Source organism: Pseudomonas sp. NPDC090203 (assembly GCF_044746765.1).
Taxonomy (GTDB): Bacteria; Pseudomonadota; Gammaproteobacteria; order Pseudomonadales; family Pseudomonadaceae; genus Aquipseudomonas; species Aquipseudomonas putida_AD.
Map to the genome: position 1 here is coordinate 16,108 of NZ_JBIVCV010000019.1, position 54,991 is coordinate 71,098.

The window sequence follows — 54,991 nt, forward strand, 5'->3', positions numbered from 1 at the left end:
CCGTGATCACACGGGTTGGCGGGGGGGGGGGGTCTATAGTTTCCCCCCACCCCCCCCCACCCCCCCCCCCCGCCGGCAAGCCGTGCTGCTACGGTGTCGGAGGTCCGCCCAATAAAAAACCCCGGCAAAGGCCGGGGTTCTTGTGACAAGCAGCTGATTACTGCTGCTGGTACTGCTGGCCAGGAATCGGCTTGAGGTTGACCTCGACACGACGGTTCTGCGCACGGCCATTGACGTCGGCGTTGCTGGCAATCGGAGAGTCCGGGCCTGCACCGCGTACCGACAGGTGGGAAGCATCCACACCCTGGGACGTGAGGTAAGTCGCCACGCTCTGGGCGCGCTGCTGGGACAGGTCCATGTTGTGCTGGCGGCTGCCGGTGCTGTCGGTGTAGCCGACGATCTCGATCACGTTCTGGTTGTACTGCTTGAGCGAACCGGCAAGGTTGTTCAGCGGCGAATAGAAGCTGCTGGCAATGGCCGACGAGTCGGTGGCAAAGGTGATGTTGCCTGGCATTACCAGTTTGATGTTGTCGCCTTCACGCTGCACCTGAACGCCAGTGTTGGCCATGCTCGCGCGCAGTGCGGCTTCCTGTTTGTCAGCGTAGTAGCCATAACCGGCCGAAGCGGCACCCACGACAGCAGCACCGATCAGTGCACCCTTGCCACGGTTGTTGTGGTCGATGGCGGCGCCGGCGACAGCACCGGCCAGTGCGCCGAGGCCACCGTATTTGGCGGTCTTGCTCATGCCGCCGGAATTCTGTGCCTGCCCCTGATTGTCATATGGATTCTGCGATGCGCAACCAGACAGCATGGCAAGTGCGGTGGCAGCGATGATCAAACGGCGGGAAGTGAACATCAAGGAGAGCTCCTGTTTTGCTTTTCTTTGGCATAGCGGCCAAAGGCCGGGCCATGTGCGCGATTAGAGCACGGAGGCGGTCAAAAATTCCTTAACCCGACCTGAACAGTTTCACGCCCTGACGAAAGGGTTCTCGCGCATCTCATCGCCAAGCCGCGTATCAGGGCCGTGCCCTGCAACAACCGTCGCGTCCTCATCGAGGGTATACAGCCGCTCCTTGATCGAACGCACGATGGTCGCCTGATCGCCACCCCACAAATCAGTCCGCCCCACGCCGCGTTTGAAAAGGGTATCCCCGGCAATCAACAGCCCCGCGTCCTCGAACCAGAAACTCATCGACCCCGGCGTATGCCCCGGCGTGTGCAACGCCACCCCGCAACCGCAGGCCAGTTCCTCTTCGTGCTCCAGCCAGCGATCCGGCGGCGGCACAGGAACATACGGCACACGAAACACCTGACACTGGGTTTCGAGGTTATCCCACAGAAACTGATCCTCTTTATGCAGATGCAAGGTCGCGCCGGTCTTCTCCTTCAACTGCCCCGACGCCAGGAAATGATCCAGGTGCGCATGGGTGTGAATGATGCTCACGACCCTGAGCCCATGGGCCTCGAGCCTGGCGAGAATCAACTCATGATTGCCGCCCGGATCAACGACGATGGCCTGTTTGGTGACAGGATCGCCGATGATCGTGCAGTTGCACTGCAACGGGCCGACGGGGAAGGTTTCGCGGATAAGGGTAGGCTTCATGGGGACTCGGGCACAGTAAAGTCAGGCAACAAGGTTCCCGCGAAAGCCGTCATCATTCAAGCCAGAGCTGACTCACGCCCACCTGCCCTTCAACAACCCCTTCACAGCCTGCATCACCGTGACGTTCGCGGCCTCCATCTTCGCGACATGCTCCAGCGTTTTTTCCAGCTCGCCCTGTGCATGGGCATCGATGGCGGCCTGGCCGCTGGTGTGCACCAGTTGGTGGGGGATTTCCAGGCGGCGGAATTCGGCGCTGCGTTGCTGGTTGGGGTCTTGCTGTTCGTAGTACCACTTGCCGAACAGGCATTCGGTCTCGTCGGGCAGGACAAGAGGTTCGGGGCGCGGGTTGAGCAGGCGGTCGTAGACGGCGACCTTGAGGGTGAGTTCTTCCATGTTGGCCAGTTCGATCTTCGAGAGCAGGTGCGACTGGTCGATTTCCCGCTGCATGGTCTGGGCTTCGTCATACATGCCGGCCATGGCCTGGGCGGTCTTGTCGATGACCACGGAGAATGCACCGGATGCCTGGCTCTGTTCGGAAATGGCCTGTTTGGCGACCCGGATGTCCTGCTGGATGGCCGAGGTTTCCTTGACGATTTCCTGTGTGGCCTGGGCGGTTTTCTCAGCCAGGTGACGGACTTCTCCTGCAACCACGGCGAAGCCACGGCCTGACTCACCGGCTCTCGCCGCCTCGATGGCGGCATTGAGGGCCAGCAGGTTGGTCTGGCGGGCGATGTCGCTGATGAGGTCGACGATTCGGTCAATTTCACCCGCGCGACCCACCAGATGGTTGATCACGGTTTCCAGTGCATCGACACCCGCTTCCATCACCCGCGACTGCTCCTGCAGGTGGCTGATCTGCTCGCGATTGTCGATGGCCGAGCGGGCAACGTTATCAGCGCGCTGATGGTTGGTCTTGAGTTGCTGGTTGAGGGAGGAAAAGGACTCGCTGACGTGGGAAAGAGAATTGCCACACGTAAGTAGATTCTCAGAAAGGCCCCGATAGAAGTCGCGCTGGCGCAGGTCGTCTTTTTTCGCCTCACGCAGCTCAACAATCGAAGCCTGAAGTTGTTCTGCCGTCGGGCCGCTTCGGCCCGTTGACGCCGATTCCACCTGAGGCACAGCGGCCTCTTTCCACCACATCAGACCCATGCCATCCCCCTGCCCCGCCAATGCGGGCGAAAGCGCGGAAAGTACGGTTGGCCGCATCTGGATGAAAAGATCCAATTGTGCGGTAAGGGCATAGACCACCGGTCTGACAGTCCGCTTCGGGCGCTGTTTTTCCGTGGCTGACCTCTTCGATAACCGGTCTGTGATCGGTAACTCATTGTTTGCACACAAAAAGCAAAATCCCTGCGAGTGGGCCACACTTTTCCTTAATGATTTCTTCAAAGACCCGCTCGTATACTGGCACTGCGCAATCATCGGATTGGCTGGCGCTCGAGAGAAAAGCAAACAACTCGATGCCCTTGCAGGAAAGCCCGGACCTGAGCGTTAAAGAGTTGTCTTATGCTGAGAAAAATCGCCGTATCCGATCTCACTCTGGGCATGTATATCCATGAGTTCTGTCGCCCACGGATCAACGATCCCTTCTGGACTGAACATATCGAACGCGAACTTCGCGATGAAGCGGTGTTGCGTCGTATCCAGGCCTCGACCCGCGAAGTCTGGATCGACATAGGACGCGGCAGGAGTCCCGATGGCTCGACGCCCTGTGAACGCATCGCTGCGCCCCTCATCCGCGAGACCGACACCGCGCCTGCCTCCATGGACAAGGAACTGGCCCGCGCCAGGCTGATATGCGGGCGGGCCAAAGCGGCGGTCATGACCATGTTCAGCGATGCGCGCATGGGGCGCTCGATGAACACCGAGGACGTCGATTTATTGGTCGAAGAAATCTCGACCTCGATCATGCGCCACCCCCACGCGCTGATCAGCCTGTCGCGCCTGAAGACCTCCGACGAATACACCTACATGCATTCAGTGGCGGTCTGCGCGCTGATGGTCGCCCTCGCCCGGCAGATGAACCTGAGCGAAGAACAGGTGCGCGAGGCAGGGGTTGCAGGGCTGATGCACGATGTCGGCAAGATGACGATCCCCCAGGACATCCTCAACAAGCCGGGCAGCCTGACGCTGGATGAATACGAGGCCATGAAGATTCATCCCCAGGCCGGATTCGAGATTCTTCGGAGCACCGAGCAGGTGACTCAAGCGGTCATGGACGTCTGCCTGCATCACCACGAGAAAATCGACGGCACGGGTTATCCGCACGGTCTGAAGGGCGATGACATCAGCCTGTTCGCCAGGATGGGTGCGATCTGCGACGTGTACGACGCCGTCACCTCGGAACGGCCCTATAAAAAGGGTTGGGACGGCGCGCAATCGATTCGCGAGATGGCCTCATGGAAAGGGCATTTCGATGAGCAGATATTTCAGCACTTCGTCAAAACCGTGGGGATCTACCCGATCGGCGCCCTGGTACGTCTCAGGAGCGAGCGGCTCGGGGTCGTGCTTGAGCAAGGCGAGAAATCGCTGCTGCATCCGAAAGTGAAAGTCTTCATGTCGACACGAACCGGCCTTTCCGTCCCCCATGAGGTCATCAACCTCTCGCTGGGGCAGGACATGATCGTCAAATACGAACTGGCCCAGGATTGGGGCGTCAGGGATGTGGAGACCCTGTGGGCAGGCGCGCCTGGGTGAGGCGCTGCCTGCCAGGGCAATTGCAAATCAGCGCCGCGTAGGAACGATGCCTACCCGCATCCCGAACGGCTTGAAGACCGCGTTAAGCGTATTGATGGTGGGATTGCCTTCGTCCTGCTCGATCTGCCGCAGGGTGCGCAACGAAATCTTGCACATATCGGCAAACTGCTCCTGACGTAATCCGGTGATCTCGCTGCGCAGCCGCTTGACGGCGGCTCCGATGCTGATCGTTCCCTCCGCCAGTTGCGTGCGCAACTCATCCAGGATGATGCCGCGCTGGCGTAGTTCGTCGTTCAAATAGCGTACTCATAAAAAGGCAATTTAATGCCGACCAAAGCGCGTATGTTCAAAAAATCGGCACTTTAATACCGATTTATCTCACCCCAACAACCCCAACTCCTGCGCCCGCGCCACCGCCTGGGTCCGACGTTCGACCCCAAGCTTGCTGTTGATATGGCTGGCGTGGGTTTTGACGGTGTGCAGGGAGATGAACAGCCGGTCGCTGATTTCCTGATTCGAGCAGCCCTGGGCGATGAGTTGCAACACGCCCAGCTCCCGTGCGCTCAGGGCGTCGGTGCCGGCGCAGGCGATCTGTTCAGAGGGATCACGCGCGCAGGGCAGGTCTTTGTCGGTGCCTGGGGGAAGCTGGTCGAGCAGGTAGCTGACCAGTCGGCACGCAGGGCGCTTGAGCAGTTGCTCGCGGAGCCAGTCGGGGTGTAGGCGGATTACACCGAGCAGCGGCAGAATGGCTCCGCCGGTGGCGGCCTGTAGCGCAGGTTCCAGCAGTTTTTGTGCGAGGGCGCGGTCGGATGCGTCCAGCGCCAGCAGGATGTGCTGGCTCGACGCATGCAGCGCGAGCACACCTGCGCCGGTTTTCAAGGCGTCGTCTCGCAGCTGTGTCAGGCGCAGGGCTGATTGTTCCGTGCGGCCCTGGATCCGGTCGAGCATGGCGCGCAGCAGTTCGATGTGCTGCGGCATCTGCGGCAGGCATTCGGGCGCTGCGGCAGGATGCTCGCCACCGTAGGTCTGGCCCAGGCGCAGCAGCCAGGCGTCGGCCAGGTCGATGCGGCCCTGGGTCAGCCACAGTTCGCATTTGGCCAGGGTAATCATCGCCAGGTAATACACTGGCGGCACGTCCCAGATGTGCATCAGGCGTTCGGCTTCGGCCAGCTCCGCGAAGGCCTCGGCAAAGCGCCCTTCCCGGCCTTCCAGCCCGGCGATCACGCAGTGCCCGATCAGCACGCTGATGTCACGACAGGCGCGGGCTTCGGCAAGGCCTGCGGCAAGGCGCTCGCGTCCGGCCACCGGTTGCAGGCACTGGGCGAGCAGGTAGCCTTCGTACAGCGTCAAACGCGCACGCACGGCATACAGGCGCTGGGAAGACAGCCCGTTCAATCGCTTGAGGCCCTGGCGCACTTCCTCCAAGGCGCGCAACGCCTCGCCGCGAGCCTGCAAGGTGCGCGCACGATCGTAATGCGCCAGCGCTTCGAATAGCGGATTGGCCACCCGTTGGGCCAATTCGAGTGCTTCGCGATTGCGTGCCCGGGCGCGCCACAGGTCGCCCTCGGCAATCGCCAGATTGGCCAGCGTCGACAGGCACATCAGCCGCTGCCCGTAACGTTTCTGCGGAAGGCTCGCCAGCGCCTCGCTGCAATAGCGATGGGCCGTTTCGCTGTCGCCGCGCCCGCGGGCAATGATGCCACTGAGCGCCAGCCACTGGGCCAGCATGGATTTCTGCGCGGTGGCCGAAGGCGCCGGTAGAAAGCGGCTCAGTTGATTGCCCAGTTCCTCGGCGGCATCCAACTGGCAGGCCAGCCCCAGCGCCCAGGCGTACAGCACGATCAGACGCGGCGTGCTGACCAGCAGGCTGTCGGGCAGGTCCATCTTCCAGCGCAGCAGCATTCCGACGTTCTGCTCGGCGAGCAATTGCTCCTCAGAGAGGTTTTGTACCAGATTGGCCGCCACATCCAGATGGCCCGCGCGCAGGGCCTGTTCGATGGCTTCGTCCAGCAGCCCCTGTTCGCTGAACCAGCGGCAGGCATTCAGATGCAGGCGCCGTTGCTGCGGCGCGACGTTACTGCCAGCGCGGGCGCGCAGCAGGTCGGAAAACAGATGGTGATAGCGAAACCAGCGCCCGGTTTCGTCCAGCGGCACCAGAAAAACCTGATGCGCTTGCAGGAAAGCGAGCATTTCGCTGCTGTCGTGGGTATCCCGGGCGGCATTGCACAGGGCTGCGCAGAATTTTTCGAGACAGGCCGTTTCATAAAGGAAGGCCTGCACATCGGCAGGCAGGCAATCGATGACTTCTTCGAGCAGATACTCCCGAATCAGCCCCTCTCCGCCGTTGAACCCGTGATTCAAGGCATCGCTGCCGGCTTCAGTGGCTGCCAGTTGCCAGAAGCGCAAACCCGCGACCCACCCCTCGCTGCGTTGCAGCAGTGTGTGCAACGCTTCCTCGGTCAGTGAACTGCTGTGCTGCTCAAGGACCGCCAGTGATTCGTCGTGGGTCAGGCGCAGATCCTGCTCGGAAAGCTCGAGCAACTGCCGGGAAAGACGCAGCCGCGCCAGATGCCAGTCAGGCCGCTGGCGGCTGGTGACCATGACGATCATGCCGGCCGGCAAGTGATTGAGCAGGAATTGAAGGCAGCGATCCAGCACGGGGCCCTGCACCAGGTGATAGTCGTCGAGCACCAGTAACAGCGGCTTGCTCAGCATCAGGTGCATCGCCAGCTCGTCCAGCAGGCCGTCGAGCCATTCTTCGAAGGCGAAAGGCTGGTGCCGCTGACGCATCTTCAACAGGCCCAGCGCCTGATTGCCCAACTGCGGGAAAAACTGCTGAAGGCCGCAAAGCAGCCGTTCCAGAAACCGCCCCGGATCGCTGTCGCGCTGGCTCAGGCCCAGCCAAAGGCTTTGCCACTGACTGGGCAGGCTCTGACAGAACTCCACCGCCAGCGAGCTCTTGCCGAACCCGGCCGGCGCGCTGACCAGCAACAGGCGACCGGACAGACCGGCGCTCAAGCGCTGGCACAGCCGGGGTCGGGGCACATAGCCTTCGGGCAAGGGTGGGCGGAAGAAACGTCCTTCCAACGCAGTGACTGCGTGATTTGCGAATCCCTGCAAACGCGACAGATCAGTCATGGCCGGCTCTTGTTGAGATGCTTGTTATTCGGCGTTCAGATGATCCGGAGACTAGCGGCTATGCCTGGAGTTTTGAAGAAAGTTCGACGAAAGTCTGTAAGAAAACATATCCAATCAACAGTGCGAATGTTGCTTTATATGTTTTCGAACACCGATTCCGTAGGAGCGCGCTTGCCCGCGATGGCGTTCTTTCTGGTGTTGGTGCGAACCTGACACACCGCGGTCGCGGGCAAGCGCGCTCCTACAGAAGCCAAATTCAGCGACAAGCCAGCCCATACACAATAAAAAACACCGCGACGAATCGGGGCGTTTTCTTCTTGCTGCTATGGGGTTCAACCATAGGGTAAGGCGGCGCAGGACAACGGTGCTTTGCAGCTGTGATCAACAAGGCAGCTCTGCGCCAATTCAGCTCAGATCAACGCACCCCTTCCTGGCGCAGGGCGTTGGGCTGGAAGTCACTGATGGAAGCCGTGAAGCCGAAGTCGTAGGCCTTCTTCTCTTCGTTCTTCATGCCCAGCGCCAGGTAGCGGCCCGATTGCAGGTCATACAGCGCTTCCAAGGCGTACCACGGCACTTGCTTGTCGTAGTAGTTCTCGGCATGCGCCTCGGCCACGCGCCACAGTTGGCCACGACCATCGTAGTGATCGATCACCGCTGCCTGCCAGGTGTCTTCGTCGATGAAGAAGTCACGCTTGGCGTAGATGTGGCGCTGGCCGTCCTTCAGGGTCGCGGTCACGTGCCAGACGCGACGCAGCTCATAGCGCGCCAGGTCCTGGTTGATGTGGCCGGCCTTGATGATGTCGGCGTACTTGAGCTTCGGATCGTCGAGCTTGTAGCTGTCGGAGGCGATGTACATTTCCTGTTTGCCGATCAGTTTCCAGTCATAGCGATCCGGCGCGCCGTTGAACATGTCCAGGTTGTCGGAGGTGCGCAGGCCGTCGGCTGCGGTACCCGGGCCGTCGTAGGACACTTGCGGTGCGCGACGTACGCGACGTTGCCCGGCGTTGTAGACCCATGCCGCGCGCGGCTCTTTGACCTGGTCGAGGGTTTCGTGAACCAGCAGCACGGAACCGGCCAGACGCGCTGGCGCGGTCACTTCCTGCTTGAAGTAGAACAGGATGTTGCCCGGGTTCTTCGGATCGAAATCCTTCATCTTGTCGCGGAACACGAACTCATCGTGGAAATACACCGGGTTGAACGAACCGTTGGTCTGCGGCGTGGCCTGGGTCACCAGGCGCGACACGCTGCCGCCACGGTAGCGGGTGATGTGGTTCCAGATCACCTCAAGGCCGTCCTTGGGAATCGGGAACGGCACTGCGGTTTCGAAGTTTTCCAGACCGTTGCCGCCAGCGACCAGCTTGGTGTTGGTGGCGTTTTTCTTGATGGCGGCGAACACATCGGCCGGCACAGTGGCGCCACGGTGCGAGGGGTAGACCGGCATCTTGAAGCTGTCCGGGTAACGCTTGAACATCGCGTATTGGCCGGGCGCCAGCTTGTTCTTGTACTGCTCCACGTTCTGCGCGGTGATGGTGAACAGCGGTTTCTCGTTGGCGTACGGGTTGGCCAGGAAGCCCTTGTCATCGACCGCGCCGGCGTTGGTCGGCATCGGGCTCCAGGCCGGGATCGAATTGTCGGCGTTACCGGCTTTTTCCGCGCCCATCGGGGTCAGGGTAGTGCCCAGCTTGGCGGCCTCGTCCGGAGAAACTGCCGCCATCACGCTGGTGGCCAGCAATGACAGGCCCAGCATGGCGACAGGCAACAGACTCTTGGTGATTTTCATGTTCATAAATCGTCCTTAGAAGTTCACGCCGAAGCTGAGGGCCACGAAGTCGCGGTCATCCACGGTGCTGAAATCGCCGCCGAAGAAGTTGGTGTAGGAAAGGTTGGCGGTGTAGGTGTTCTGGTACTCCGCTTCCACGCCCAGGCTGACCGCCTTGCGACCTTCCTCGAAGTTGCCGCCAGGACCTGGCGAGTAACCCTTGACGTCATGGGACCAGGCCACGCTCGGCTTGAGGTTCACCCCGGCGAACACGTTGTTGTAGTCCCAGATGGCACGGGCGCGATAACCCCAGGAGGTCGCGGTGGTGTAGCCATCGTTGCTGCAGTTGGTGTTCAGGCCGGCGGCATTTGGCAGGCCACCGCCTTGTGCGGTCGAGTTGTTCAGCACGTTGCAGAAGTTGCCGGGCAGCGAACCAGGGCCGAAGACCGGGTCACGGCCGTAGCGCGCATCGGATTTGCTTTCCAGGCCACCGACGTGGGTCACGCCGACTTCAGCGACGGTGGTCAGGCGGCTGGCGCCCATGATCTGGTCGAAGAAGTGGGTGAAGGTGGTCTGGAACTGGGTAACTTCCTTACGGTTGTAACCATGCAGGTCCTGCCCCGGAGTACCGGTCAGCACAGAGGCGTTGGCAAAGCCCGGGATCGGCGTCACACCGGCAAACAGGATGTCGGTGGTGCTCAATTGCACAGGCGCGTTCGGACGGTAGCTCAGTTCACCGCTCCAGGCCGTACCGGTAGGCAAGGTGGTGGAGAAGCTCAGGCCGTACAGGCGGATGTCTTCCGGGTACTCGACGAAGTAGTTGGAGCTGCCCGCCACGATCAGCGGGCGCAGCGCAGCCAGCGGCCCCAGTGGGCGGGTGTACGCCGAAGCGGCAGCACCCTGGGCACTGAAGATCGGGTTGCGGCTGTGGTAATTCATGAAGTACGCGCCGAATTCGGTATCCAGCGGTTCGAAGTTGTAGTGCATCGCCACGCCGAACTGGCCGCTGTCCCGGGCATCGCGGTCCGGACCACGGCGCACCAGCACGCCTTCCTGGTTCACGTCGACGCCAAGCGCGGTGAGGGTTGGCAAGGCGGCAGCGGGAATGGTCGAGCGCTTGTTCAGCACGCGCAGGTTGTTGCTGCAACCGTCGGCGATCACGTCAGGCTGGGAGAAGAAGGTGCCGCAGTTGTCGACAACGGTCTGGTCCCATTCGAGCTGGTAGAAGGCTTCGGCCGACAGGTTCTCGGTCAGGCTCTGGGACAGGTAGAACATGTTGACCGGAATCAGGCCTTCCTTGATTTCCGAGCCGGGACGACGAAACGCGGAGACGTCGATGGGGTTGATCGAGTTGATGCCGCCGCCGATGAAGGTACTTTCACCCCAGCTCACCACCTGCTTGCCGAAACGCACGGAACCCGGCTCATCGGCAATGGAATAGTTGTGGTAGACGAATGCGTCGAGCAGTTCGAAGCCGGACGACTTGGCGCCCTCCTTGCGGCCCGAATCGCTGATGTCCTTGAACTCGCGATTTTCATCCTTGAGTTCGAAGTCGTACCAGTATTTACCGCGCATGAACACGCCGGTGTCACCGTATTTCAGCTCGAGGTCGTGCACGCCCTTGAAGATCTTGGAGAAGGTCTCCCCACGCTTGAAGTTCAGGTGACCGTCGTCGGAAGTCTGGGACAGGCCCCGGCCGCCGTTGTTGACACCGATCAAGTCCTTGTTGGGCTTGGCGGTCGACCAGCTGGCGCCGATGGAGAGCGACGAGTCGAAATTGCCTTCGATTTCCCCGATGTTGAAACTGACGCCGAATGCAGGACCGGCGAGCGTTGAAGCGAGGCTGACGGCCAGAGGCAGTTTCGCCCGGCGCCAGAACTGGTTTGCAGATGTCATCGACGCTACTCCATGTGCTTTATTTTTATGGCAGTGGGTGCTTCCAGAAACGACCCAGGCTCACCGATCCGCAGTGGCTGAGTGGCAACGCGTGTCGGGCAGCCCATGTGAAGCTGCGAAACGACGTGGCGTTTTTCTCCGGTTCAGACCTGAAGCCGACTATAACGAGCGTGCGCTAGCGCTTGATCCCTCTAAAGTGTGATTTGAGCGTCAGAGCGTCTGGCACGCCGATTTCGACGTGCCGACGGGTGCGGCACAGGGAGGATGGCTGAATTTCGAAATATGGCAAGGAAGACGCAAGCCAGACACGTTCACGACACATTGCCACGAGCGAAATCGTGGCAATGGGCGTGAAGTGCAAGAGGTCAGAGGGTGGAGAGGAAAGCGCTGTTAGTGCTCTGCCATTCGAGGATGTCCAGGCGGATGCGCTTCTTGTCGAGCTTGCCGACGCTGGTCTTGGGAATTTCGGTAACAAGGGCGATCTGGCTCGGAATCGCCCACTTGTTAATGTGCCCCTGTTCCACGAAAGGCTTGAGGTGCTCCTTCAGGGCCTTGGCGTCGATAGCATGCCCTTCCCGCGCGACCAGCAGCGCGAAAGGCCGCTCGCCCCACTGCGGATCGGCGATCCCGACCACCGCCACTTCGCGCACGCCGGGATGACGGCTGCACAGGTCTTCCAGCTCCAGTGACGACACCCACTCCCCGCCGGTCTTGATCACGTCCTTGATGCGGTCGCGGATATCGATGCCGCCCATGCTGTCGAGCGTCGCGACGTCGCCGGTGTGCAGCCAGCCCCCGGCCCAGAGTTCGGCGCCCTTCTGCGGCTCGCGGTAGTAACCCTCGGTCAGCCATGGCGCACGCAGCACCAGTTCGCCCTGGGTTTCGCCGTCGTGGGGCAGGAAGTTGCCTTCGCCGTCGACGATTTCCGCCTCGACCAGCACCCCCGGCGCACCAGCCTTGATGCGGTAGGTGGTGCGTTCGTCTTCGCTGCCCGCCATCAACTCGTCGTTCAAATGCGCCACCGAGACCAGCGGCCCGGTTTCGGACATGCCGTAGGCCGCGGTCAGCTGGATGCCCTTGGCCTTGGCCGCCTCATAGAGCGAGCGATTGAGCGAGCTGCCGCCGATGATGATGTTCCAGCCGGTGAAATCGACGTCCTTGGCCGACTTGGCGTTGAGCACCATTTGCATGATGGTTGGCACGCAGTGGGAGAAACTGACTTTCTCGTCGCGCCACAGCTGCACCAGCAGTTCAGGATCGTAACGGCCGGGATAGACCTGTTTCACCCCCAGCATGGTCGCGGCGTACGGGACGCCCCAGGCGTGGACGTGGAACATCGGAGTGATCGGCATGTAGACCTTGTCGGTGCCCAGCAGCCCCTCGACGCTGCCCATGATCGTCGCCACGGCCATGGTGTGCAGCACGAGCTGGCGATGGGTGAAGTACACGCCCTTGGGATTGCCCGTGGTGCCGGTGGTGTAGAAGGTGGTCGCGACCGAGTTCTCGTCGAAGTCTTCGAAGTGATAGGTCGGGCTTGCGGCCGCCAGCAGGGTTTCGTACTCCCCCACCAGGTTCGGCAGGTCGGCGGTCTTGTCGGGGGTGTCGGTCAGGAGCAGCGTCTTCTCGACGGTCGTGAGCTTGTCGGCGAAGCAGTTGTACAGCGGCACGAACTCGCTGTTGACCAGCACGAAGGTGTCTTCGGCGTGATTCATGGTGAACAGGATCTGCTCGGGAGACAGGCGCACGTTGATGGTGTGGATCACTGCGCCGATCATGGGAATGGCAAACATGCATTCCAGATAGCGATGGCTGTCCCAGTCCATGACGGCCACCGTATCGCCCGCTTTCACTCCCGCCTCGGTCAGCACATTCGCAAGTCTGCAGATCCGCTCGTTGAGCGTCAGATACGAATAGCGTGATTGGTCCCGGTAGACGATTTCCCGCGTTTTTTCATAGCGGCTGCCCGACATCAGCAAGCGTTTGATCAACAGAGGATACTGGTACGCGCCATCAGCTGGCGGAATCACGCGTGTCTGCAGCATAGGAATCCCTTTTCAAGATGCATTGGCGGAGCCGAAAATATGCACTCTAGAGCCTTCGCTCGCCAGCCAAATCAGCCAAAGGGATGATTCGGGTGACGAGCGACCATGCAGGCATTGCGCCATTTGAAAGGGCAAAACGGCCCTACACGAGCTTTGCCACGGGGCTTTGCGCGGGGGTGCGCGGGAAAATGAGCGCTGCAGCGAAGGTAAGCGCGGCGAACCCGGCCAGGATCACATACAGCCCGGCCAGGCCCTGACGCGGCTCGACAAAGGCAATCAGCGGAATCGCCGTGGCACTGGCGCCGAACGACAGGAAGTAACGCAGTGCGAACACCCGGGATTGCCACTGCGGGGCCACGAAGTTGGCCACCATCGCATCGTTGACCGTGACCTGGCCGAACACCACGAACATGAAGCCTGCGCCCAGCACGATCACCGGCCAGCTATCGACGTAAGCCATCGCGAACAGAAACGGCGCCTGGGCAACGGTCAGGATCACGAACGGCCACTTGAGGCTGAAGCGGTCGAGAAAACGGCCGATGGTCAGTTGCGCAACGGCGCCGAAGGCGTAAGCCAGGCTGATGACCAGGCCCAGGGTCTGCGGCGAGGCGAACAGCTCATGCAGGCGATCCTGAAACAATTTCGGGTAGGTCATGGTGGTGGCGTTGAACACCACGCCGCCGGTGGCCGTGGCGATGGCCAGCACGGTAAAGACCATGGTCATGGAAATACGCTGGCCCGAGCTGCCCTTGGGCGCGGCGTGGGGGCGCGCGGGAATCGGTTCGTCCTTGACCTGCCAGGCGAACAGCAACCCGATCACCATGGCCACCGCGCCAGGCAGGATAAAGGCCGAGCGCCAGCCGAACTGCGCCACCAGAAAGCCGGTCAGCAATGCCGAAAAGGCCACGCCCAGGTTGCCCCACATGCCATTCACGCCAATCTCGCGCCCACGATTCTGCGCATAGGCCACCAGCATGGCCGTACCGACAGGGTGATAAATGGCGGCGAAGACACCGACCAGAGTCATGCCGATGGCCAGCATCGTTGTGCTGGTACTCAGCCCGGTGAGAATCGACGCCGCGCCGATGCCGAAGAAAAACACCAGCATCATGTGCCGACGGCTCCAGCGATCACCCAGCCAGCCCGCCGGTAGCGAACAGGCACCAAAAGCGATGAAACCGCCCAGCGACAGACCGATCAGTTGCGCGTAATCCAGCGCGAAGGCGTGGGTCATGCCCAGCACGGCGGCGGGAAAGATCAGCATGAACATGTGATCGATGACGTGGGCGGCGTTGATGAAATGGATCACCCGTTGGGGTGAGTTGGCGGCTCGGGTCTGACTCATGGCAGCGCATCCTGGGCTTGCAGTGATTGTGGAAGATCATGCTAAGTTGGCGACAAATCGCATTTGGGACACATAAGTCATCGAATCCGCCATGTTGATCAGCCTGCTCAGCCACAGCCCTGTCACCGCTCACCCCAGGGACTATCCCGACGGCGCCCACCAGCCCCGGCACCTGCATGCAGAGGCGCAGCTGTTGTATGCCGTCAGCGGTGTGATGCGGCTGATTACCGACAGTGGCGCGTGGGTGATCCCGCCCAGCCGTGCGGTGTGGATTCCGCCGAGGGTCGAGCATGAAATCTTCATGTCCGGAGAAGTGCTGATGCGCTCGCTGTTCGTCGCCGCCGAGCATTGCCCGCCGGGTCTGAATCACTGCTGCGTGCTGGCGGTGACGCCCTTGCTGCGTGAGTTGATCGTGCGCGCTACCCAGAGTGATGAGCACGCGGCCAATCCCTTGATCCAGCGGCTGATGCTCGAAGAAGTCGCGACCCTGGAGAACCTGCCGCTGCACATTCCCATGCCCCGGGACCGGCGCTTGCAGAACATCTGCATGGCGCTGCTGCAGAAGCCGGATCACGGCAACACGCTGGAGGACTGGGCGCAGGACGTCGGCGCCAGCTCGCGCACCCTGACGAGGTTGTTCAGTCAGGAACTGGGGCTGAGTTTCAACAGTTGGCGCCAGCAGGTGCGGCTGATGGAGGCGCTGCCACGGTTACTGGACGGCGAGAGTGTGCAGCGGGTGGCGAACGACCTGGGCTACGGCAGCGCCCGGGCGTTCAGTGCGATGTTCAGCCGGCTGCTGGGGGAAAGCCCCCGGGAGTATCTGGGGGCGTTGAAGCAGTTGAAAGAGTTGAAGCGCTGAACACAGAGTTCGCGCCTGTCTCGTAGCAGCACGGCTTGCCGGCGGGAGCGGTGGGTCAGTGCCAGATGCGTGTCTGACACGACGCCCCCGCCGGCAAGCCGTGCTGCTACGGGGTGCTAATTCAAATCAATTCGCCTGCGTAAACGCCAGCTTGATCCCCAGCGCCACCAGCACGCCGCCCATGGCGCGGTCGAACCAGTGGCCCATGCGGGCGAAGCCTGCGCGTACGCGCGGCTGGCTGAACAGACGCGCCACCAGGCAGAACCAGATGCCGGTCGCCAGGGCCAGGTAAACGCCGTAACCAGCCTGCACCAGCAGCGGCGTGTGCGGGTTGATCACGACAGTGAACAACGACAGGAAAAACAGCGTCGCCTTGGGGTTCAGGCCGTTGGTGACGAAGCCTGCGACATAGGCGCCCTTGGCGGTGCGCTCGCCCTTGGCGATGTCCACCGGAGCATCGGACGCGCCGGCAGGTTTGGCGCGCAGGGCCTTGAAGCCGATGTACAACAGGTAGGCAGCCGCCGCCCATTTCAAGGCGTTGAACAGCACGATCGACTGCGAAACGATCAGCCCGATGCCCAGCAGCGAATAGCCGACGTGCAGGAAAATCGCGGTGCCCACGCCCATGGCGGTGTAGGTGCCGGCCTTGCGGCCATGGGTCACGCTTTCACGCACCACCACCGCGAAGTCCGGACCCGGGCTTGCGACGGCGAGCAGGTGAATCAGCGCAACGGTGAGGAATTCCGTCCAGTACATCGGGTGCTCCAGATATGTTGGCGAACGACAGGCTCTGATATGTTCGTTACCTTACGCCTCCCATCCTTCGAGCAAAAGGTACAGCTGATGTCGAGTCAAAGCAGAGCAGTTTTCCTGGATCACACCTCTCTGGACCTCGGCGATCTGGACCTCGCCCCCTGGCGTGAAACCTTCAGCGAACTGGTTCTGCACAGCAGCACGACACAGGATCAGGTGATCGAGCGCCTGCAAGGCGCGCAAGTGGCCATTTCCAATAAGATCCTGATCGATGCCGCCGCATTCGCTGCCTGTCCGGACTTGAAGCTGGTACTGGTCACCGCCACCGGAGTCAACAACGTTGACCTTGATGCTGCGCGCAAACATAGCGTGGTGGTGAGCAATTGCCAGGGCTACGGCACGCCGTCCGTGGCCCAACACACGCTGATGTTGCTGCTGGCGATGGCGACCCGCCTGCCGGACTATCAACAAGCCATTCACCAGGGCCAATGGCAGAAATCGAAACAGTTCTGCCTGCTGGATTTCCCCATCGTCGAACTGGAAGGCAAGACCCTTGGCTTGCTGGGTCATGGCGAGCTGGGCGGCGCGGTGGCGAAACTGGCCGAAGCCTTTGGCATGCGCGTGTTGCTGGGCCAGATTCCAGGCCGCCCTGCCCGCCCGGATCGCGTGCCGCTGCACGAATTGCTGCCGCAGGTCGATGCCTTGACCCTGCACTGCCCGCTCAACGAACACACCCGCGACATGATCGGCGCCCATGAATTGAGCCTGTTCAAGCCCAAGGCATTCATCGTCAACACCGCTCGCGGCGGACTGATCAACGAGCAGGCGCTGGCCGATGCGCTGCGTAATGGTCACCTGGGCGGCGCTGCGACGGACGTGCTGACCGTCGAGCCACCGGTCAACGGCAACCCGCTTCTGTCAGGGGACATCCCGCGCCTGATCATCACCCCGCACAGCGCCTGGGGCAGCCAGGAAGCCCGGCAGCGCATCGTCGGCCAGGTGAACGAGAACGCCCGGGCGTTCTATGCCGGCCAGCCCATCCGCGTAGTCAGCTAACACCGCGCAGCCTGAAAAAATCGCGAGCAAGCTCACTCCTACAGGGAACGTGCGAACCTGTAGGAGTGAGCTTGGTCTGGGCCGCATCCGGACGATGGCGTCGGTGCGTTCCCAACCCTTTTCACGTCACGCGCAGGGCCTCTCGCACCTGTTAAACTCTGCGGTTTTTTGCAGGAGCCGAAGATGGACCCGCGCAGTGAAGTGTTACTCCGTCAGGCCGAACTGTTTCAGGGCTCTTTGCTGCTGACCGGCTTGCCTGCCGACGATCTGCTCGGCACCTTGCCCAATGCCCGGGGCTGGAGCTGGCACGCCGGCGATTTCGCCGCGCTGGACGCGCGCTTCGGCGCGCGCACCCACTTTGGCACCGAACCGCCTGCTGAAGCATTCGATGCCGCCGTGCTGTTCCTCCCCAAGGCGCGGGACCTCAGCGACTACCTGATCAACGCCCTCGCCTCCCGCCTGGCCGGCAAGGAATTGTTCCTGGTGGGCGAGAAACGCGGCGGGATCGAAGCCGCTGCCCGCCAACTGAGCCCCCTGGGCCGCGCCCGCAAACTCGACAGCGCCCGCCACTGCCAGCTCTGGCAAGTCACCGTGGAAAACCCTTCACAGGCAGTCGAACTGGACAGCCTGGCCAAACACTTTGAAATCGATGTGAACGGCGAGCCACTGAAAATCGTCAGCCTGCCGGGCGTGTTCAGCCACGGCCGCCTTGATCGCGGCTCGGCGCTGTTGCTTGAGAACATCGCCAACCTGCCCACCGGGCACCTGCTGGACTTCGGTTGTGGCGCTGGTGTGCTCGGCGCTGCGGTCAAACGCCGCAATCCAGGCATGCAAGTGACCCTGCTCGACGTGGATGCCTTCGCCACTGCCAGCAGCCGCCTCACCCTGGCCGCCAATGGCCTCGAAGGCGAGGTCATTACCGGTGACGGAATCGACGCAGCGCCGAAACACCTTGATTCGATTCTGACCAATCCGCCCTTCCATACCGGCGTTCACACCGACTACGCCGCAACAGAAACCCTGCTGCGAAAAGCCCGTGATCATCTGAAAAAAGGCGGCGAAATCCGTCTGGTCGCCAACAGCTTCCTGCGCTACCAGCCGATCATCGAGCAACATCTTGGCGTATGTGCCGTCCTGGCAGAAGGACAGGGTTTCCGGATTTACCGTGCAAAACGTGGGTGAAAATTAGCGCTTGCCGAATGCAAAAGCTGTAGGCAGAATCCGCACCGTCCTAGGGGAGTAGTCTCCCGCGAGCCCCTTGCTCGTATGGCGCGCATCAACATACTTGGTCCTCAGACCATGGTGCGTGCGACCCCAGATCCGCACAGACGGATCGGCGGTTTGACAAGACCTATGACACGAACATCCTGACCCGGGGCGGGGAGGCTGTACGTGTCATAGCCGTGTCGACCCGCCCCTTAGGAAAATCCTGATGCTGGAATCCCTGTTGGTCCCCACCGCCGTCGTCGCACTGGCAGAAATCGGTGACAAGACCCAACTCCTCGCGCTTATCCTCGCAGCCCGCTTTCGCAAGCCCTGGCCGATCATTGCCGGTATTGTCGCGGCCACGCTGGCCAACCACGCCGCAGCCGGTGCCGTCGGTGCCTGGTTCGGCAGTTTCTTCTCCGACGCCATGCTGCACTGGATCCTGGCCGCAAGCTTTACCGCCACGGCGCTCTGGACGCTGGTGCCGGACAAGATGGATGACGATGAAGCCAACACCGGCCGCAAGTTCGGCCCGTTTCTGACCACGCTGATTGCGTTCTTCCTCGCTGAAATCGGTGACAAGACACAGATCGCGACCGTGATGCTGGCCGCGCAGTATTCCTATCTGTGGCTGGTGATCCTGGGCACAACGCTGGGGATGTTGCTGGCCAACGTTCCGGTGGTGCTGGCGGGTAACTTCGCGGCAGAAAAACTGCCCCTGACCCTGATTCGCCGCCTGGCTGCGGGTGCGTTCTTCATCCTGGCGATCGTCGCGGTGTACAAGGCGATGCAGGTGAGTGGCTGGGTTTAACATACCCCACACGTATGCCTGCGCTGATCGTTCCCACGCTCTGCGTGGGAATGCTGCCTGTGACGCCCTGCGTCACCATCGACGCAGAGCGTCCGGGGAGGCGTTCCCACGCAGAGCGTGGGAACGATCATCACCCAACGAGTGTCATCAGGACTTCGGCGCTTGCTCGTAAAGCGGCATCACCTTAGGAATCGCCGCCTGCAGCGAAGCGATCCGGTTGGTCGAAGCCGGGTGAGTGCTCATGAACTCAGGCTGCGAAGCGCCGGCCTGGGCCTGCATCTTCTGCCACAGAGTGATCGCGGCATTGGGGTTGTAGCCGGCACGCGCCGACAGCTCCAGACCGATCAGGTCAGCTTCATTCTCATTGGCCCGGCTGTTGGGCAACGTCAGGCTGTAGTTGACCACCGTGTCGGCCAGCGCCAGGCTGTCCTGGCCCAGGCCCAGCAATGCCCCGGCGCCCTGCTTGGCCATCTGCACACCGTATGCCTTGGACATCGCCTCGCGACCGTGCTCACGCAAGGCGTGGGCGATTTCATGCCCCATGACCGCGGCCAGTTCGTCATCGCTCAGCTTGAGCGTGTCGATCAGCCCGCTGTAAACGATGATCTTGCCGCCCGGGCCGCAGTTGGCGTTCAGCTCGTCGCTCTTGATCAGGTTCACTTCCCATTGCCACTGGGCAGCATCAGGCCGCAGCTTCGGCGCCTGGGCGATCAGGCGCTTGGCAACGTTCTGCACGCGCTTGGCCTCGGCACTGCTGTTGTCGAGCACGCCTTTGGTGGTGGCTTCGCTGACCGTCTGTTGATAGGACTGGGCATACATCTGGTTGACCTGGTCGGTCGACAGCATGCTGAACATGTACTGCTTGCGCTCGACGCCCACCGAATCTCCGCTGGTGGTATTGACGGACTGGCAGCCTGCAACCAGCAGCGCGGCACTCAGCGCACATAGAGCAAAGGTCTGACGCATTTTGTATCTCCGTGGAAACATGGCGCCCATCCTAGGCGGTACGGCACTCATGTGCCAGATGGCAGCGGATTGCCATATAAACAGACATCAGAATCTGCCGCTAACGTAACAGGATTGAAACACTGCCCGTCTCTCTTTCTGGACGGCCGAAGCCCAATGAATCCGGGCATTCGGGCCACATATCCAATAACGACCAATAGCGATCGAAAACGGCCATTTCGTCGGATTGCGGCTCATGGAAAACACCGCCGGGGCGATAGCCCATTCAGGCGTAATTCCACGTCCGGAGCCCCTATGAAGTTCAAGTCGATCCAGTTTTCGGTTGCCGCGCTGGCAGGTGCCATCGTCCTCAGCGTCGTTGCGGCCCTCGTGATTTATTCGTTGTTTTCCGGCGCCCGCACCCAGGAACTGGTAGAGCACCGCACCTCTGAGCAATTCGAACAGGCCATCCAGGAACGCCTGACCGCCATCGCCCGCACCCAGGCCAGCGAGATCCAGCGTGAACTCGAAGCGCCGCTGCAGACGGCCGCCGGCCTTGCCACCACAAACACCGTCATCGGGATGAAAGACGCCAAGGGCGAGCCGCTACTCAAAGTCACCCGCGAGCAACTGCTCAACGTGCTGCACGAAACCGTGGTGCGCAACCCGAAGATTCTGGGCTCCTACATTGGCTGGGAACCCAACGCACTGGATCACAATGACGCAGCCTACGCCGAAGCGCCGATTACCGGCGTCGACCCCAAGGACGGCCGCTTCATGGCCTGGTGGTATCGCAAACCGGATGGCACCTTCAACCTGGAAAAACTCGCAAGCCTTGAAGACCAGAAGGTCCTGTCCACCGGCATCCGCTCCAGCGAGTACTACCTGTGCTCCCGTGAAACCCGCAAGCCCTGCGTGATCGACCCGGCGCCGTACAAGGTCGGTGACAAGATGGTCATGCTGTCTTCCTTCATCGAGCCGATCATGGTCGATGGCAAGTTCCAGGGCATCGTCGGCGCCGACCTGTCGGTGAACTTCATCCAGGACATGCTGGAGAACGCCGACAAGAAGCTCTACAACAGCGCAGGCGACCTGGCCCTGATCGCCACCAACGGCCGGCTGGTGGCCTACACCAAGGACACCAGCAAGCTGGGCGAGAAGGCCAGCGAGATTCTGGACGCCAACGAAGTCGCCAACCTCAATACCCTCACCAAAGGCGAAGTGCGTTACGACATCGACAAGGAGCACGGCCACATCGAGCTGTACCTGCCGTTCGGCATCGGCAACACCGACGCCCGCTGGACCCTGATGATCCGCATGCCGGTCGATGCGGTCATGGCTGACCTGCAGAAACTGCAGAAAGACCTGGCGCACCAGCGCGACACCGACATCTTCGGCATGACCGTAGTAGGCCTGGGGATCGCCGCGCTCGGCCTGCTGATCGTCTGGCTCGTGGGCCGTGGCATCGCCCGTCCGCTCAAGCAGATGGTTGCCATGCTCGACGATATCGCCAAGGGCGAAGGTGACCTGACTCGCCGCCTGACCAGCGACCGTGCAGACGAACTGGGGGCCATCGCCAGCGGCTTCAATACCTTCCTGGGCAAGCTGCAGGCGATGATTACCCAGGTGGTGACCTCGGTACAGAAGGTCAGCGATTCCTCGGAACACACCGCCGACATCGCCATCCGCACCAACAAGGGCGTGCACAAGCAGATGGCCGAGATCGATCTGGTGGCCACCGCCGTTCACGAAATGACCGCCACCGCCCAGGACGTGGCGCGCAATGCGACCCAGGCCGCGCAAGCTGCCAACCATGCTGACGACGCGGCCAACCAGGGCATGCGCATCGTGCACAATACCTCGAACTCCATCAGCGAACTGGCGGTGGAAATCGGCCGTGCGGTGGGCGTGGTCCAGACCCTGGCCAAGGACAGCGAGAACATCAACGCGATCCTGACGGCCATCCGTGGCATCGCCGAGCAGACCAACCTGCTGGCCCTGAACGCAGCCATCGAGGCGGCCCGTGCGGGCGAACAGGGTCGCGGCTTTGCGGTGGTGGCGGACGAGGTTCGCAACCTGGCGCAGAAGACCCAGCAGGCGACCGAAGAAATCCAGAGCATGATCCAGCAACTGCAAACCGGCACGCGGCAGGTGGTCAAGGTCATGGAAGACAGCCAGACCAAGACCGACGAAAGCGTGGGCCACGCTGCCGAGGCCGCCCAGGCGCTGGAAAGCATTACCAGGGCGGTGTCGGTCATCAACGACATGAACACCCAGATTGCCAGCGCTGCCGAGGAACAGAGTGCAGTGGCCGACGACATCAACCGCAACGTGATCAATATCGGCCAGGTCGCCAACGAAGTGGCCGGCGGCGCGGATGAATCAAGCCAGGCCAGCGCGGAACTGACCAAGCTGGCGGAGCAGCAGCGCCGGTTGATCAATCAGTTCAGGGTTTGATGGGACAGGCTTGCCAAAAACTGTAGGAGCGCGCTTGCCCGCGACGGCGCTGTGTCAGACGACATATTTGTCACCGGCACACCGCGGTCGCGGGCAAGCGCGCTCCTACAATCGCTCTCCGTGAGCCTTAAAGCGGCGTCAGGCACTCCGGCGCATTGAGCTTGGGATCGTTCACTAGATTGGCCAATGGCCGCTCGCGCAGCGGTGCCTGCGGGACGGCGAGCAGTGATTGCAGGGTGATCAGCGAGCTGTTCGGGTCCAGCCACTGGGCCTGGCCTTCCTCGTCGAGAATCAGCGGCCGGCGCTGGTTCATCGCAGGCTGGGTGACCACCGCCACACTCAGATAGGTGTGGCCCTCAACCGGATACGCCTCCCAGATCGCCGCGAAGTACAGCGACGAACCCTCCCCCGGCGTCAGCCAGAACGGACGCTTGCGCACCGTACCGCGCCATTCATAGAAGCCGTTTGCCGGCAGCAGGCAGCGGCGTTCGCGGAACGCCTGCCGAAACATCGGTTGCTCGGCCAGGGTTTCAGCCCGGGCATGGGCCGGGGTGCGGGACATGTCAGTGAGCCAGGGCGGCGTCAGCCCCCAGCGGGCCTGGGCCACTTCCCGACCTCCCTCCTCGCCTGCCCGAATCATCAGCACCGAATCGGCCGGAGAAATGTTCCATTGCGCCTGCTGGCCTGCGGGGAAACCGGGCAAGGCGGCAAAGGCTGGCGTCCAGCGAAACAGGGCATAACGTCCACACATGGGTTGGGGCCAACTCGTCTTGTAAGCGGATGAAGCGACGCCGTACCGGTTTCAGCACAACAACACATCGGGATAGCTGTCAGGTTCCTCACCGGGCAGCACGAAGGCGCCATTGTACTCAGTGATCAACTGCCGCGCCCGTTCGGCCTGCTCATCGTCCACCGCAAGACCCAGCAAACCGAACACTGGCAATTCGCCGATTCCGCCGAGCAGGTGGCGGCCGGTGATATGCGACTTGATGCCTTCGCTGGCCAGCATCGACTGCAGCAACTCGCCTTCCATCATGTTTTCCGGCTCATAGATCTTGCGCATCATTCATTCTCGCTACGCACGTCCAGTGTCCAGTCTTCCCCGTCCGTGTGCAGGCTGAAAATGATGGGCCGGCAACAGACCGGACAATCTTCGATGTAGGTCTGGTCGCCGCCTGAAAGATCCAGCACTGCTTCGACCGGCTCGCCGCAATAAGGGCAGTCATAGTCCTGTATTTCCTGCATCACAGTCTCCGGGCGCAGTTTTGCGTATAATCGCCGACTTGTTTGCGGTCCGGCCACTATCTCAGCATCTGAGCCTGACCTACCTTTACCCTAGCCGTTTCCTGAAAGAGAGCATGATGGGCGAATTCGATGCCATCCGACCGTACGACGACACCGAAGTAAAAGCCGTTCTCGACCGGCTGCTGGGTGACAAGGCGTTCCTGTCGATCCTCACGCATTTCCGCTTTCCGCGCCTGGCCAATTCCCTGGGCTGGGTGCTGCAGCCGGCCATCGCGCGCAAGCTGCGCCGTCAGTTTGCCGGTATCGAGTCGGTCGCGGCCTTGCAGGACAAGGTCGAGCATTACGTCGATCACACAATCGAACGTGCCACCGATGGTGTGACCTACACCGGCGTCGAGCAGTTCAAGTCGGGCGTGGCCTATCTGTTTCTGGCCAACCACCGCGACATCGTGATGGACCCGGCGTTCGTCAACTACGCGGTGTACCACGCGGGCCTGCCCACGCCACGCATCGCCATTGGCGACAACCTGCTGCAAAAACCCTTCGTCAGCGACCTGATGCGCCTGAACAAGAGCTTCATCGTGCATCGCTCCATCGCCGGACGCCGGGAAAAGATGGCGGCTTATCAGTTGCTGTCGGCCTACATCAACCACTCCATCCGCAATGACTGCGCCTCGATCTGGATCGCCCAGGCCGAAGGACGCGCCAAGGATGGCGATGATCGCACCGAATCGGCGATCCTCAAGATGTTCCACATGAGCCGCAAGGACGAGCCGTTCGGCGAAGTCATCCAGTCGCTGAACCTGACGCCGGTGTCGATCAGCTACGAATATGACCCATGCGACCACGCCAAGGCCCGCGAGCTGTACATCCGTGCCACCACCGGCAGCTACACCAAGGCGCCGGGCGAGGATGACGTCAGCATCGCGCTGGGCATCACCGGCTATAAAGGCCGGGTGCACGTCAACTTCGCCCCGCCGGTCACCGGGCTGTTCGAAGACACCAAGCAACTGGCGGTGGAAATGGACAAGCAGATCCTGGGCGGCTATCGCCTGTTCCCGGTGCATTACCTGGCCTACGCACAATGGGTCGACGCCGACCCTGAACTGAACGTGCCAAGTGCTGCCCAGGTGTTCCCGGCAGATGAACTGGAGCGCGCCAGGGAAGAATGGCAGCGCCGCCTGGAAGGTTGCCCGGCCGAACACCGGCCTTACCTGGTGCTGCAATATGCGACACCGGTGCGCAATCAGTATCGGGTCAAGGCCGGCTTGCCTCTCTGAACCACGCGCCAAACACCCCGTAGCAGCACGGCTTGCCGGCGGGGGCGTCGTGTCAGTCAATGCATCATTCGCTGACCCACCGCCCCCGCCGGCAAGCCGTGCTGCTACGGGGTTTCAGCGGCAGCTGAACTTCAGAGCTTGGTACTCACCCACGACAACGCCAGCGCAAACGCCAGGCACGCCGCACCGATGCGGTAGCTCTGGCGGATCATGCGCAGCGTTGCCACGTCCATCAGGTGCATCGGCTCGTCGATAGGCGCCTGCTCGGTGAGGCTGTTCAGGTGCGAGGTCTCGCGTTGCTCCCGGCTGCGGGTGGTGTGCAGCAGCCAGATGCCTGGGCCGGCAGCCAGCAATGCGAACAGGTTGAGGATGATCCCGGGAGATTGCGAGAGGACAGACATGGGGCCTCGAAGGCGCCTGGCGAATAGGCGCGGCAGATTCGGTTGCAACTGACGATAACGGTACTGCGTGTCACCTTAACGTCACCTGAACCGGTCACTGTGTAGCCCCACCCCACCCGACACGGAGCCCGTCATGCTGCACGCCCGCAACCAGGATCGCCTCTACCTCATCGCCGAAAGCGACGAACAACAAGCCTTGATCGATGGCCTGGCTTTCAACGTCCAGGACCGCCACTGGCTGGTCTATTGCGCGCTGGGCGGGCACCAGCATCACGACCTGCCCGAGGTTGACCTGCAGACGGGGTTCAGCTTTCTGGATTTCTACCAGGCCGCCTGACACCCACGATCTGCGTAGCAGCACGGCTTGCCGGCGGGGCGGTGGGTCAGCGATAGATGCATCGACTGACACGACGCCCCGCCGGCAAGCCGTGCTGCTACGAGAAGCCGCGTCAGAACGCAAAAAGCCCCGGCATCTCGCGATACCGGGGCTTTTTCGTAGCGATCCTGAGGCTTACTGGCCCAGCATCTGACCGATGGTCTGGTCCTGGAACAGACGGGTCAGCGCATCGCTGAGCACATCGCCGATCAGCTTGGTGTTGGTCTCTTCGTTGGGCGCCATGCCGAAGCGCTGGTCCAGCGAGGCGGCATAGCGACCGCTGTAGCTGCGGCCATTGTTCTGCACGTCAGCGCGGAAGGTCGAGCTGATGTTGGCTTCCGTCACGTACAGGCCTTCTTTCGGCGACTGGTACTTCAGGTCAGCCAGGGTGATGGTCAACTGCGGGCCGTTGCCGCCCTGAACCGGGGTGAAGCCCAGCAGGCGCACGGCCGCTTCGGCCTGAGCCTGCAACTGCGGCACCAGTTGCTGGCCATTGACGGTGATAGAGCTGGTTTCAGGGTACAGGCCGCCACGGGTGCCCAAGGTCTGCGACTGGCGACCGTCCACCACGCGCACCACCACTTGCTGACCATGGCCGACCGGCGCCAGCTGGCTGTTCAGCTTGGGTTGCGGGTTGAGTGACTGCGGGCTGTGGGCACAACCCACCAGCGTCAGACTGCCTACAGCAAGCAAACCGAACAAAACACGACGCAACATGCTCATTTCTCCATGGGCCAAGGCACTAAATGTGCCGCAGTATAACGACCTCCTGTGGCCGCTCACTAGCGTAAAGATAAGACAAAATGCCATCGCACCGGTTCCGCATCATGACGGCGCCGTGTCGCTGTAAAACTTCAATGTGCAATCACCTCGTCACAGGGATGTCATCGCCGCACGACATAATTTTCACAGCCCCCAACAAGGAGTCCGACCATGGACTTTCTCTGGTCTCTGTTCTCGCCACGTCGCCGGTATCGCCACTTCGCCCGCCTGGATCAGCACGGCGTCTGCATGGCGTTCAAGCACTGCGCAGCGCAGCCACAAGGCAGCGGCTGGGTGGAAATCAGCGAGGCCCGCTTGAGCTGGCTGCACCAGCCCCTGCCGTCCAACGTACGGGTCAGTCCACGCCCGCGTGCGATTACCGCCCGCCAATTGCTCAGCATCTGACCGAACGGCGAATAAAAGTCATTTTTACTGGATCAATTCTGCGCGTTTCATCGCTATAATCTCCCCCCGATTATAAGGACGTCTCCTGATCGGGCCTCGCAGCACCGTTGATGCCGTTATCAACACCTCCGTATCGCCCACAGAGAGCCTTCCACACAGACACGTGCAGCGTCGTGTGTCCGCCTTGCCGGTGCGAAAAAACTCGATTCGCTCGAACCATTCGCCCACGCCAATGCCCACACTGTGCTGGAACATGATCTGCCAGTGCTGCCATCGCGCAGCCTTTTTTGAGGTTCGCGTCTCCAAAAGAGCGTGAAAAAAACGGGTTTTCACAACTTCACAAGAGTGTGGCGAGCAAATGAATAGTTACGCGTTTGTAAATGCACCATTAGCGTCTGACCCAGCCCCCTTGCACAGGACCGCGCGCAACGCAGCCTCCTCAACCGGAGCCTGAGCCCTTTCCGTTACGGATCGGGCTGCATGACCGGACGTCTTGACGATGGTCGAATGGCTGTCGGGGCCAAAAAATGAGTTCATGCTCTCTATAAGAGCATCGACCCAGGCCCGATGAAGGCGTGCGAGCAAGTGCAAAGAATTGCGAAGAATCGGACATGACGACCCGGCCAGGTCGTGAAAGGCACCCCGCGAAGACCGCGACGCCCACACCTGGCAACTGACCTCGGGATCCCATGTCGTCAATTTGGTGCTGCAGATTTTGGAGACGCGTTAATGGCGCATAACGAAGCAGTGGATGTAGTACTTGTCGGGGCCGGCATCATGAGTGCCACCCTCGCAGTGCTGCTGAAGGAGCTTGATCCGAGCCTCAAACTCGAAGTCGTCGAGCTGATGGATTCCGGTGCCGCAGAGAGTTCCAATCCATGGAACAACGCCGGTACCGGCCACGCAGGCCTGTGCGAGCTGAACTACACGCCGCAGGCGGCCGACGGCTCGATCGACATCAAGAAAGCGATCCACATCAACACCCAGTTCGAAGTCTCGAAGCAGTTCTGGGCGTATCTGGCGCGCAAAGGCAGCTTTGGCTCTGACCGTTCCTTCATTACACCGGTGCCGCACCTGAGCTTCGTTCAGGGCGAAAAAGGCATGTCGTTCCTGAAGAAACGCTACGAGGCGCTGCACAAGCACCACGCCTTCGCGTCCATGGAATACACCGAAGACAAGGCCAAGCTGGCCGAGTGGATGCCGCTGATGATGCCGGGCCGCCCGGCCGACGAGCCGATTGCCGCCACCCGCGTCATGCATGGCACTGACGTGAACTTCGGCAACCTGACCAACCAGTTGCTCAAGCACCTGTCCAGCGCACCCGATGCGCAGGTCAAGTACTGCAAGCGCGTCACCGGCCTTGCCCGCAAAGGCGACGGCTGGAGCGTGACCATCAAGGACGTCAACAGCGGCGGCACCCGCGAAATCGACGCCAAGTTCGTGTTCCTCGGCGCCGGCGGCGCGGCCCTGCCGCTGCTGCAGATGTCGGGCATCGAAGAAGGCAAGGGTTTCGGCGGCTTCCCGGTCAGCGGCCAGTGGCTGCGTTGCGACAACCCTGAAGTGGTCAAGCGCCATCAGGCCAAGGTCTACAGCCAGGCCGCCGTGGGTTCGCCACCGATGTCGGTTCCGCACCTGGACACCCGCGTCGTCGACGGCAAGACCTCCCTGCTGTTCGGCCCGTACGCCGGCTTCACCACCAAGTTCCTCAAGCACGGTTCGCTGATGGACCTGCCGCTGTCGATCCGCGCCGCCAACATTGCGCCGATGCTGGCCGTGGCCCGCGACAACATGGACCTGACCAAGTACCTGATCAGCGAAGTGCGGCAGTCGATGGAACAGCGTCTGGATGCCCTGCGTCGCTTCTATCCGGAAGCCAGAGCCGAAGACTGGCGCCTGGAAGTGGCTGGTCAGCGCGTGCAAATCATCAAGAAAGATCCGAAGAAAGGCGGCGTCCTGCAATTCGGTACCGAACTGGTTTCGGCCAAGGACGGTTCCCTTGCAGCGCTGCTGGGCGCCTCCCCGGGCGCCTCGGTGACCGTTTCGATCATGCTCGACCTGATCGAACGCTGCTTCCCAGAGAAAGCCCGCACCGAATGGGCCGCCAAACTGAACGAAATCTTCCCGGCTCGGGAAAAAGCCCTGGAAACCGACGCGCAGCTGTACCAGCGTGTCAGCGCCCAGAGCGACGAGAGCCTGGACTTGGTTTCGAGCAGCCAGGCGGCAAGCTTCGCTTGATTCAGGGCTTGCCCTGAATCAGTGAGATCACTGAAAGCTACGCCCACGCAGCGCGGCTTTCAGTTTTGCAGCAACAATCCGCATCACTCGCCCACTGCGCAGCCTGCCTGCGTTCAGCCTCGGGCTTTCTCGATCAGCTCGATATAGTCTTCGGCGTTACGCTGATCCTTGATGATCGCGACGAAATCATTGCCCTGTTCGTCCTTGCCATCAAGGTCGTAGCCGGCTTCCTTGAAGAACGCCAGAAAACGCTCGAAGTCATCGATACGCAGGCCACGGTAGGCCTTGATCAGTTTGTGCAGCGACGGCGAAGTGGCATCGGCCGGTTCGAAATCCAGGAACAGCTTGATCTGGGCGTCGCCGATTTCATCGCCAATCACCTGCTTCTTATCTTTACGCATTGCTGACTCCAACTGACTTGCAAGACATTCACGGGGCGGGCAGTTTACCCCTCGCCCGGTCCCGGGCTCAACGCGCTCGTACGCTGCCGGTGTGCAGATCGGCCCAGACATGCCCGTTGGCGTAGCTGAGGAACTGAACGTAGACCTTTTCATTGCGCAGCAGATCGACCAGCACCCGGTACTGGCTCGGTGGGTAGTACAGCGTCAGGGTCCGACTCGATTCATCGTAGGCCGGTTTTTTCAGGCTTTTGCTTTCGCCGTCGAAGTGAACCAAGACCTGCGCGATGGTCGCGCCCTTGTTCATCGGCTTGCCTTTGAGGCTCAGGCTCAAGGGGGACGTCACCGGAATCGGCTGCTGGTTGGACTGACGCTGACTGCCGACCACCACCGTATAGTCGGTGATCTGCAGCAATTGCTGCTGCTCGGGTTCGCCCTCGCGCACCGACAACTCGTCGGGCGGCAGGTACTGGGCGTGCATGGGTTCGGCAAAAACAGGACCGCTGAGTGGCAGGCACAACAGGGCCAGCAACGCAGCTCGACGGCGCAATGACAAAGACATGGTGGCTCCCCAGGAAAACAGGGGAGCACTCTAGCATGGGGCACAACCGGTTTCGCTGCTGGCTGCAGCGCGACGGGGGTCAGGGGCGTCGATCAGGCTTCGGCGAACTGTGCCAGCATCCAGGCGTGATAGGCGGCCACTCCGGCGTCGCCTTCGCGAGGCGCCCAGTGGGCCATCTCCGCTTCACTGACCGGGCGGTAAGGACCGGCCTTGCACTCGAACATCAGTGTGTCGGGGGCCAGCACCACCAGGGCATGGAAGACACCGGGCGACAGATCGACGCCCACGCATTCGCCGCCGGCCTCGAGCACGCGCTTGTCCAGCAGCTCGCCCTGCTCACTGAAAACCAGCAGGCCCAGCTTGCCCTTGAGCACCAGCAAGGCTTCAGCCTTGTCCGGGCTCAGATGACGGTGAGGCGGGATGTAGGTTTCGGGCTGCATCCCGACCATCATCCGATGGCACGGCTCTTCCATCTCGTGGAAGTTGTGATGAGCGCGCCCACGGGGGCTGTCCTTTGCCTTGCCAGCAAGCCCCTGGAACAGCGCTGCATCCATGTAACGTGGCGCGCTCATGGCTTACATCCCCTTGACGGCGAAGATACCGGCCGCATTGCGCCAGTAGCCTTTGTAGTCCATGCCGTAGCCGAAGATGTAACGGTCGATGCATGGCAAGCCGACGAAATCGGCCTTCAGGTCAGGGCGCGCCTTGCGATCGTGATCCTTGTTGATCAGCACTGCGGTGTGCACGGCGCGGGCGCCGGCGTGTTTGCAGAAGTCGATGATCGCGCCCAGGGTGTGACCCTCGTCGAGGATGTCGTCGATGATGAGCACGTCGCGGTCGATGAACGACACTTCCGGCTTGGCTTTCCAGAACAGCTCGCCCCCGCTGGTTTCGTTGCGGTAGCGGGTGGCGTGCAGGTAGGACGCTTCCAGAGGGAAGTTCAGATGCGTCAGCAACTTGCCGGCGAAAATCAGACCGCCGTTCATCACGCAGAACACGACCGGGTTGCGGTCGGCCAGCACGCTGTTGATTTGCTCGCCAACGCGGGCGATTGACGCCTCGACTTCGTCGTTCGTGTACAGGCAGTCAGCCTCGCGCATGATTTGACGGATATGCTCGAGATCAGCGGACATGACGCTCTCCAAGGGGGGCTGGGTAAGGAAAAGCGGGCAAAGGTACGCATCCGGCTTCGTCAGAGCAAGCGTTTCTGGACTAACGTAGAACTGACGTCCCATTAATGTAAGAAAGCTGAACCTAACCGGTAAGACAAGTTACAGCTGAATAGATTAATCTAAGCCGTTTTTTTTGCCCGCCCGCTGGAGCCTTCCCCCTATGCCCATTCGTGAGATCCGCCATCCGCTGATCCGTCACAAGCTCGGCCTTATGCGCCGTGCTGATATCAGCACCAAGAATTTCCGTGAACTGGCTCAGGAAGTCGGCGCACTGCTGACCTACGAAGCGACCAAGGACCTGCCGCTGGAAACCTACGACATCCAGGGCTGGGCCGGTACCGTTCAGGTCGAGAAGATCGCTGGCAAGAAGATCACCGTGGTGCCGATCCTGCGCGCCGGCATCGGCATGCTCGAGGGCGTGCTCAGCCTGATCCCGGGTGCCAAGGTCAGCGCCGTGGGCGTGGCGCGCAACGAGGAAACCCTCGAAGCGCACACCTACCTTGAAAAACTCGCACCGGAAATCGACCAGCGCCTGGCGTTGATCATCGACCCGATGCTCGCCACCGGCGGCTCGATGGTCGCCACCATCGACCTGCTGAAGAAAGCCGGCTGCAAGGACATCCGCGCCATGGTGCTGGTGGCGGCGCCCGAAGGCATCGAGGTGGTCGAGAAGGCTCACCCGGACGTGCAGATGTATACCGCATCCGTCGATCAGCGCCTGAACGAGCACGGCTACATCATTCCGGGCCTGGGCGATGCCGGTGACAAGATCTTCGGCACCAAGCAGAAGGACGCCTGATGAAGCAGGATGAGTTCAACGACCCGTTGTGGCGCACCGTGCTGTCGGGTGCGCAGATGCTGTTCGTGGCCTTCGGCGCGCTGGTGCTGATGCCATTGATTACAGGGCTTGATCCCAACGTCGCGCTGTTCACCGCAGGCCTGGGCACGCTGTGCTTCCAGGTGGTGACAGGCCGTCAGGTGCCGGTTTTCCTGGCTTCCAGCTTCGCATTCATCACCCCGATCATTCTTGCCAAGGGCCAGTTCGGCCTGGCGGCGACCATGGGCGGCGTGATGGCGGCAGGCTTCGTCTACACCTTCCTGGGCCTGGCGGTGAAGATCAAGGGCACCGGATTCATCGACCGCTTGCTGCCGCCGGTGGTGATTGGTCCCGTGGTGATTTCGATTGGCCTGGCGATGGCACCCATTGCCGCGAACATGGCCATGGGCAGGACCGGTGACGGCGCAGCCGAACTGATTCCGTACCACGTCGCGATCTCGATCTCCATGGCAGCCCTGCTGACCACGCTGATCGTCGCGGTGTTCGGCAAGGGCATCTTCCGCCTGGTGCCGATCATCTCCGGCGTGCTGGTGGGTTTCGCGCTGTCGTTCTGGTTCGGCGTGGTGGACGTGGCGAAGATCGCCGCAGCGCCATGGCTGGAACTGCCGAAGTTCACAGCACCAGAGTTCAACTGGCAGGCCATTCTGTTCATCGTGCCGGTCGCCTTGGCGCCAGCCATCGAACACATCGGCGGCGTGATTGCAGTGGGCAGCGTGACCGGTCGCGACTACCTGAAAACGCCTGGCCTGCATCGCACCCTGCTCGGTGACGGCATCGCCACCACGGTGGCCGGCGCGTTCGGCGGCCCGCCCAACACCACCTACGCCGAAGTGACCGGGGCGGTGATGCTGACCAAGAACTACAACCCGAAGATCATGACCTGGGCGGCGGTATTCGCCATCACCCTGGCGTTCGTCGGCAAGTTCGGCGCGCTGTTGCAGAGCATTCCGGTGCCCGTGATGGGCGGCATCCTGTGCCTGCTGTTCGGATCGATCGCGGCCGTGGGCCTGAACACCATGATTCGCCACAAGGTCGATCTGGCCGAGGCACGCAATCTGGTGATCGTGTCGGTGACGCTGGTGTTCGGCATTGGCGGCGTACTGATCGGCACCGGCAACGGTCCGGATGACTTCGGCATGAAAGGCATTGCGCTGTGTGCGGTGACTGCGATTCTGCTGAACCTGATCCTGCCGGGCAACGATGGCTGGAAGAACAAGCGTCTGGATGATCAGATGCCGTAAGGCTTTGCGGCGTCTGTCATGACGCCATCGCGGGCAAGCGCGCTCCTATAAAAGCAAACCTGTAGGAGCGCGCTTGCCCGCGACATCGGTGGACCGAACACCATCAATCCCAAGTGTACAGACGCAATCGCGCTTATACCCTCATGGCTGGCGCACGCTCACACAGCGTATTCAAAGCCTTTGCCCAATTCGGGTCGTCATTGAGGCACGGTATCAACACCAGCTCCTCGCCCCCCGCTTCCTTGAACTGCTCGGCCCCGCGATCACCAATTTCCTCCAGCGTCTCGATGCAATCGGCAACGAACGCCGGGCACATCACCAGCAGCTTCTTCACCCCCTGCCCCGCCAGCTCGGCCAGATGCGCCTCGGTGTAGGGTTCGATCCATTTGGCGCGGCCCAGTCGCGACTGGAACGACACCGACCATTTGCCATCGGGCAGTCCCATCCGCTTGGCGAACTCGGCCGATGAGCGCATGCATTGCGCGCGGTAACACACGGCAAGGACTTCAGGCGTCGCGTTCTCACAGCAATTGCCGTTCTTGAAGCAATGACTGCCGGTAGGGTCCAGTTTGGTGATATGTCGTTCGGGCAAGCCGTGGAAGCTCAGCAACAGGTGATCGAAATCCTGTGTCAGATGCGGACGCACGCTCTCCACCAATGCATCAAGGTATTCAGGCTGATTGAAGAACGGCGGCAGCAGCGCCAGATCGAAACTCAGCTTTTTATCGCGAATCACCCGGCGGGCCTCTTCGACCACCGTGGTCACCGTGCTGTCGGCGAACTGCGGATAAAGCGGCGCCAGCGTGACCTTCTTGATGCCCTGGCTCGCCAGCCGGGTCAGCACCGTTTCAATCGACGGCTCGCCGTAGCGCATCGCCAGCTCCACCGGGCCTTGGGTCCACTCTCGGGTCATGGCCTGTTGCAGACGCTTGCTGAGCACCACCAGTGGCGAGCCTTCGTCCCACCAGATCGAGGCGTAGGCGTGGGCCGATTGTTCCGGGCGCTTGATGAGGATCAGCGACACCAGCAGGCGCCGGACCGGCCACGGCAGATCGATGACATAGGGGTCCATCAGGAACTGGTTGAGGTAACGACGTACGTCCGCGACCTCGGTGGAGGCCGGTGAGCCCAGGTTAACCAGCAGTAGTGCGTGATCGGTCATGCAACACCTTATGTCAGTGGCGGCCCAAAAGGTTTTCCAGGGCCGCGTGCAGCTCGGTGAATCGGAAAGTGAACCCGGCAGCCTGCAGCCGGGCCGGGCGTGCGCGCTGGCCGCCCAACAGCAGAATCGACAGCTCGCCCATCAACACCCGCAAGGCCAGAGCGGGCATGGGCATGAACGCCGGGCGGTGCAGGATCTCGGCCAGGGTTTTGGCGAAATCACGATTGCGAACCGGTGATGGCGCGCAGGCATTATAAGGACCTTCGGCGTCTTCACGGTTCAACAGAAAATCAATCGCAGCGATTTGGTCATCGATATGAATCCACGGCATCCACTGGCGCCCGTTGCCAATCGGTCCGCCCAGACCCATTTTGAATGGCGGCAAAAGCCGCTGCATCATGCCGCCGTCGGGGGCCAGCACCAGACCTGTTCGCAGCAACACCACGCGAATGCCCAGCGCCTGCGCCCGCTGCGCCGTTTCCTCCCAGGCGATGCAAAGCTGGCTGGCGAAATCTTCGCTGACGGGCCCGGCGTTTTCATCCAGCTCACGCTCGCCACCATCGCCATACCAGCCCACGGCCGAGCCGGAAATCAATACAGCGGGTTTCTGCTCTCGCCGCTCAAGCCAGCTCACCAGTTGCTCGGTGAGGGTGATGCGGCTGTCCCACAGCAGCAGCCGGCGCTTGCGGGTCCAGGGGCGATCGGCAATAGGCGCACCGGCCAGGTTGATGACGGCATCCACCGGCTGGCTGCCGTAATCGTCCGGATGGGCAATGCCGCGCACGCCAGCGCCACACAGCCGCGCGACCTGTTCGGGCCTGCGACTCCAGACCGTCAATTGATGGCCCTGATCGAGCCAGTGCCGACAAAGCCGACGACCTATCAGACCTGTACCGCCGGTCAGCAAGATGTGCATGACTGAGTTCCTCGCGTGGCGTTCGTCGCAAATCAGTAGTCTATTTCTTCACAAACAAAGTGCTTCTGAACGAAGCGCATTGTTGAACCATAGGCCACGCTATAGAGAACGACCTCATCCGCATCCGTTCGATTAATCCGTTCGTAGAGTTGAACGTTTTTCGTGAAGCGTCAGACTCAAGATTGATCGCCAGAGCGGTCTGCGTCCTGAACGTCGAAGGACGCCAAGTTATACCGAAAAACAGAATTGTACAGGTTTCAACGACGGCGTAGTCTGTGCAGACAAGGTAACGAGGCCCCCATGACTGTACCCATCGCAATCATCGGTACCGGCATCGCCGGACTCTCTGCCGCCCGGGCGCTGCAAGCCGCCGGGCATGGCATTCACCTGTTCGACAAGAGCCGCGGCCCGGGCGGCAGGATGTCCAGCAAGCGCAGCGATGCAGGCTCGCTCGACATGGGCGCGCAATACTTCACGGCCCGCGACCGCCGCTTTGCCGCTGCCGTTCAGCAGTGGCAGGCCGAAGGTCACGTCGCCGAATGGGCGCCGCTGCTGTACAACTTCCACGGCGGCCAGCTCAGCCTGTCCCCGGACGAACAGGTCCGCTGGGTAGGCACGCCGCGCATGAGCGCCATCACCCGCGCCATGCTTGGCGACATGCCGGTCACGTTTTCCTGCCGCATCGCCGAAGTTTTCCGGGGCGAAGAGCACTGGAACCTGATCGACACCGATGGCCGCACCCACGGCCCCTTCAGTCAGGTGGTCATCGCCATCCCCGCACCGCAGGCTTCGACCCTGCTGGCCTCGGTGCCCAAGCTCGCCAGTGTGGTGGCGGGCGTGAAGATGGAGCCGACCTGGGCGGTCGCGCTGGCGTTCGATACCCCGCTCGATACACCGCTCGAAGGCTGCTTCGTTCAAGACAGCCCGCTGGACTGGCTGGCCCGCAACCGCAGCAAGCCCGGCCGCGACGACCGCATGGACACCTGGGTGCTGCACGCGACCAGCGCCTGGAGCCGCCAGCACCTGGACATGCCCAAGGAACAGGTGATCGACCATCTGCACGGGGCCTTCGCCGAGTTGATGAACTGCGCAATGCCCGCCCCGGCCTTCACCCTCGCCCACCGCTGGCTGTATGCCCGCCCTGCCGGAGGACGCGAAGTCGGCGCCCTGTCCGATCCGGATCTGGGCCTTTACGTGTGCGGCGACTGGTGCCTGTCCGGGCGTGTCGAAGGCGCATGGCTCAGCGGCCAGGAGGCAGCACGTCGCTTGCTTGAACACCTGAAGTGAATCGTCTCAACCCGCGCAAATTGCTGCTGTCGAAATGGACAGCAGCCCATCCCCGAAACCGCGAGAAACACTTCCTGGTTACCGAGCTCTTCTGCGATGAAGAAGGCACCGTGCTGGAGATCGAATTGCAGGCCGTGCTCACCAAACGCAGCGAGCGAATGGCCTGGCAGGTGCTGCAGGATGATCAGAGCTGGCTGATGGGCTGGAAGCTCTGAGCTGTTTGCCTTTCTTACGAAATGGCCCAACGCCGCCCCCACCCGTAGCAGCACGGCTTGCCGGCGGGAAGGATCTCAAGGTCGCCATCGTCCGAATGCGGCCCAGGCCGAGCTCACTCCTACAGGATTTGGATCAGTTCCATATTCTTGGCCATAGCCAAAACCGTAGGAGCGCGCTTGCCCGCGAATGGGCGGTACATTCGATGGAGATGTGTCGGGTGCACAACCGCCGTCGCGGGCAAGCGCGCTCCTACACTGTCCAGGGCACCGCAAAAAACCTTGTACAAATAATTTGACTTGTACAAGTCTAAACCTATGATGAAGCTAAGTTGTACAACCATTACAAGTTGTACAAGTCGCTTATCGAGGTTTTGCCATGTCCACGCCTGCGGATCAATCGCCGCAACACACATCCAGACCCAAACTGGGCGTCAGCGCCTGCCTGATGGGAGTCGAGGTTCGCTACAACGGCGGGCACAAGGAATCCCATTTGCTCACCCGCGCCCTGAACGAATACTTCGATTTCGTCCCCGCCTGCCCTGAAGTCGCCATCGGCATGGGTATCCCCCGCGAGGCCATCCGCTTGGTGGGCGATCCCGCGCACCCGCAGGCGGTGGGCACTGTCCACGAGGACATGAACGTCACCCAACCGCTGGCTGACTACGGCACGCACATGGCCAAGGAAATGGATGACATCTGCGGCTACATCTTCATGCAGAAATCCCCGTCCTGCGGCCTGGAGCGGGTCAAGGTCTATCGCCCCAACGGCGCGCCGTTCGACGAAGGGGGCCGTGGCATCTACGCCCAGGCCTTCTGCGAGCAGCACCCCAACCTGCCGGTGGAAGAAGACGGGCGCCTGAATGATCCCGTGCTTCGGGAGAATTTCATTACCCGGGTATTCGCCTACGCCGCCTGGCAAGAGTTGCTCAAAGCCGGCATCACCCGCCGCGCGCTCACCGAGTTTCACTCGCGCTACAAGTACCAGCTGATGGCCAACGACCCCATGCAGTACAAGGCGCTGGGCAGCCTGCTGGGCAACATGGGGCGCAGCGACCCCGCCGAGATCGCCCCGCGATATTTCAGCGAGTTGATGACCGCCCTGAAAAAACCGGCCACCCGCCGCACCCACACCAATGTCCTGCAACACATCTGCGGCTACCTGCGCGAAACCATCAGCGCTTCCGACAAGCAGGAAATCCAGGGGCTCATCAACCAGTACCACCAAGGCATCGTGCCGCTGGTAGTGCCGCTGACGCTGCTCAAGCACCACTTTCGCCAACACCCGGACCCTTACATCGCGCTACAGGTTTACCTGCAACCGCATCCGGAAAACCTCAGCCTGCGCAATGCGATCTGACCCATGAACAATTCCAATCCAGAAGCCCTCGCCGACGATCCGCACGAATACGCCCAGGCCATCGAACACGGCTGGCTGCCGATCCGCGAGGTGGCGCGCCTGACCGGCGTCAACGCCGTGACCCTGCGTGCCTGGGAACGCCGCTACGGCCTGATCGTCCCCCATCGCACGCCCAAGGGGCACCGTCTGTACAGCACCGAACATGTCGAGCGGGTGCTGACCATCCTCACCTGGCTCAATCGCGGCGTGGCCGTCAGCCAGGTCAAGAACCTGATCGACAGCCAGCAGACGCCGCCCACCGACGTCGAAAGCGACTGGGACCGGCTGCGCCAGACGCTCCTGCAAGCGATCAGCAACCTGGCCGAGCGCAAGCTGGACGAAACCGTCAACCAGGCCATGTCGCTCTACCCGCCGCGCACGTTGTGCGAGCAATTGTTGCTGCCGTTGCTGGCCGCCCTGGAGCAACGCTGGCAAGGTCAGTTCGGCGCGCAGATGGAGCGGGTGTTCTTCTACTCCTGGCTGCGCAGCAAGTTCGGCGCACGCCTGTACCACAACAACCGCCAGGTCAGTGGTGCGCCGTTCCTGCTGATCAATCAGTCCGATGTCCCGCTGGAGCCGCACCTGTGGCTGACCGCCTGGCTGATCAGCAGCGCCGACTGCCCCGTGGAAGTCTTCGACTGGCCGGTGCCGCCGGGCGAGCTGGGCCTGGCCTGCGAACATCTCAAGCCTCGCGCGGTGCTCTTGTACTCCAGCAAGTCACTGAACCTGAGCCAGTTGCCGCGCCTGCTGAACAACATCGATTGCCCGAAACTGATTATCGGACCGACGGTGCGCATCCATTCGGCCGAGTTGACCGTATCTGTCAGTGAGGTCGCCGGACTCACCCTTGCCGAAGACCCGCTGACCACCCAGACCGCCCTGCAGCGGCTGGGGCTCATCTAAGGAATGACCATGCAACTCTTCTGGCTGCGCACCGACCTGCGCGTACATGACAACACCGCCCTGAGCGCTGCCATGCATCAGGGGCCGACGATTGCGCTGTACATGATCAGTCCCGGCCAATGGCAGTTGCACGACGACGCCGCCTGCAAGGTCGACTTCTGGCTGCGCAACCTCAAGGCGTTGCAGACCGAACTCAAGGCCCTGAACGTGCCGCTGCTGATCGTTCACGCCAACACCTGGGACAAGGCGCCCAAGGCCCTGGTTGATCTGTGCAAGGAACACGGGGTCGAGCAGGTTCACGTCAACGAAGAATACGGTGTCAACGAACAGAGCCGCGACCGCGAGGTGGCCGCCGCACTGGATAAACAGGGCATCGCGTTTCACAGCCATCTGGACCAGTTGTTCTTCAAGCCGGGCAGCGTGCTGACCAAGAGCGGCGGCTATTTCAAGGTCTACACCCAGTTCCGCAAGGTCTGCTACGGCCGTCTGCACCACTCGGTGCCGTCACTGGTGCGCCTGCCGCACAAGCAGTCGCCGGTGCATATCAAGAGCGACGAAGTGCCCGACAGCGTCAAGGGTTTCGCCACGCCGTCCCAGGCGCTGCGCAAGCTCTGGCCGGCGGGGGAAGACGAGGCACGCAAGCGCCTTGAGCACTTCACCGACGACCAGGTGCATTACTACAACGACGAGCGGGATTTCCCGGCCAAACCCGGCACCAGCCAGTTGTCTGCGTACCTGGCGGCGGGCGTGGTTTCGCCGCGCCAGTGCCTGCACGCCGCCCTGCGCAGCAACCATGGCGAGTTCGAATCCGGCAGCCAGGGCGCCGTCACCTGGATCAACGAACTGCTCTGGCGCGAATTCTACAAGCACGTGCTGGTGGGTTTCCCGCGGGTTTCACGGCACCGGGCCTTCCGCCCTGAAACCGAAGCGCTGAAATGGCGCCACGCCCCCAAGGATCTGGAAGCCTGGCAACAGGGCCGCACCGGGCTGCCCCTGGTGGACGCCGCCATGCGCCAATTGCTGGAAACCGGCTGGATGCACAACCGCCTGCGCATGGTGGTGGCGATGTACCTGACCAAAAACCTGCTGCTGGACTGGCGCGAAGGCGAGCGGTTCTTCATGCAGCACCTGATCGATGGCGATCTGGCGGCCAACAACGGCGGCTGGCAGTGGAGTTCGTCCACCGGCACCGACTCTTCGCCCTATTTCCGGATCTTCAATCCGGTCAGCCAGTCCGAGCGCTTCGACCCTGAAGGGCTGTTCATCAAGCACTGGGTTCCTGAACTGGCCGAGCTGAACAAACGCGACATCCACGATCCATCGGCAATGGGCGGCCTGTTTGGCGTCCAGGGTTATCCACGGCCCATCGTCGACCTGAAATCCAGCCGCGAGCGCGCACTGGCCGCGTTCAAATCCCTGCCCCATCGACAAGCAGAGACTCAAGACCATGAGTGAATTCCTGCGCGATTACGCCCGGCGTTTCGCCGAACTGGACAAGGACAACCTGCACCGCCTCGGCGAACTGTACAGCGACGACATCGCTTTCACCGACCCGCTGCATGAAGTCCACGGGCTGCCGGCGCTGCAGAAATATTTCGCTGACCTGTACGCAAACGTCACGGACCTGCAGTTCGAATTCCACGCCTTCGACCAGGTCCGCGAAGGCAAAGGCTACCTGCGCTGGACCATGACCGTGCGCCACGCCCATCTCAAGCATGGCGAGCCGATCGCCGTGCAGGGTTGTTCACACTTGCTATGGACCGACAACAAGGTGTTCCAGCATCGGGATTTCTTCGACGCAGGCGCCCTGCTCTATGAACACCTGCCGGTCATGGGCAGGATGATCCGCTGGCTCAAGGGGCGACTGGGATGAAGCGGCGCATCTGGCTGACCGGCGCCAGCAGCGGCATCGGACTGGCACTGGCTGAAGAACTGCTGAACGCCGGGCACCAGCTTGCCCTGACGGCGCGCAACCTCGAGCCGCTGGAGGCTCTGGACCAGCGCTTCCCGCGCCAGGTGCTGCTGGCACCGGGCGACATTACCGATCCTGACCAGGTCAAGGGTATCGGCGAGCGCATCGCGCAGGTCTGGGGAGCGGTGGACACGGCGATTCTCAACGCTGGCACATGCGAATACATCGACGCCACCCGGTTCGACGCGCAACTGGTCGAGCGCGTGGTCAGGACCAACCTGATCGCCACGTCCTATTGCATTCAGGAAGCGCTGACCCTGCTGCGCCTGGGTCAACGGCCGCATCTGGTGGGGGTCGCAAGCTCCGTGGCCTACCTGCCGCTGACCCGCTCGGAGGCCTATGGCGCCTCGAAGGCCGGCCTGCGTTACCTGTTTCGCTCCCTGCGCATCGACCTGGCGCGCGAAGGGATCGATGTCACGGTGGTAAGCCCTGGGTTCGTCGATACACCCCTGACCCGCAAGAACGACTTTCCGATGCCCATGAGCTGGCCTGCGCCAAAAGCCGCGCGGTTCATCGCACAGCGTCTGCAAAAAAACCGCCGCCCCATGGAAGTCGCCTTTCCCTGGCCCTTGATCCTGTCCCTGAAACTCCTCGCCCTGCTCCCCGAGCGCCTGCAACTGGCGCTGGGCAAACGCATGGTCCGTGACGCCAGGCAGAGCGGGAGCTCGGCATGAAGATCGCGATCATCGGCAGCGGCATTTCCGGCCTGACATGCGCCTGGTTGCTGAACCGGGCCCACGACATCACGGTCTTCGAAGCCAATGACTGGATCGGCGGGCATACCCACACCGTCAACGTCACGGTGAACGGCAAGAGCCACGCCATCGACACCGGTTTCATCGTCTTCAATGACTGGACCTACCCCAACTTCATCAAGCTGCTGGACACCCTGGGCGTCGCCTTCAAACCCACCGAGATGAGCTTTTCGGTGAGCGACCCGCGCAGCCAGACCGAGTACAACGGCAACAACCTCAACAGCCTGTTCGCCCAGCGCAGCAACCTGTTGTCGCCATCCTTCTGGGGCATGCTGCGCGACATTCTGCGCTTCAACAAACAGGCGCTGGCCGATCTGCAAAGCCAGCGTATCGCCGCCGACACCACCCTGGGCGCATACCTCAAGTCCGAGGGTTACGGGCAGCGCTTCACCGACCATTACATCGTGCCCATGGGCGCGGCGATCTGGTCGATGTCGCTGGCCGACATGCTGGCGTTCCCGCTGCAATTCTTCGTGCGCTTCTTCAAGAACCACGGCTTGCTGTCGGTCAGCAATCGCCCGCAGTGGTGCGTGATCGAGGGCGGTTCCAGCCGCTACATCGAACCGCTGACCGCGCCATTTCGCGAGCGCATTCGCCTGCAATGCCCGGTGAGCCGGGTCGAGCGCGACAGCGACGGCGTGACGATCTACAGCGGGGGCAGCAGCAACGGCGAGCGCTTCGACAAGGTGATCTTCGCCTGCCACAGCGACCAGGCTTTGGGAATGCTGGCCGAACCCAGCCACACCGAACGGGAAATCCTCGGCGCCCTGCCCTACGCCGACAACGACGTGGTGCTGCACACCGACACTCGCCTGCTGCCCAAGCGCCCACTGGCCTGGGCCAGCTGGAACTACCGGCTCGGCGGCGCGGGGGATCAGTCGGCGGCGGTGACCTACGCGATGAATATCCTGCAAGGCATCGAGAGCGATACCACGTTCTGCGTCAGCCTGAACCAGACGCCGGCGATCGATCCGCACAAGATCCTCGCCCGCTATCGCTATGCCCATCCGCAATACAGCCTCAAGGGCATCGCCGCTCAAGCGCGCTGGCAGGAATTGCTCGGCGCGCAGCACAGCTACTACTGCGGCGCCTACTGGGCCAGCGGCTTTCACGAAGACGGCGTGGTCAGCGCGTTGCGAGTGGCGTCGGCATTCGGGGAGGCGCTATGAACAGCGCCCTGTACAGCGGCCTGGTGACCCATCGCCGGTTCTCGCCGAAGGCCCATGCGTTCACTTACCGCATCGGCATGCTGTACCTGGACCTCGACGAACAGGAAGCGGTGATGAACCTGTCACCGCTGTCCGGCAGCAGTCGCCTTGCGCCGTTTTCCTTTCGTCACAGCGACTATCTGCGCGCATACACCGGGCGCGGCCTGTCCCTGATCGATTCCGTGCGAGAAATTCTGCATACCGCGCTGGGCCGCACGCCCCAGGGCCGCATCTGCCTGCTGACGCAAGCGCGCAGTTGGGGCCTGTCCTTCAACCCGGTGAGCTTCTTTTATTGCTTCGAAACCGATGGCTCGCTGGCGGCGATTGTCTGTGAAGTCACCAACACCCCCTGGCGCGAGCGCTATCACTACGTGCTGCCGGCAGGCAGCGAGGGCCACCAGCACTTTGCCGTGGCCAAGGCCTTTCACGTGTCGCCGTTTCTGCCAGCCGATCTTGAGTACCGCATGAGTTTCAGCCCGCCCGGCGAGCGTCTGGGCGTGCACATGGCCGACTGGCAAGGCGATGAAAAAGTGTTCGACGCCACGCTGAACCTGCACCGTCAGGCGCTGGATCGCTCCGCCCTGCATCGCCATCTGCGGGATTTCCCGTGGATGACCGCCAAGACCTGCCTGGCCATCTACTGGCAGGCGCTGCGCCTGTTTCTCAAACGTGTTCCGGTTTTTTCCCATCAAGCCGCCGAAGGCACCTACCGCACGGCCGCCGTTCAACCCGAGGATCGACGCCATGAAAAGTAACAGCCTCGCTGCTGGCTTGAACGCCAACAGCCTGACCTCGGGCCTGTTGCGCCGAGGCGTGTTGCGCCAGCTTTCGCATCTGCGCCATGGCCAGTTGGTGGTGTATGAAGGCGATGAACGCCATGTCTTCGGCGCGGCGGGCTCCAAGACCCTCGGCGAAATCCACGTGCATGACCCGGCGGTCTGGGGCCTGGTCGCCAGCAACGGCTCCATCGGCTCCGGGGAGGCCTTTATCCACGGATATTGGACCAGCCCTGACCTTACCGCCGTGATCCGCGTGTTCGTCAGCAACCTGGATGTGCTCGACGCCATGGAGGGTGGCCTGGCTCGGCTCGGGCGGCCTTTCGTGCACGGCCTGCACTGGCTCAACCGTAACACCCGCAAAGGTTCGCAGAAGAACATCGCCGCCCACTACGACCTGGGCAACGACCTGTTCGAGCAGTTTCTGGACCCGACCATGATGTATTCCGCGGCTCAGTTTCAGAGCCCCGACGACACCCTTGAGCAGGCGCAACTGAACAAACTGACGCGTATCTGCCAGAAGCTTGCGCTCAAACCCAGCGATCACCTGCTGGAAATCGGCACCGGCTGGGGCAGCATGGCGATCCACGCGGCCCAGCACTTCGGCTGCAGGGTCACTACCACAACCCTTTCCAAAGAGCAGTTCGCCTACACCGAGCAGCGCATCGCCGAACTGGGCCTGCAAGACCGCATCACCCTGCTGCTCAGTGACTACCGCGACCTGACCGGGCAATACGACAAGCTGGTGTCCATCGAGATGATCGAAGCGGTCGGCCACCGCTTCCTGCCCACCTACTTCAAGCAATGCACGCGCCTGCTCAAGGACGATGGCCTGATGCTGCTGCAAGCGATCACCATCCGTGAGCAGCGCTACGAACAGGCCAGGCGCAGTGTCGATTTCATCCAGCGCTATATCTTCCCCGGCGGCGCCCTGCCGTCGGTCACGCGGATGCTGGATGTCGTCGCCAAGGACACCGACATGAACCTGCTGCACATGGAGGACTTCGGCCTGCATTACGCGCGCACCCTGCGCCTGTGGCACGAGAACTTCAGGCACGCCAGCAGCCGTCTTTCGCAACTGGGTTATGACGATTACTTCCTGCGCCTGTGGGAGTTTTACCTATGCTACTGCGAGGGCGGTTTTCTTGAGCGCACCATTGGTACCGCGCAATTGCTGCTGGCCAAGCCCCGGGCGATGTCGCAGCCTTTGTTGGGACGTTTCGATGCTTAGAAATCTACTGAACGCAGTTTTGTTTCAGTTGGGATGGTTCACCTGTGTATTGGGCGGCAACAGTGGCTGGTTGCTGATCCCCTTTGCGATTCTGCTCGTGCACCTGCGTTTCATCGGCTCCTGGCGGGCCGAGGGCAAGCTGCTGATGACCGTGTTCGCCCTGGGCTGCGTGCTCGACAGCGCGCTGATCAAAATCGGCGTGTTCGATTTCGGCGAGGTCGGACGGGTAATCCCGCTGTGGCTGGCGCTGTTGTGGCCCTTGCTGGCGACCACCCTGGGACATTGCCTGGCGTGGTCCGGCAAGCGCTGGTGGCTGGCCAGTGTCATGGGCGCCGTGGGCGGCCCGGCGTCCTACATTGCCGGCTCGCACCTGACCTACGTTCAACTGCCGCTGGGGGTGTGGCCCAGTGCGCTGATCCTTGCCGCGATCTGGGCGCTGGTGCTGCCGTTGCTGCACTGGCTGGCGAATTACTTTCGCCAGGCCCACCACAGCGAGGTTTCAGCCTGATGACTACGTCTGTCAGTCCGCTCACCTGCGATGGCGTCACTGCTTTAAACTGCCGCCCATGAGTGCCATTCCCCTGCTGCAACTCCCCGCAGAACCTGCCGAGCCCGCCGTTTCCTGTTCCACCTGCGCCGCCTGCTGCTGCCAACTGGAAGTGATGCTGATCACCGATACCGGCGTGCCCGAACGCTTCATCGATACCGATGACTGGGGCGGCGAGGTCATGTTGCGCCTGGACGACGGCTGGTGCGCGGCGCTGGATCGCGACACGATGCGCTGCACGATCTACGACAAAAGGCCGTTGATCTGTAGGGAATTCGAGATGGGTGCGCCGGAATGCATCACCGAGCGGGAAGGGATTGCGACGGCGTATGTGTAACACCGCAGATCTGGACCTGTAGGAGCGCGCTTGCCCGCGAATGCGTTGTTACTGTGCCTGGTCTGTTGACTGACACACCGCAATCGCGGGCAAGCGCGCTCCTACACAATCACACGACGAGATGCTTAAAACGGCATCGTGTAATGGATCGCGTAGCTTTCGATACCGTCGTTGCTGCTGGTCAGGCCACCGTTGGAATAGTGAGTGGCGCGCAGGCCGACTTCATGACCACCGGCGAAGCGCAGGCCGAAGCCGATGCGGTCTTCGAACTGGAAGGCGCTGCCCAGTTTGTTCCCTTCAACTTCGGTGTGCTGGAATACTGCAGCACCGATGCCGGCCTCGATGTACGGCTTGACGCTTTCACCGGAGAATTCGTAAACGAATACCGGGGAGAACGACAGGCTGTTGTTGCTGGAACTCTTGTCACCTTCCCAGTAGGTGTAGGCGCCGCTCCAGTAGCCAGTCAGACGACCGACGCTGGTTTGCCACCAGCTCTTGTCCCAATCAAATTGCGCGCCCAGACGATAGGTCATCGTCGATTCGCCGGTGTGCCCCACCGAGAACTCGACCCCATCGGCCTGAGCAATTGCACTTTGCCCCGTTAACGCGGCCGCAATCGCAGCCAAACAAAACAGTCGCTTCATCTGAAACATCCCATTTTCGAGTGCAGTTAGAAATTTTTATATCAACAGACTTCGTGTAGAAATCCGTCAGCGAGCGTTAGTTCAGTAGAAAACAGCGCTATTCACGTTTTTTTCACAGGCCGAAGCTTCGCACACTGTCAGAATATTTCCATAGTACAGGTAGGATGTTTCTGAAATTTTCCGGATCACCACTGGTCCAGAACTGCGCGGTCAGAGGGTGACCGCTGGCGAGCAAGTCTTGCTGGCTGAGCAGACGCTGCAATTGACGGGCGACGGCGGCGCCGGTATCGATCAGCGAAATCGACGCCGGAATCATCTCCCGCAGCAGCGGCTTGAGGAAGGGATAGTGGGTGCAACCCAGCACAATGGTGTCGCAGCCGGCTTCCAGCAATGGGTCGACATAGCCCTTGAGCAACTGTCGAAGGGCAGGACTCGCCAGATCACCGGTTTCGATCAGCTCGACCAGCCCGGGGCATGGCTGGGTGACCACCTGAACATCGGCGGCAAAACGGTCGAGCAAGGCGGCGAACTTTGCGCTTTGCAGGGTGCCCGTGGTGGCGAGCACGCCGACCACACCGCTGCGGGTGGCGGCCGCCGCAGGCTTTACCGCAGGTTCCATGCAGACGATTGGCCAGTCCGGGTAGCGCTCGCGCAGGTCGGCAGCCGCTGCAACCGTCGCGGTATTGCACGCCAGCACCAGGGCCTTGGCGCCTTGAGCGCGAAAGAATTCGGCGACGATCACACAGCGCTCACGAATGAACTCGGGGGATTTCTCGCCATAGGGGATGTGCCCGCAATCAGCCACATAGAGCAGCGACTCGCGGGGCAACAGCTGATTGATTTCGCTCAGGACCGACAGGCCGCCGACACCTGAATCGAACACGCCGATGGGCGCATCGTTGTCTCTAGCCATCCTTGCGCGCTCTATTCATGGGCCGCGCCGCAGACGCTGCAACCCGGATCACGCTTGACCTTCAGCTCGCGGAAGCGGCTGCCCAGGGCATCGATCAACAGCAGCCGCCCGACCAGCGGCTCACCAAAACCGGCCAGCAGTTTCAGGGCCTCCAGCGCTTGCAGGCTGCCAACCAGGCCCACCAGAGGGCCGATCACGCCAGCTTCGCTGCAGGTCAGTTCGCTTTCGCTCCCATGCCCGTAAAGACAGTGATAGCACGGGCTTTCAGGCCGACGCGGGTCGAACACCGACAATTGCCCTTCCAGACGGATCGCCGCGCCACTGACCAGCGGACGTCTGGCGGCCACGCAAGCAGCGTTGACCGCCTCGCGGGTCGAGAAATTGTCGGAGCAATCGAGCACCAGGTCCACACCCGCCACCGCAGCGGCCAGGGAATCGACATCCAGCGCGGTGCGATGGGCAACCAGTCTGATCTGCGGGTTGATCGCGCTCAAACGGGCGATGGCCGAATCGACCTTGCTCTGGCCGACGCTCTGGGTGTCGTGGATGATCTGGCGTTGCAGGTTGGTCAGGTCGACCGTGTCGAAGTCCGCCAGATGCAGCTCGCCCACACCGGCCGCCGCCAGGTACAACGCCACCGGCGAGCCCAACCCGCCGACGCCGACGATCAGTGCGCGGCTGTGCCTGATGCGCAACTGGCCTTCGATATCGACCTGCGACAGCAGGATCTGTCGGCTGTAGCGCAGCAGCTCTTCGTCGGTCAGGTCGGCAGTGTTCAAAGTGGCACGCGTCCGAAAGTGATGCGTTCGTGGTCCCCCAGATCGCGGCGGGTCTGGATCTGTTCGAAGCCATGACGATTGAGCAGTTCGCGCACCGCCGGGCCCTGATCGTAGCCGTGCTCCAGCAGCAACCAGCCACCGGCTTCCAGATGCGCAGGCGCCTGGGAGACGATCAGCCGCAGGTCGTCCAGCCCGTCGTCGCCCGACACCAGCGCACTGCTGGGCTCGAAGCGCACGTCACCTTCGACCAGGTGCGGGTCGCTTGCGGCGATATAAGGGGGATTGCTCAGGATCAGGTCGAAACGCTGACCCTCAACGGCGCTGAACCAGTGGCTTTGCAGCACCCGGGCATTGTCCAGGTGCAGGCGCTGGCGATTGCGCTCGGCAAGCTCGACGGCGTCTTCCACACGGTCCACGGCGGTCAGGGTCCACTGCGGGCGATCCTTGGCCAGTGACAGCGCGATGGCCCCGGTGCCGGTGCCAAGGTCCAGCAGGCGATGAGCGATGGCGCCGGGCAGCAGCTCAAGCGCGGTCTCCACCAGCATTTCGGTTTCCGGCCGCGGAATCAGCGTGTGGGGCGCGACTTCCAGATCGATGTTCCAGAAGCCCTGCAGGCCCAGGATATAGGCCACCGGCTCGCCAGTACGACGGCGTTTCAGATAGCCATCGAAGGCCTGGGCGGCTTCGGAGCTGACGATGCGCTCGGGCCAGGTGTGCAGAAAGCTGCGCGGCTTGCCCAGGGCAGCGGCGAGCAGCAGTTCGGCGTCCAGGCGGGCTGTCGGGGAGTCCGGCAGTTCGGCGTTTCTTAACAGGCTGGCGATGATGGTCATTTACTCACCCAGTGCCGCAAGTTGGTCTGCCTGATACTCGGCAAGCAACGGTTCTATCACTGCATCGACTCCACCGGCCAGAACTTCATCCAGCGAGTACAGCGTCAGGTTGACGCGATGATCTGTCACTCGCCCCTGTGGGAAATTGTACGTGCGGATGCGCTCGGAACGGTCGCCCGAACCCACCAGCAGCTTGCGCTCGGACGCGATGGCGTTGGCCGCTGCGGAAGTCTGCTGATCCTTGAGCTTGGCCGCGAGCCAGGCCATCGCCCGGGCGCGGTTCTTGTGCTGGGAACGCTCTTCCTGACACTCGACCACGATACCGGTTGGCAAGTGAGTGATACGGATGGCTGAGTCGGTGGTGTTCACGTGCTGCCCGCCCGCACCCGAAGAGCGGTAGGTGTCGACCCGCAAATCCGCCGGGTTGATCTCGATGTCCTGTTGCTCATCGGGCTCGGGCAATACCGCCACCGTGCAGGCCGAGGTATGGATGCGGCCCTGGGATTCGGTTTCGGGAACCCGCTGCACGCGATGCGCCCCGGATTCGAACTTAAGCTTGCCGTAGACGTTGTCGCCCTCGACCCGCGCGATGACTTCCTTGAAGCCGCCATGCTCGCCTTCGTTCTGCGATAGGATTTCCACCCGCCAGCCACGACGCTCCGAATAGCGCGAGTACATGCGGAACAGGTCGCCGGAGAAAATCGCCGCCTCGTCACCACCGGTGCCGGCACGAATTTCCAGAAACACGTTGCGACTGTCGTTGGGATCCTTGGGCAGCAGCATCTTTTGCAGATCGGCTTCCAGGACTTCCTGGCGGTCGCGGGCTTCGCGTACTTCCTCGACCGCCATTTCGCGCAGGTCAGGGTCGCTGTCCTTGAGCAGCGCCTGGGCACCCTCAAGATCACTGTACACCTTCTGCAGTTGGCGATAGACCTGGATCACCGGCTCGACTTCCGCATATTCACGGGAATAGGCGCGAAATTGAGTCTGATCGGAAATGACTTCGGCGTCGCCCAGCAACGCGGTCAATTCTTCGAAACGGTCGCTGAGCACGTCCAGCTTGTTGAGCAGTGAAGCTTTCATTGCGGGGGTTTATCCGTGGAGCCCTCATCGAGGGCAAAGAGTTCCTGGGCCATGGCCAGCGCATCGACGCGGCCTTCGGCGGACAGCTTTTTGAGTTGCACGCTGGGGGCATGCATCATTTTGTTGGTCAGGCCACGGGCCAGCGACGCCAGTACATCTTCAGCGTTGGCGCCATTGGCGAGCAGGCGCTGGGCCTTTTGCAGTTCTTCGTCGCGCAGGCGTTCGCTCTGCTGACGATAGGCCCTGAGTACATCGACCGCCGCCAGCTCGCGCAGGCGCGACATGAAATCATCGACGCCAAGGCTCACCAGTTCCTCGGCCGCCTGGGCTGCACCCTGGCGACTCTTGAGGTTTTCCGCGACGACTTCGTGCAGATCGTCGACGGTATACAGGTAAACGTCGTCCAGCTCGCCGACTTCCGGCTCGATGTCGCGAGGGACGGCGATGTCGACCATGAAGATCGGTTTGTGCTTGCGCAGTTTCAGCGCGCTTTCCACCGCGCCCTTGCCCAGGATCGGCAACTGGCTGGCGGTGGAACTGATAACGATATCACTGTTGACCAGTTCGGCCGGGATGTCGGCCAGCAACACCGCGTGGGCACCGAACTCTTCGGCCAGGATGCTTGCGCGTTCCAGCGTGCGGTTGGCGACCACGATACGCTTGACCCCCAGATCGCGCAGGTGCCGGGCGACCAGCGTGATGGTTTCGCCGGCGCCGATCAGTAATGCCTGGCTGCGCTGAAGGTCGCTGAAGATCTGCTTGGCCAGGCTGACGGCGGCAAAAGCCACGGAAACCGGGTTTTCACCGATGGCCGTGTCGGTGCGCACCTGCTTGGCAGCGCTGAAGGTGGCCTGGAACAACCGCCCGAGCAAAGGGCCGATGGTTCCTGCTTCACGCGCCACGGCGTAGGCGGATTTCATCTGGCCGAGAATCTGCGGCTCGCCCAGCACCAGCGAATCGAGCCCCGAAGCCACGCGCATCATGTGGCGCACGGCAGCGTCGTCCTCGTGCACATAGGCACTGGCGCGCAACTCTTCGAGGTTCAAGTGGTGATAGTCGGCCAGCCAGCTGAGCACCACCTCGGCGGTGAGCTGATCCTGCTCTATATAGAGCTCGCTGCGGTTGCAGGTCGAAAGAATCGCCGCTTCACGACTCTGGGTCAGGCGACACAGCTGCTGCAATGCCTCAACCAGCTGCTCAGGCGTAAATGCCACGCGCTCGCGGACATCCACTGATGCAGTCTTATGATTGATACCCAGAGCAAGAAAGGCCATTCAAGGTCGCTGACGGTGACGAGAAGCCGGCAATTGTCCTACTTCACTAGACCGAGAACAACCACCGCAATACATTCAGAACGTCCAGGACAGTCTATTGTCCCTATAGAGATCCGCTTCGCAGCCCTGCCCCTGCGACAAATTGTCCGGGCGCAGGCTTTAAATAACGGGTCTTTAAGTTTTTAGCCGGGCTGTGGGTTTGCTCCCTGCCTTATGTCATGATGCTTCCAAACCGCAGGTAAGCCGCCCCTCTTCTATATGAATAAATCGTCCGCGTTGTTCCTTGCCCTAGTCGTTCTCGGTGGCTGTCAGTCGACGCCTCCCGCATCCTCGCAGCCGCCGGCTGCGGCGAAGGAAACGACGCCCGCGCCCGAGGCCAAGCCGCAGGTCTACGGATCGTTCACCCAGGACACCGTCGTCAGCCTGCTGACTGCCGAGCTTGCCGGGCAGCGCAACCGCTTCGACATTGCGCTGGACAACTACGTGACCCAGGCCATCCAGACCCAGGATCCGGGCATTTCCGAGCGAGCCTTCCGCATTGCCGAGTACCTGGGCGCCGATCAGGCCGCCCTGGACACCTCGATGATCTGGGCGCGCAACGATCCGACCAACCTGGAAGCCCAGCGCGCGGCCGCTATCCAGCTGGCCCGGGCCGGTCGCTACGACGACGCCATGCGCTACATGGAAAAGGTGCTGCAGGGTCAGGGCGATACCCATTTCGACTTCCTCGCCCTGTCGGCTGCGGAAACCGACTCCAACACCCGCAAGGGCCTTCTGGCCAGCTTTGACCGGCTGCTGGCCAAGTACCCGAAAAACGGCCAGTTGATCTTCGGCAAGGCGCTGCTGCTCCAGCAGGAGGGCGACAGCAATGCGTCCCTCAAGCTGCTCGAAGACAACCCGCCGGGCGAAGGCGAAGTCGCGCCGATCCTGTTGCGCGCACGCCTGCTGCAAAGCATGAACCGCGGCAAGGAAGCGATTCCGCTGCTGGAAAAGAGCATCAAGAAGTACCCGGACGACAAGCGTCTGCGCCTGACTTACGCGCGCATGCTGGTGGAACAGAACCGCATGGAAGACGCCAAGGTGCAGTTTTCCAATCTTGTTCAGCAATACCCCGATGACGACGAACTGCGTTATTCGCTGGCGCTGGTGTGCCTGGAGAACAAGGCCTGGGATGAAGCCCAGGGCTATCTCGAAGACCTGGTCGCCCGTGGCAGCCACGTCGATTCGGCTCATGTGAACCTTGGCCGCATCTACGAAGAGCGCAACGACCCGCAAAACGCCTTGAGCGAGTACGCCCAGGTCGGGCCGGGCAACGATTACCTGCCGGCGCAATTGCGTCAGGCTGACATCCTGATGAGCAACGGCAACACCGCCGAGGCCTCCAAGCGCCTGGCCCAGGCCCGTGCCGATCAGCCCGATTACACGATTCAACTGTACCTGATCGAAGCTGAAACCCTGACCAACAACAATCAGAGCGACCGTGGCTGGCAAGTGCTGACCCAGGCGTTGAAGCTGTATCCGGACGATCTGAACCTGCTGTACACCCGCGCGATGCTGGCGGAGAAGCGCGACGACCTGAAGCAGATGGAGACCGACCTGCGGGCGATTCTCAAGCGCGAGCCGGACAACGCCATGGCGCTCAATGCGCTGGGCTACACCCTGTCCGACCGCACCACGCGCTATGCCGAAGCCAAGGAACTGATCGAACGCGCCCACCAGCTCAATCCCGAAGACCCTGCGGTCCTCGACAGCCTGGGCTGGGTCAATTATCGCCTGGGCAACCTCGACGAGGCCGAGCGCCTGCTGCGCGAAGCCCTGGAGCGCTTCCCCGACCACGAAGTCGCGGCGCACCTGGGCGAAGTGCTCTGGGCCAAGGGCGAACAGCGCGAGGCACGCAAAATATGGGGCAAGGCCCTGGAACAACAACCTGACAGCCCGGTCCTGCGCAGCACGCTCAAGCGCCTGACCGGCTCCGAGACCCTCTGATTTATGTCTTTGCGCCACCTGATCGCTTTCACCCTCATCGCCCTGCTCGCCGGTTGCGCAGGGGTCACCCCGCGCGAAGCTGTACAAGGCACGGGCGACGCCGCCAAATGGCGGGTCAACAAAGAACAGCTCACCCGCCTCGATGGCTGGGAGATCAACGGCAAGGTCGGCATTCGCGCGCCGAAGGATTCCGGCAGCGGTACGCTGTACTGGCTGCAACGCCAGGATTATTACGACATTCGCCTCTCCGGCCCCCTGGGCCGCGGTGCAGCACGCCTGACCGGGCGCCCTGGCGCCGTCTCGCTGGAAGTCGCCAACCAGGGCCGCTATGACGCGCCCGATCCCGAAACCCTGCTCAAGGATCAACTGGGCTGGAGACTACCGGTTTCGCATCTGGTGTGGTGGGTGCGCGGCCTGCCCGCCCCCGAAACCAAGAGCAGCCTGACCCTGGACGGCGACAGCCGCCTGTCGGGTCTTGAGCAGGATGGCTGGCAGATCGAGTACCTGAGCTACACCGAGCAAAACGGTTACTGGCTGCCCGAGCGGATGAAACTGCACGGCCAGGACCTGGACGTCACGCTGGTCATCAAGGACTGGCAACCACGCAAGCTGGGGCAATGATCATGTCGCTGCCTGTTCAAGACGCACCCCGCCTGACCCTCCCCGCGCCGGCCAAACTGAACCTGATGCTGCACATTCTTGGCCGCCGCGAAGACGGCTATCACCAGCTCGAAACGATTTTCCAGTTTCTGGACTACGGCGACGAGTTGAGTTTCGCCCTGCGCGAAGATGGTGAAGTGCGCCTGCAAACGGAAATTGCCGACGTCCCTCACGACAGCAATCTGATTGTCAAAGCGGCTCGCGCCTTGAAAGAACAATCGGGTTGCACGCTTGGCGTGGACATCTGGCTTAAAAAAATCCTGCCCATGGGCGGGGGCATCGGTGGCGGAAGCTCCGATGCAGCGACGACTTTGCTGGGGCTCAATCATCTCTGGCAACTGGGCTGGGATGAAAATCGCCTGGCGGCGCTGGGGCTCAAGCTGGGGGCTGACGTGCCGGTTTTCGTGCGCGGACACGCCGCATTTGCTGAGGGCGTGGGCGAAATCCTTACCCCTGTAACCCCCGAAGAACCGTGGTATGTCGTGCTCGTGCCGCAAGTATCTGTAAGTACAGCAGAAATTTTTTCAGATCCACTGTTGACACGTGACACTCCTCCCATTAAAGTGCGCCCCGTTCCCAAGGGAAACAGTCGAAATGACTGCTTACCGGTTGTAGCAAGGCGTTATCCAGATGTA

The 54,991-nt window shown here is 61.8% G+C and carries 55 protein-coding genes, 2 pseudogenes and 1 riboswitch (1 of these 58 cut by a window edge); of the genes and pseudogenes, 28 read left to right on the forward strand and 29 right to left on the reverse strand.

Annotation, left to right across the window (positions count from 1 at the left end; translation table 11 throughout):
- Window positions 1-157 precede the first annotated feature (157 nt).
- The 4 genes and pseudogenes from ACIPO9_RS25380 to ACIPO9_RS25395 all read right to left on the reverse strand — a co-directional run.
- Window positions 158-856, reverse strand: a complete 699-nt coding sequence (locus ACIPO9_RS25380; RefSeq protein WP_274132661.1) for an OmpA family protein — start codon at window positions 854-856, stop codon at window positions 158-160.
- A gap of 111 nt (window positions 857-967) precedes the next feature.
- On the reverse strand, window positions 968-1,603 hold the full coding sequence (locus tag ACIPO9_RS25385) for an MBL fold metallo-hydrolase (RefSeq protein ID WP_400784145.1): 636 nt from the start codon (window positions 1,601-1,603) through the stop codon (window positions 968-970).
- A 72-nt stretch (window positions 1,604-1,675) separates the two neighbouring features.
- Complete coding sequence (locus ACIPO9_RS25390) at window positions 1,676-2,080, reverse strand: CZB domain-containing protein (protein ID WP_400784211.1); 405 nt, start codon at window positions 2,078-2,080, stop codon at window positions 1,676-1,678.
- A 9-nt stretch (window positions 2,081-2,089) separates the two neighbouring features.
- A pseudogene (locus ACIPO9_RS25395) lies at window positions 2,090-3,025 on the reverse strand (methyl-accepting chemotaxis protein); the annotation flags it as partial.
- Between the two features lie 84 nt (window positions 3,026-3,109).
- On the opposite strand from ACIPO9_RS25395, the gene ACIPO9_RS25400 reads away from it, so the two are divergent.
- Entirely contained in the window at window positions 3,110-4,300 is a 1,191-nt protein-coding gene (locus ACIPO9_RS25400; RefSeq protein ID WP_400784147.1) for an HD-GYP domain-containing protein, read from the forward strand.
- Window positions 4,301-4,327: 27 nt separating this feature from the next.
- On the opposite strand, the gene ACIPO9_RS25405 is transcribed toward ACIPO9_RS25400, so the two are convergent.
- The 6 genes from ACIPO9_RS25405 to ACIPO9_RS25430 all read right to left on the reverse strand — a co-directional run bounded on the left by ACIPO9_RS25405 (window position 4,328) and on the right by ACIPO9_RS25430 (window position 14,480).
- Entirely contained in the window at window positions 4,328-4,597 is a 270-nt protein-coding gene (locus ACIPO9_RS25405) for a helix-turn-helix domain-containing protein (RefSeq protein ID WP_400784148.1), read from the reverse strand.
- A gap of 81 nt (window positions 4,598-4,678) precedes the next feature.
- The gene (locus tag ACIPO9_RS25410) at window positions 4,679-7,438 is read right to left on the reverse strand and encodes a LuxR C-terminal-related transcriptional regulator (RefSeq protein WP_400784149.1); all 2,760 of its coding nucleotides are present in this window, start codon (window positions 7,436-7,438) and stop codon (window positions 4,679-4,681) included.
- Between the two features lie 415 nt (window positions 7,439-7,853).
- A complete protein-coding gene (locus ACIPO9_RS25415; protein ID WP_400605211.1) occupies window positions 7,854-9,218 on the reverse strand; it encodes a DUF1329 domain-containing protein in 1,365 nt (454 codons plus the stop codon).
- Between the two features lie 15 nt (window positions 9,219-9,233).
- Complete coding sequence (locus ACIPO9_RS25420; RefSeq protein ID WP_274132675.1) at window positions 9,234-11,093, reverse strand: DUF1302 domain-containing protein; 1,860 nt, start codon at window positions 11,091-11,093, stop codon at window positions 9,234-9,236.
- 365 nt (window positions 11,094-11,458) lie between these two features.
- On the reverse strand, window positions 11,459-13,135 hold the full coding sequence (locus ACIPO9_RS25425; RefSeq protein WP_400784150.1) for a fatty acid--CoA ligase: 1,677 nt from the start codon (window positions 13,133-13,135) through the stop codon (window positions 11,459-11,461).
- A gap of 142 nt (window positions 13,136-13,277) precedes the next feature.
- Window positions 13,278-14,480: an MFS transporter gene (locus ACIPO9_RS25430; protein WP_400784152.1), complete on the reverse strand. Its 1,203-nt coding sequence runs from the start codon at window positions 14,478-14,480 to the stop codon at window positions 13,278-13,280.
- A 91-nt stretch (window positions 14,481-14,571) separates the two neighbouring features.
- Here ACIPO9_RS25430 and ACIPO9_RS25435 point away from each other — a divergent pair, with 91 nt between their 5' ends.
- On the forward strand, window positions 14,572-15,339 hold the full coding sequence (locus ACIPO9_RS25435) for an AraC family transcriptional regulator (protein WP_400784154.1): 768 nt from the start codon (window positions 14,572-14,574) through the stop codon (window positions 15,337-15,339).
- Between the two features lie 126 nt (window positions 15,340-15,465).
- On the opposite strand, the gene ACIPO9_RS25440 is transcribed toward ACIPO9_RS25435, so the two are convergent.
- Window positions 15,466-16,095: a LysE family translocator gene (locus tag ACIPO9_RS25440; RefSeq protein WP_274132679.1), complete on the reverse strand. Its 630-nt coding sequence runs from the start codon at window positions 16,093-16,095 to the stop codon at window positions 15,466-15,468.
- Between the two features lie 87 nt (window positions 16,096-16,182).
- On the opposite strand from ACIPO9_RS25440, the gene ACIPO9_RS25445 reads away from it, so the two are divergent.
- The 3 genes from ACIPO9_RS25445 (at window position 16,183) to ACIPO9_RS25455 (ending at window position 19,165) form a co-directional block, all read left to right on the forward strand.
- Window positions 16,183-17,148, forward strand: coding sequence for a 2-hydroxyacid dehydrogenase (locus ACIPO9_RS25445; RefSeq protein WP_400784155.1), 966 nt, complete (start codon window positions 16,183-16,185; stop codon window positions 17,146-17,148).
- 183 nt (window positions 17,149-17,331) lie between these two features.
- Window positions 17,332-18,330 (forward strand): methyltransferase, encoded by a 999-nt coding sequence (locus ACIPO9_RS25450; RefSeq protein ID WP_400784157.1) that lies wholly within the window; start codon window positions 17,332-17,334, stop codon window positions 18,328-18,330.
- Window positions 18,331-18,370: 40 nt separating this feature from the next.
- Window positions 18,371-18,490: riboswitch (yybP-ykoY riboswitch) on the forward strand.
- Window positions 18,491-18,580: 90 nt separating this feature from the next.
- Window positions 18,581-19,165 carry a TMEM165/GDT1 family protein gene (locus tag ACIPO9_RS25455; RefSeq protein WP_274132682.1) on the forward strand — a complete coding sequence of 195 codons (585 nt, stop codon included), beginning with the start codon at window positions 18,581-18,583 and terminating at the stop codon, window positions 19,163-19,165.
- Between the two features lie 147 nt (window positions 19,166-19,312).
- Here ACIPO9_RS25455 and ACIPO9_RS25460 read toward each other — a convergent pair whose 3' ends face one another.
- Window positions 19,313-20,131, reverse strand: coding sequence for a M48 family metallopeptidase (locus ACIPO9_RS25460; protein ID WP_274132683.1), 819 nt, complete (start codon window positions 20,129-20,131; stop codon window positions 19,313-19,315).
- Between the two features lie 1,377 nt (window positions 20,132-21,508).
- Between ACIPO9_RS25460 and ACIPO9_RS25465 the strand changes: the two are divergent.
- Window positions 21,509-21,712 (forward strand): annotated as a pseudogene (locus ACIPO9_RS25465) (HAMP domain-containing protein); the annotation flags it as partial.
- Between the two features lie 111 nt (window positions 21,713-21,823).
- The gene (locus tag ACIPO9_RS25470) at window positions 21,824-22,567 is read left to right on the forward strand and encodes a methyl-accepting chemotaxis protein (RefSeq protein ID WP_400605213.1); all 744 of its coding nucleotides are present in this window, start codon (window positions 21,824-21,826) and stop codon (window positions 22,565-22,567) included.
- A gap of 127 nt (window positions 22,568-22,694) precedes the next feature.
- Here the strand turns inward: ACIPO9_RS25470 and ACIPO9_RS25475 are convergent, their stop codons facing one another.
- From ACIPO9_RS25475 to ACIPO9_RS25485, 3 genes are read right to left on the reverse strand one after another with little or no spacing between them, the layout of a single operon-like run.
- Window positions 22,695-23,318 (reverse strand): SOS response-associated peptidase, encoded by a 624-nt coding sequence (locus ACIPO9_RS25475; RefSeq protein WP_400605024.1) that lies wholly within the window; start codon window positions 23,316-23,318, stop codon window positions 22,695-22,697.
- A gap of 51 nt (window positions 23,319-23,369) precedes the next feature.
- Window positions 23,370-23,630 carry a DUF2007 domain-containing protein gene (locus ACIPO9_RS25480; RefSeq protein WP_274132791.1) on the reverse strand — a complete coding sequence of 87 codons (261 nt, stop codon included), beginning with the start codon at window positions 23,628-23,630 and terminating at the stop codon, window positions 23,370-23,372.
- Entirely contained in the window at window positions 23,630-23,812 is a 183-nt protein-coding gene (locus ACIPO9_RS25485) for a CPXCG motif-containing cysteine-rich protein (RefSeq protein WP_274132686.1), read from the reverse strand. Before ACIPO9_RS25485 ends, ACIPO9_RS25480 begins: the two co-directional genes overlap by 1 nt.
- A 116-nt stretch (window positions 23,813-23,928) precedes the next feature.
- Here ACIPO9_RS25485 and ACIPO9_RS25490 point away from each other — a divergent pair, with 116 nt between their 5' ends.
- Entirely contained in the window at window positions 23,929-25,092 is a 1,164-nt protein-coding gene (locus ACIPO9_RS25490; protein WP_400784159.1) for a 1-acyl-sn-glycerol-3-phosphate acyltransferase, read from the forward strand.
- A 131-nt stretch (window positions 25,093-25,223) separates the two neighbouring features.
- On the opposite strand, the gene ACIPO9_RS25495 is transcribed toward ACIPO9_RS25490, so the two are convergent.
- Complete coding sequence (locus tag ACIPO9_RS25495; RefSeq protein ID WP_274132688.1) at window positions 25,224-25,493, reverse strand: hypothetical protein; 270 nt, start codon at window positions 25,491-25,493, stop codon at window positions 25,224-25,226.
- Window positions 25,494-25,626: 133 nt separating this feature from the next.
- Between ACIPO9_RS25495 and ACIPO9_RS25500 the strand changes: the two genes are divergently transcribed.
- Window positions 25,627-25,830: a hypothetical protein gene (locus ACIPO9_RS25500; RefSeq protein WP_274132689.1), complete on the forward strand. Its 204-nt coding sequence runs from the start codon at window positions 25,627-25,629 to the stop codon at window positions 25,828-25,830.
- 174 nt (window positions 25,831-26,004) lie between these two features.
- On the opposite strand, the gene ACIPO9_RS25505 is transcribed toward ACIPO9_RS25500, so the two are convergent.
- A complete protein-coding gene (locus tag ACIPO9_RS25505; RefSeq protein ID WP_274132690.1) occupies window positions 26,005-26,586 on the reverse strand; it encodes a YajG family lipoprotein in 582 nt (193 codons plus the stop codon).
- A gap of 216 nt (window positions 26,587-26,802) precedes the next feature.
- On the opposite strand from ACIPO9_RS25505, the gene ACIPO9_RS25510 reads away from it, so the two are divergent.
- Entirely contained in the window at window positions 26,803-27,036 is a 234-nt protein-coding gene (locus tag ACIPO9_RS25510; protein WP_274132692.1) for a hypothetical protein, read from the forward strand.
- Window positions 27,037-27,765: 729 nt separating this feature from the next.
- A complete protein-coding gene (gene mqo / locus ACIPO9_RS25515; protein ID WP_400784161.1) occupies window positions 27,766-29,271 on the forward strand; it encodes a malate dehydrogenase (quinone) in 1,506 nt (501 codons plus the stop codon).
- A 113-nt stretch (window positions 29,272-29,384) separates the two neighbouring features.
- On the opposite strand, the gene ACIPO9_RS25520 is transcribed toward mqo, so the two are convergent.
- From ACIPO9_RS25520 to ACIPO9_RS25535, 4 genes are all read right to left on the reverse strand, one after another.
- A complete protein-coding gene (locus tag ACIPO9_RS25520; protein ID WP_274132695.1) occupies window positions 29,385-29,672 on the reverse strand; it encodes a PA4642 family protein in 288 nt (95 codons plus the stop codon).
- Window positions 29,673-29,739: 67 nt separating this feature from the next.
- A complete protein-coding gene (locus ACIPO9_RS25525; protein WP_400784163.1) occupies window positions 29,740-30,231 on the reverse strand; it encodes a hypothetical protein in 492 nt (163 codons plus the stop codon).
- Between the two features lie 92 nt (window positions 30,232-30,323).
- Window positions 30,324-30,803 carry a WbuC family cupin fold metalloprotein gene (locus tag ACIPO9_RS25530; protein ID WP_400784164.1) on the reverse strand — a complete coding sequence of 160 codons (480 nt, stop codon included), beginning with the start codon at window positions 30,801-30,803 and terminating at the stop codon, window positions 30,324-30,326.
- A 3-nt stretch (window positions 30,804-30,806) separates the two neighbouring features.
- Window positions 30,807-31,364 carry a hypoxanthine-guanine phosphoribosyltransferase gene (locus ACIPO9_RS25535; RefSeq protein ID WP_274132698.1) on the reverse strand — a complete coding sequence of 186 codons (558 nt, stop codon included), beginning with the start codon at window positions 31,362-31,364 and terminating at the stop codon, window positions 30,807-30,809.
- Between the two features lie 199 nt (window positions 31,365-31,563).
- Here ACIPO9_RS25535 and upp point away from each other — a divergent pair, with 199 nt between their 5' ends.
- Window positions 31,564-32,202, forward strand: coding sequence for a uracil phosphoribosyltransferase (gene upp, locus ACIPO9_RS25540; protein WP_274132699.1), 639 nt, complete (start codon window positions 31,564-31,566; stop codon window positions 32,200-32,202).
- A complete protein-coding gene (locus tag ACIPO9_RS25545) occupies window positions 32,202-33,482 on the forward strand; it encodes a uracil-xanthine permease family protein (RefSeq protein WP_400784165.1) in 1,281 nt (426 codons plus the stop codon). Before upp ends, ACIPO9_RS25545 begins: the two co-directional genes overlap by 1 nt.
- 133 nt (window positions 33,483-33,615) lie before the next feature.
- Here the strand turns inward: ACIPO9_RS25545 and hemH are convergent, their stop codons facing one another.
- Window positions 33,616-34,644 carry a ferrochelatase gene (gene hemH, locus ACIPO9_RS25550; protein ID WP_400605039.1) on the reverse strand — a complete coding sequence of 343 codons (1,029 nt, stop codon included), beginning with the start codon at window positions 34,642-34,644 and terminating at the stop codon, window positions 33,616-33,618.
- Between the two features lie 13 nt (window positions 34,645-34,657).
- Window positions 34,658-35,560: a TIGR01777 family oxidoreductase gene (locus ACIPO9_RS25555; RefSeq protein WP_274132702.1), complete on the reverse strand. Its 903-nt coding sequence runs from the start codon at window positions 35,558-35,560 to the stop codon at window positions 34,658-34,660.
- Window positions 35,561-35,860: 300 nt separating this feature from the next.
- Between ACIPO9_RS25555 and ACIPO9_RS25560 the strand changes: the two genes are divergently transcribed.
- The 12 genes from ACIPO9_RS25560 to ACIPO9_RS25615 all read left to right on the forward strand — a co-directional run bounded on the left by ACIPO9_RS25560 (window position 35,861) and on the right by ACIPO9_RS25615 (window position 46,187).
- A complete protein-coding gene (locus tag ACIPO9_RS25560; RefSeq protein ID WP_400605043.1) occupies window positions 35,861-36,847 on the forward strand; it encodes an NAD(P)/FAD-dependent oxidoreductase in 987 nt (328 codons plus the stop codon).
- Window positions 36,844-37,062, forward strand: coding sequence for a TIGR02450 family Trp-rich protein (locus tag ACIPO9_RS25565; RefSeq protein ID WP_400784167.1), 219 nt, complete (start codon window positions 36,844-36,846; stop codon window positions 37,060-37,062). Before ACIPO9_RS25560 ends, ACIPO9_RS25565 begins: the two co-directional genes overlap by 4 nt.
- A gap of 376 nt (window positions 37,063-37,438) precedes the next feature.
- A complete protein-coding gene (locus tag ACIPO9_RS25570; RefSeq protein ID WP_400605047.1) occupies window positions 37,439-38,419 on the forward strand; it encodes a YbgA family protein in 981 nt (326 codons plus the stop codon).
- A 3-nt stretch (window positions 38,420-38,422) separates the two neighbouring features.
- Window positions 38,423-39,361, forward strand: a complete 939-nt coding sequence (locus ACIPO9_RS25575) for a MerR family transcriptional regulator (RefSeq protein WP_400784168.1) — start codon at window positions 38,423-38,425, stop codon at window positions 39,359-39,361.
- 9 nt (window positions 39,362-39,370) lie between these two features.
- A complete protein-coding gene (phrB, locus tag ACIPO9_RS25580) occupies window positions 39,371-40,816 on the forward strand; it encodes a deoxyribodipyrimidine photo-lyase (protein WP_400784169.1) in 1,446 nt (481 codons plus the stop codon).
- A complete protein-coding gene (locus ACIPO9_RS25585; RefSeq protein ID WP_274132708.1) occupies window positions 40,809-41,234 on the forward strand; it encodes a nuclear transport factor 2 family protein in 426 nt (141 codons plus the stop codon). Before phrB ends, ACIPO9_RS25585 begins: the two co-directional genes overlap by 8 nt.
- Window positions 41,231-42,007, forward strand: coding sequence for an SDR family NAD(P)-dependent oxidoreductase (locus ACIPO9_RS25590; protein ID WP_400784171.1), 777 nt, complete (start codon window positions 41,231-41,233; stop codon window positions 42,005-42,007). Before ACIPO9_RS25585 ends, ACIPO9_RS25590 begins: the two co-directional genes overlap by 4 nt.
- Complete coding sequence (locus ACIPO9_RS25595) at window positions 42,004-43,257, forward strand: NAD(P)/FAD-dependent oxidoreductase (protein ID WP_400784172.1); 1,254 nt, start codon at window positions 42,004-42,006, stop codon at window positions 43,255-43,257. Before ACIPO9_RS25590 ends, ACIPO9_RS25595 begins: the two co-directional genes overlap by 4 nt.
- Window positions 43,254-44,051: a DUF1365 domain-containing protein gene (locus ACIPO9_RS25600; RefSeq protein WP_400784173.1), complete on the forward strand. Its 798-nt coding sequence runs from the start codon at window positions 43,254-43,256 to the stop codon at window positions 44,049-44,051. The genes ACIPO9_RS25595 and ACIPO9_RS25600 overlap by 4 nt, the downstream gene beginning before the upstream one ends.
- Entirely contained in the window at window positions 44,041-45,303 is a 1,263-nt protein-coding gene (locus ACIPO9_RS25605; RefSeq protein ID WP_400784174.1) for a class I SAM-dependent methyltransferase, read from the forward strand. The genes ACIPO9_RS25600 and ACIPO9_RS25605 overlap by 11 nt, the downstream gene beginning before the upstream one ends.
- Window positions 45,296-45,811 (forward strand): DUF2878 domain-containing protein, encoded by a 516-nt coding sequence (locus tag ACIPO9_RS25610; protein ID WP_274132713.1) that lies wholly within the window; start codon window positions 45,296-45,298, stop codon window positions 45,809-45,811. Before ACIPO9_RS25605 ends, ACIPO9_RS25610 begins: the two co-directional genes overlap by 8 nt.
- A 58-nt stretch (window positions 45,812-45,869) precedes the next feature.
- Window positions 45,870-46,187 carry a YkgJ family cysteine cluster protein gene (locus ACIPO9_RS25615; RefSeq protein ID WP_274132714.1) on the forward strand — a complete coding sequence of 106 codons (318 nt, stop codon included), beginning with the start codon at window positions 45,870-45,872 and terminating at the stop codon, window positions 46,185-46,187.
- Window positions 46,188-46,312: 125 nt separating this feature from the next.
- Here the strand turns inward: ACIPO9_RS25615 and ACIPO9_RS25620 are convergent, their stop codons facing one another.
- From ACIPO9_RS25620 to hemA, 6 genes are all read right to left on the reverse strand, one after another.
- Complete coding sequence (locus ACIPO9_RS25620) at window positions 46,313-46,831, reverse strand: acyloxyacyl hydrolase (RefSeq protein ID WP_274132793.1); 519 nt, start codon at window positions 46,829-46,831, stop codon at window positions 46,313-46,315.
- Window positions 46,832-46,943: 112 nt separating this feature from the next.
- Window positions 46,944-47,744, reverse strand: a complete 801-nt coding sequence (gene murI, locus ACIPO9_RS25625) for a glutamate racemase (RefSeq protein ID WP_400784176.1) — start codon at window positions 47,742-47,744, stop codon at window positions 46,944-46,946.
- A gap of 11 nt (window positions 47,745-47,755) precedes the next feature.
- Window positions 47,756-48,508 carry a molybdopterin-synthase adenylyltransferase MoeB gene (locus ACIPO9_RS25630; RefSeq protein WP_400605217.1) on the reverse strand — a complete coding sequence of 251 codons (753 nt, stop codon included), beginning with the start codon at window positions 48,506-48,508 and terminating at the stop codon, window positions 47,756-47,758.
- Window positions 48,509-48,519: 11 nt separating this feature from the next.
- Window positions 48,520-49,353, reverse strand: a complete 834-nt coding sequence (gene prmC / locus ACIPO9_RS25635) for a peptide chain release factor N(5)-glutamine methyltransferase (protein WP_274132718.1) — start codon at window positions 49,351-49,353, stop codon at window positions 48,520-48,522.
- Window positions 49,354-50,436: a peptide chain release factor 1 gene (prfA, locus tag ACIPO9_RS25640; RefSeq protein WP_274132719.1), complete on the reverse strand. Its 1,083-nt coding sequence runs from the start codon at window positions 50,434-50,436 to the stop codon at window positions 49,354-49,356. It abuts the gene before it with no gap.
- A complete protein-coding gene (gene hemA / locus ACIPO9_RS25645; protein WP_274132721.1) occupies window positions 50,433-51,710 on the reverse strand; it encodes a glutamyl-tRNA reductase in 1,278 nt (425 codons plus the stop codon). The genes prfA and hemA overlap by 4 nt, the downstream gene beginning before the upstream one ends.
- Before the next feature lie 258 nt (window positions 51,711-51,968).
- Between hemA and ACIPO9_RS25650 the strand changes: the two genes are divergently transcribed.
- The 3 genes in view from ACIPO9_RS25650 to ispE are tightly spaced (at most 3 nt apart) and all read left to right on the forward strand, a layout consistent with a single transcriptional unit that may run on beyond the window.
- Window positions 51,969-53,696 (forward strand): tetratricopeptide repeat protein, encoded by a 1,728-nt coding sequence (locus ACIPO9_RS25650; protein WP_274132722.1) that lies wholly within the window; start codon window positions 51,969-51,971, stop codon window positions 53,694-53,696.
- Between the two features lie 3 nt (window positions 53,697-53,699).
- Window positions 53,700-54,317: a lipoprotein insertase outer membrane protein LolB gene (gene lolB, locus ACIPO9_RS25655; RefSeq protein ID WP_274132724.1), complete on the forward strand. Its 618-nt coding sequence runs from the start codon at window positions 53,700-53,702 to the stop codon at window positions 54,315-54,317.
- A 2-nt stretch (window positions 54,318-54,319) separates the two neighbouring features.
- Window positions 54,320-54,991, forward strand: partial view of a 4-(cytidine 5'-diphospho)-2-C-methyl-D-erythritol kinase gene (gene ispE / locus ACIPO9_RS25660; RefSeq protein WP_274132726.1) — the 5' portion only. 195 nt of this gene lie beyond the right edge of the window; 672 of the gene's 867 nt are visible here — the first part of the coding sequence; the start codon lies at window positions 54,320-54,322; its stop codon lies off the right edge, out of view.

Coding starts and splice junctions, on each gene's coding strand:
- ACIPO9_RS25425 (WP_400784150.1), bottom strand. CDS start 13,135: ATGCTGCAGACACGCGTGATTCCGCCAGCTGATGGCGCGTACCAGTAT.
- ACIPO9_RS25485 (WP_274132686.1), bottom strand. CDS start 23,812: ATGCAGGAAATACAGGACTATGACTGCCCTTATTGCGGCGAGCCGGTC.
- ACIPO9_RS25420 (WP_274132675.1), bottom strand. CDS start 11,093: ATGACATCTGCAAACCAGTTCTGGCGCCGGGCGAAACTGCCTCTGGCC.
- murI (WP_400784176.1), bottom strand. CDS start 47,744: ATGGCTAGAGACAACGATGCGCCCATCGGCGTGTTCGATTCAGGTGTC.
- prfA (WP_274132719.1), bottom strand. CDS start 50,436: ATGAAAGCTTCACTGCTCAACAAGCTGGACGTGCTCAGCGACCGTTTC.
- phrB (WP_400784169.1), top strand. CDS start 39,371: ATGCAACTCTTCTGGCTGCGCACCGACCTGCGCGTACATGACAACACC.
- ACIPO9_RS25530 (WP_400784164.1), bottom strand. CDS start 30,803: ATGAGCGCGCCACGTTACATGGATGCAGCGCTGTTCCAGGGGCTTGCT.
- lolB (WP_274132724.1), top strand. CDS start 53,700: ATGTCTTTGCGCCACCTGATCGCTTTCACCCTCATCGCCCTGCTCGCC.
- ACIPO9_RS25460 (WP_274132683.1), bottom strand. CDS start 20,131: ATGCGTCAGACCTTTGCTCTATGTGCGCTGAGTGCCGCGCTGCTGGTT.
- ACIPO9_RS25445 (WP_400784155.1), top strand. CDS start 16,183: ATGTCGAGTCAAAGCAGAGCAGTTTTCCTGGATCACACCTCTCTGGAC.
- ACIPO9_RS25455 (WP_274132682.1), top strand. CDS start 18,581: ATGCTGGAATCCCTGTTGGTCCCCACCGCCGTCGTCGCACTGGCAGAA.
- hemH (WP_400605039.1), bottom strand. CDS start 34,644: ATGACCGATCACGCACTACTGCTGGTTAACCTGGGCTCACCGGCCTCC.
- ACIPO9_RS25390 (WP_400784211.1), bottom strand. CDS start 2,080: ATGGCCGGCATGTATGACGAAGCCCAGACCATGCAGCGGGAAATCGAC.
- ACIPO9_RS25520 (WP_274132695.1), bottom strand. CDS start 29,672: ATGCGTAAAGATAAGAAGCAGGTGATTGGCGATGAAATCGGCGACGCC.
- ACIPO9_RS25555 (WP_274132702.1), bottom strand. CDS start 35,560: ATGCACATCTTGCTGACCGGCGGTACAGGTCTGATAGGTCGTCGGCTT.
- ACIPO9_RS25575 (WP_400784168.1), top strand. CDS start 38,423: ATGAACAATTCCAATCCAGAAGCCCTCGCCGACGATCCGCACGAATAC.
- ACIPO9_RS25590 (WP_400784171.1), top strand. CDS start 41,231: ATGAAGCGGCGCATCTGGCTGACCGGCGCCAGCAGCGGCATCGGACTG.
- ACIPO9_RS25505 (WP_274132690.1), bottom strand. CDS start 26,586: ATGTTGCGTCGTGTTTTGTTCGGTTTGCTTGCTGTAGGCAGTCTGACG.
- ACIPO9_RS25510 (WP_274132692.1), top strand. CDS start 26,803: ATGGACTTTCTCTGGTCTCTGTTCTCGCCACGTCGCCGGTATCGCCAC.
- hemA (WP_274132721.1), bottom strand. CDS start 51,710: ATGGCCTTTCTTGCTCTGGGTATCAATCATAAGACTGCATCAGTGGAT.
- ACIPO9_RS25410 (WP_400784149.1), bottom strand. CDS start 7,438: ATGACTGATCTGTCGCGTTTGCAGGGATTCGCAAATCACGCAGTCACT.
- ACIPO9_RS25490 (WP_400784159.1), top strand. CDS start 23,929: ATGGGCGAATTCGATGCCATCCGACCGTACGACGACACCGAAGTAAAA.
- ACIPO9_RS25610 (WP_274132713.1), top strand. CDS start 45,296: ATGCTTAGAAATCTACTGAACGCAGTTTTGTTTCAGTTGGGATGGTTC.
- ACIPO9_RS25650 (WP_274132722.1), top strand. CDS start 51,969: ATGAATAAATCGTCCGCGTTGTTCCTTGCCCTAGTCGTTCTCGGTGGC.
- ACIPO9_RS25415 (WP_400605211.1), bottom strand. CDS start 9,218: ATGAAAATCACCAAGAGTCTGTTGCCTGTCGCCATGCTGGGCCTGTCA.
- ACIPO9_RS25615 (WP_274132714.1), top strand. CDS start 45,870: ATGAGTGCCATTCCCCTGCTGCAACTCCCCGCAGAACCTGCCGAGCCC.
- ACIPO9_RS25385 (WP_400784145.1), bottom strand. CDS start 1,603: ATGAAGCCTACCCTTATCCGCGAAACCTTCCCCGTCGGCCCGTTGCAG.
- ACIPO9_RS25500 (WP_274132689.1), top strand. CDS start 25,627: ATGCTGCACGCCCGCAACCAGGATCGCCTCTACCTCATCGCCGAAAGC.
- ACIPO9_RS25450 (WP_400784157.1), top strand. CDS start 17,332: ATGGACCCGCGCAGTGAAGTGTTACTCCGTCAGGCCGAACTGTTTCAG.
- ACIPO9_RS25480 (WP_274132791.1), bottom strand. CDS start 23,630: ATGCGCAAGATCTATGAGCCGGAAAACATGATGGAAGGCGAGTTGCTG.
- ACIPO9_RS25570 (WP_400605047.1), top strand. CDS start 37,439: ATGTCCACGCCTGCGGATCAATCGCCGCAACACACATCCAGACCCAAA.
- ACIPO9_RS25435 (WP_400784154.1), top strand. CDS start 14,572: ATGTTGATCAGCCTGCTCAGCCACAGCCCTGTCACCGCTCACCCCAGG.
- ACIPO9_RS25475 (WP_400605024.1), bottom strand. CDS start 23,318: ATGTGTGGACGTTATGCCCTGTTTCGCTGGACGCCAGCCTTTGCCGCC.
- ACIPO9_RS25525 (WP_400784163.1), bottom strand. CDS start 30,231: ATGTCTTTGTCATTGCGCCGTCGAGCTGCGTTGCTGGCCCTGTTGTGC.
- ACIPO9_RS25535 (WP_274132698.1), bottom strand. CDS start 31,364: ATGTCCGCTGATCTCGAGCATATCCGTCAAATCATGCGCGAGGCTGAC.
- mqo (WP_400784161.1), top strand. CDS start 27,766: ATGGCGCATAACGAAGCAGTGGATGTAGTACTTGTCGGGGCCGGCATC.
- ACIPO9_RS25595 (WP_400784172.1), top strand. CDS start 42,004: ATGAAGATCGCGATCATCGGCAGCGGCATTTCCGGCCTGACATGCGCC.
- ACIPO9_RS25560 (WP_400605043.1), top strand. CDS start 35,861: ATGACTGTACCCATCGCAATCATCGGTACCGGCATCGCCGGACTCTCT.
- ACIPO9_RS25600 (WP_400784173.1), top strand. CDS start 43,254: ATGAACAGCGCCCTGTACAGCGGCCTGGTGACCCATCGCCGGTTCTCG.
- ACIPO9_RS25400 (WP_400784147.1), top strand. CDS start 3,110: ATGCTGAGAAAAATCGCCGTATCCGATCTCACTCTGGGCATGTATATC.
- ACIPO9_RS25440 (WP_274132679.1), bottom strand. CDS start 16,095: ATGTACTGGACGGAATTCCTCACCGTTGCGCTGATTCACCTGCTCGCC.
- ACIPO9_RS25495 (WP_274132688.1), bottom strand. CDS start 25,493: ATGTCTGTCCTCTCGCAATCTCCCGGGATCATCCTCAACCTGTTCGCA.
- upp (WP_274132699.1), top strand. CDS start 31,564: ATGCCCATTCGTGAGATCCGCCATCCGCTGATCCGTCACAAGCTCGGC.
- ACIPO9_RS25605 (WP_400784174.1), top strand. CDS start 44,041: ATGAAAAGTAACAGCCTCGCTGCTGGCTTGAACGCCAACAGCCTGACC.
- ACIPO9_RS25545 (WP_400784165.1), top strand. CDS start 32,202: ATGAAGCAGGATGAGTTCAACGACCCGTTGTGGCGCACCGTGCTGTCG.
- ACIPO9_RS25430 (WP_400784152.1), bottom strand. CDS start 14,480: ATGAGTCAGACCCGAGCCGCCAACTCACCCCAACGGGTGATCCATTTC.
- ACIPO9_RS25470 (WP_400605213.1), top strand. CDS start 21,824: ATGGCCGAGATCGATCTGGTGGCCACCGCCGTTCACGAAATGACCGCC.
- ACIPO9_RS25380 (WP_274132661.1), bottom strand. CDS start 856: ATGTTCACTTCCCGCCGTTTGATCATCGCTGCCACCGCACTTGCCATG.
- prmC (WP_274132718.1), bottom strand. CDS start 49,353: ATGACCATCATCGCCAGCCTGTTAAGAAACGCCGAACTGCCGGACTCC.
- ACIPO9_RS25620 (WP_274132793.1), bottom strand. CDS start 46,831: ATGAAGCGACTGTTTTGTTTGGCTGCGATTGCGGCCGCGTTAACGGGG.
- ACIPO9_RS25585 (WP_274132708.1), top strand. CDS start 40,809: ATGAGTGAATTCCTGCGCGATTACGCCCGGCGTTTCGCCGAACTGGAC.